The organism is Shewanella sp. SM23 (assembly GCF_025654295.1).
In the GTDB taxonomy this organism is placed as follows: domain Bacteria; phylum Pseudomonadota; class Gammaproteobacteria; order Enterobacterales; family Shewanellaceae; genus Shewanella; species Shewanella oncorhynchi.
Genome location: NZ_JAKKRM010000014.1, coordinates 1 through 57,671, shown reverse-complemented (window position 1 = coordinate 57,671; position 57,671 = coordinate 1). Strand labels below are relative to the sequence as shown.

44 protein-coding genes (1 of these 44 running past the window's edge) are annotated in these 57,671 nt (G+C 46.7%); 32 read left to right on the top strand and 12 right to left on the bottom strand.

The window, feature by feature from the left end:
- Together L5L98_RS16130 and L5L98_RS16125 are read left to right on the top strand one after the other, a co-directional pair.
- Positions 1 to 333 carry the 3' portion of a GNAT family N-acetyltransferase gene (locus tag L5L98_RS16130; RefSeq protein ID WP_263142351.1) on the top strand. 186 nt of this gene lie to the left of the window's left edge, so the window shows 333 of its 519 coding nt (coding positions 187–519); its start codon lies beyond the left edge, outside the window; the stop codon is at positions 331 to 333.
- Between the two features lie 166 nt (positions 334 to 499).
- On the top strand, positions 500 to 1,024 hold the full coding sequence (locus L5L98_RS16125; RefSeq protein ID WP_028761262.1) for a GNAT family N-acetyltransferase: 525 nt from the start codon (positions 500 to 502) through the stop codon (positions 1,022 to 1,024).
- A gap of 235 nt (positions 1,025 to 1,259) precedes the next feature.
- On the opposite strand, the gene L5L98_RS16120 is transcribed toward L5L98_RS16125, so the two are convergent.
- Both L5L98_RS16120 and L5L98_RS16115 read right to left on the bottom strand, forming a co-directional pair.
- A complete protein-coding gene (locus L5L98_RS16120; RefSeq protein WP_028761261.1) occupies positions 1,260 to 1,970 on the bottom strand; it encodes a pirin family protein in 711 nt (236 codons plus the stop codon).
- 13 nt (positions 1,971 to 1,983) lie between these two features.
- Positions 1,984 to 2,427 (bottom strand): DoxX family protein, encoded by a 444-nt coding sequence (locus tag L5L98_RS16115; protein WP_263142350.1) that lies wholly within the window; start codon positions 2,425 to 2,427, stop codon positions 1,984 to 1,986.
- A 183-nt stretch (positions 2,428 to 2,610) separates the two neighbouring features.
- Between L5L98_RS16115 and L5L98_RS16110 the strand changes: the two genes are divergently transcribed.
- The gene (locus tag L5L98_RS16110; protein ID WP_113939435.1) at positions 2,611 to 3,504 is read left to right on the top strand and encodes a LysR substrate-binding domain-containing protein; all 894 of its coding nucleotides are present in this window, start codon (positions 2,611 to 2,613) and stop codon (positions 3,502 to 3,504) included.
- A gap of 84 nt (positions 3,505 to 3,588) precedes the next feature.
- Here L5L98_RS16110 and L5L98_RS16105 read toward each other — a convergent pair whose 3' ends face one another.
- Both L5L98_RS16105 and L5L98_RS16100 read right to left on the bottom strand, forming a co-directional pair.
- The gene (locus tag L5L98_RS16105) at positions 3,589 to 5,334 is read right to left on the bottom strand and encodes a bifunctional metallophosphatase/5'-nucleotidase (protein WP_263142348.1); all 1,746 of its coding nucleotides are present in this window, start codon (positions 5,332 to 5,334) and stop codon (positions 3,589 to 3,591) included.
- Positions 5,335 to 5,478: 144 nt separating this feature from the next.
- Positions 5,479 to 6,570 carry a CNNM domain-containing protein gene (locus L5L98_RS16100; RefSeq protein ID WP_028761257.1) on the bottom strand — a complete coding sequence of 364 codons (1,092 nt, stop codon included), beginning with the start codon at positions 6,568 to 6,570 and terminating at the stop codon, positions 5,479 to 5,481.
- A gap of 151 nt (positions 6,571 to 6,721) precedes the next feature.
- Here L5L98_RS16100 and L5L98_RS16095 point away from each other — a divergent pair, with 151 nt between their 5' ends.
- The 8 genes from L5L98_RS16095 (at position 6,722) to der (ending at position 15,690) form a co-directional block, all read left to right on the top strand.
- Entirely contained in the window at positions 6,722 to 7,843 is a 1,122-nt protein-coding gene (locus L5L98_RS16095) for a bifunctional tRNA (adenosine(37)-C2)-methyltransferase TrmG/ribosomal RNA large subunit methyltransferase RlmN (RefSeq protein WP_028761256.1), read from the top strand.
- A 32-nt stretch (positions 7,844 to 7,875) separates the two neighbouring features.
- Positions 7,876 to 8,664, top strand: a complete 789-nt coding sequence (pilW, locus tag L5L98_RS16090) for a type IV pilus biogenesis/stability protein PilW (protein ID WP_028761255.1) — start codon at positions 7,876 to 7,878, stop codon at positions 8,662 to 8,664.
- Positions 8,661 to 9,725, top strand: coding sequence for a RodZ domain-containing protein (locus L5L98_RS16085; RefSeq protein ID WP_131523674.1), 1,065 nt, complete (start codon positions 8,661 to 8,663; stop codon positions 9,723 to 9,725). Before pilW ends, L5L98_RS16085 begins: the two co-directional genes overlap by 4 nt.
- Before the next feature lie 48 nt (positions 9,726 to 9,773).
- Positions 9,774 to 10,889 (top strand): flavodoxin-dependent (E)-4-hydroxy-3-methylbut-2-enyl-diphosphate synthase, encoded by a 1,116-nt coding sequence (gene ispG / locus L5L98_RS16080; RefSeq protein ID WP_105251894.1) that lies wholly within the window; start codon positions 9,774 to 9,776, stop codon positions 10,887 to 10,889.
- Between the two features lie 144 nt (positions 10,890 to 11,033).
- The gene (gene hisS / locus L5L98_RS16075; RefSeq protein ID WP_263142343.1) at positions 11,034 to 12,311 is read left to right on the top strand and encodes a histidine--tRNA ligase; all 1,278 of its coding nucleotides are present in this window, start codon (positions 11,034 to 11,036) and stop codon (positions 12,309 to 12,311) included.
- A 13-nt stretch (positions 12,312 to 12,324) separates the two neighbouring features.
- Positions 12,325 to 12,945 carry a tetratricopeptide repeat protein gene (locus L5L98_RS16070; RefSeq protein WP_131523676.1) on the top strand — a complete coding sequence of 207 codons (621 nt, stop codon included), beginning with the start codon at positions 12,325 to 12,327 and terminating at the stop codon, positions 12,943 to 12,945.
- Positions 12,946 to 12,956: 11 nt separating this feature from the next.
- Positions 12,957 to 14,144 (top strand): outer membrane protein assembly factor BamB, encoded by a 1,188-nt coding sequence (bamB, locus tag L5L98_RS16065; RefSeq protein ID WP_028761250.1) that lies wholly within the window; start codon positions 12,957 to 12,959, stop codon positions 14,142 to 14,144.
- A 79-nt stretch (positions 14,145 to 14,223) separates the two neighbouring features.
- Entirely contained in the window at positions 14,224 to 15,690 is a 1,467-nt protein-coding gene (gene der / locus L5L98_RS16060; RefSeq protein WP_105251897.1) for a ribosome biogenesis GTPase Der, read from the top strand.
- Positions 15,691 to 15,772: 82 nt separating this feature from the next.
- Here der and xseA read toward each other — a convergent pair whose 3' ends face one another.
- Positions 15,773 to 17,119 carry an exodeoxyribonuclease VII large subunit gene (xseA, locus tag L5L98_RS16055; protein WP_263142340.1) on the bottom strand — a complete coding sequence of 449 codons (1,347 nt, stop codon included), beginning with the start codon at positions 17,117 to 17,119 and terminating at the stop codon, positions 15,773 to 15,775.
- Between the two features lie 120 nt (positions 17,120 to 17,239).
- On the opposite strand from xseA, the gene guaB reads away from it, so the two are divergent.
- The 4 genes from guaB (at position 17,240) to tadA (ending at position 25,299) form a co-directional block, all read left to right on the top strand.
- On the top strand, positions 17,240 to 18,706 hold the full coding sequence (gene guaB / locus L5L98_RS16050) for an IMP dehydrogenase (RefSeq protein ID WP_006085677.1): 1,467 nt from the start codon (positions 17,240 to 17,242) through the stop codon (positions 18,704 to 18,706).
- 118 nt (positions 18,707 to 18,824) lie between these two features.
- Positions 18,825 to 20,402 (top strand): glutamine-hydrolyzing GMP synthase, encoded by a 1,578-nt coding sequence (guaA, locus tag L5L98_RS16045; protein WP_028761248.1) that lies wholly within the window; start codon positions 18,825 to 18,827, stop codon positions 20,400 to 20,402.
- Positions 20,403 to 20,774: 372 nt separating this feature from the next.
- Positions 20,775 to 24,617, top strand: a complete 3,843-nt coding sequence (locus L5L98_RS16040) for a hypothetical protein (protein ID WP_263142338.1) — start codon at positions 20,775 to 20,777, stop codon at positions 24,615 to 24,617.
- Between the two features lie 157 nt (positions 24,618 to 24,774).
- Entirely contained in the window at positions 24,775 to 25,299 is a 525-nt protein-coding gene (gene tadA / locus L5L98_RS16035) for a tRNA adenosine(34) deaminase TadA (protein ID WP_219253484.1), read from the top strand.
- 469 nt (positions 25,300 to 25,768) lie between these two features.
- On the opposite strand, the gene mltF is transcribed toward tadA, so the two are convergent.
- Entirely contained in the window at positions 25,769 to 27,199 is a 1,431-nt protein-coding gene (mltF, locus tag L5L98_RS16030; RefSeq protein ID WP_028761246.1) for a membrane-bound lytic murein transglycosylase MltF, read from the bottom strand.
- Positions 27,200 to 27,478: 279 nt separating this feature from the next.
- Between mltF and purL the strand changes: the two genes are divergently transcribed.
- The 4 genes from purL to cydX all read left to right on the top strand — a co-directional run bounded on the left by purL (position 27,479) and on the right by cydX (position 35,479).
- Positions 27,479 to 31,360 (top strand): phosphoribosylformylglycinamidine synthase, encoded by a 3,882-nt coding sequence (gene purL / locus L5L98_RS16025; RefSeq protein WP_263142427.1) that lies wholly within the window; start codon positions 27,479 to 27,481, stop codon positions 31,358 to 31,360.
- A 1,271-nt stretch (positions 31,361 to 32,631) separates the two neighbouring features.
- On the top strand, positions 32,632 to 34,188 hold the full coding sequence (locus tag L5L98_RS16020) for a cytochrome ubiquinol oxidase subunit I (protein ID WP_028761244.1): 1,557 nt from the start codon (positions 32,632 to 32,634) through the stop codon (positions 34,186 to 34,188).
- 15 nt (positions 34,189 to 34,203) lie between these two features.
- Complete coding sequence (gene cydB / locus L5L98_RS16015) at positions 34,204 to 35,343, top strand: cytochrome d ubiquinol oxidase subunit II (protein ID WP_028761243.1); 1,140 nt, start codon at positions 34,204 to 34,206, stop codon at positions 35,341 to 35,343.
- Between the two features lie 19 nt (positions 35,344 to 35,362).
- Positions 35,363 to 35,479: a cytochrome bd-I oxidase subunit CydX gene (gene cydX, locus L5L98_RS16010; protein WP_011788717.1), complete on the top strand. Its 117-nt coding sequence runs from the start codon at positions 35,363 to 35,365 to the stop codon at positions 35,477 to 35,479.
- Positions 35,480 to 36,118: 639 nt separating this feature from the next.
- Here cydX and L5L98_RS16005 read toward each other — a convergent pair.
- Positions 36,119 to 38,122, bottom strand: coding sequence for a methyl-accepting chemotaxis protein (locus tag L5L98_RS16005; RefSeq protein ID WP_263142335.1), 2,004 nt, complete (start codon positions 38,120 to 38,122; stop codon positions 36,119 to 36,121).
- A 260-nt stretch (positions 38,123 to 38,382) separates the two neighbouring features.
- Here L5L98_RS16005 and L5L98_RS16000 point away from each other — a divergent pair, with 260 nt between their 5' ends.
- On the top strand, positions 38,383 to 38,628 hold the full coding sequence (locus tag L5L98_RS16000) for a YdcH family protein (protein ID WP_113939445.1): 246 nt from the start codon (positions 38,383 to 38,385) through the stop codon (positions 38,626 to 38,628).
- Here the strand turns inward: L5L98_RS16000 and L5L98_RS15995 are convergent.
- A complete protein-coding gene (locus L5L98_RS15995) occupies positions 38,613 to 41,693 on the bottom strand; it encodes an efflux RND transporter permease subunit (protein ID WP_263142333.1) in 3,081 nt (1,026 codons plus the stop codon). The genes L5L98_RS16000 and L5L98_RS15995 overlap by 16 nt on opposite strands.
- A gap of 2 nt (positions 41,694 to 41,695) precedes the next feature.
- Positions 41,696 to 42,802, bottom strand: a complete 1,107-nt coding sequence (locus tag L5L98_RS15990; protein WP_263142332.1) for an efflux RND transporter periplasmic adaptor subunit — start codon at positions 42,800 to 42,802, stop codon at positions 41,696 to 41,698.
- A 139-nt stretch (positions 42,803 to 42,941) separates the two neighbouring features.
- Here L5L98_RS15990 and L5L98_RS15985 point away from each other — a divergent pair, with 139 nt between their 5' ends.
- Both L5L98_RS15985 and L5L98_RS15980 read left to right on the top strand, forming a co-directional pair.
- Positions 42,942 to 43,571, top strand: a complete 630-nt coding sequence (locus L5L98_RS15985; RefSeq protein ID WP_263142331.1) for a TetR/AcrR family transcriptional regulator — start codon at positions 42,942 to 42,944, stop codon at positions 43,569 to 43,571.
- 120 nt (positions 43,572 to 43,691) lie between these two features.
- Positions 43,692 to 44,636, top strand: a complete 945-nt coding sequence (locus L5L98_RS15980; protein ID WP_263142330.1) for an autotransporter outer membrane beta-barrel domain-containing protein — start codon at positions 43,692 to 43,694, stop codon at positions 44,634 to 44,636.
- Positions 44,637 to 44,648: 12 nt separating this feature from the next.
- Here L5L98_RS15980 and L5L98_RS15975 read toward each other — a convergent pair whose 3' ends face one another.
- The 3 genes from L5L98_RS15975 to L5L98_RS15965 form a co-directional block, all read right to left on the bottom strand.
- Positions 44,649 to 45,209, bottom strand: coding sequence for a chalcone isomerase family protein (locus L5L98_RS15975; RefSeq protein WP_263142329.1), 561 nt, complete (start codon positions 45,207 to 45,209; stop codon positions 44,649 to 44,651).
- 290 nt (positions 45,210 to 45,499) lie between these two features.
- The gene (locus tag L5L98_RS15970) at positions 45,500 to 45,979 is read right to left on the bottom strand and encodes a DUF2947 domain-containing protein (RefSeq protein ID WP_263142327.1); all 480 of its coding nucleotides are present in this window, start codon (positions 45,977 to 45,979) and stop codon (positions 45,500 to 45,502) included.
- A 145-nt stretch (positions 45,980 to 46,124) separates the two neighbouring features.
- Complete coding sequence (locus L5L98_RS15965; RefSeq protein ID WP_263142325.1) at positions 46,125 to 48,614, bottom strand: 6-hydroxymethylpterin diphosphokinase MptE-like protein; 2,490 nt, start codon at positions 48,612 to 48,614, stop codon at positions 46,125 to 46,127.
- A gap of 400 nt (positions 48,615 to 49,014) precedes the next feature.
- On the opposite strand from L5L98_RS15965, the gene pseB reads away from it, so the two are divergent.
- The 10 genes from pseB to L5L98_RS15915 form a co-directional block, all read left to right on the top strand.
- Entirely contained in the window at positions 49,015 to 50,010 is a 996-nt protein-coding gene (gene pseB / locus L5L98_RS15960; protein WP_212601096.1) for a UDP-N-acetylglucosamine 4,6-dehydratase (inverting), read from the top strand.
- A complete protein-coding gene (gene pseC, locus L5L98_RS15955; RefSeq protein ID WP_212601095.1) occupies positions 50,007 to 51,152 on the top strand; it encodes a UDP-4-amino-4,6-dideoxy-N-acetyl-beta-L-altrosamine transaminase in 1,146 nt (381 codons plus the stop codon). Before pseB ends, pseC begins: the two co-directional genes overlap by 4 nt.
- Positions 51,152 to 51,853 carry a pseudaminic acid cytidylyltransferase gene (gene pseF / locus L5L98_RS15950; RefSeq protein WP_212601094.1) on the top strand — a complete coding sequence of 234 codons (702 nt, stop codon included), beginning with the start codon at positions 51,152 to 51,154 and terminating at the stop codon, positions 51,851 to 51,853. Before pseC ends, pseF begins: the two co-directional genes overlap by 1 nt.
- On the top strand, positions 51,850 to 52,878 hold the full coding sequence (pseG, locus tag L5L98_RS15945) for a UDP-2,4-diacetamido-2,4,6-trideoxy-beta-L-altropyranose hydrolase (protein ID WP_212601093.1): 1,029 nt from the start codon (positions 51,850 to 51,852) through the stop codon (positions 52,876 to 52,878). Before pseF ends, pseG begins: the two co-directional genes overlap by 4 nt.
- Positions 52,879 to 53,928 carry a pseudaminic acid synthase gene (gene pseI / locus L5L98_RS15940; protein WP_212601092.1) on the top strand — a complete coding sequence of 350 codons (1,050 nt, stop codon included), beginning with the start codon at positions 52,879 to 52,881 and terminating at the stop codon, positions 53,926 to 53,928.
- Positions 53,929 to 53,932: 4 nt separating this feature from the next.
- A complete protein-coding gene (gene pseH / locus L5L98_RS15935; protein ID WP_212601091.1) occupies positions 53,933 to 54,520 on the top strand; it encodes a UDP-4-amino-4,6-dideoxy-N-acetyl-beta-L-altrosamine N-acetyltransferase in 588 nt (195 codons plus the stop codon).
- 12 nt (positions 54,521 to 54,532) lie between these two features.
- On the top strand, positions 54,533 to 54,790 hold the full coding sequence (locus tag L5L98_RS15930) for an acyl carrier protein (RefSeq protein WP_263142320.1): 258 nt from the start codon (positions 54,533 to 54,535) through the stop codon (positions 54,788 to 54,790).
- Positions 54,791 to 54,796: 6 nt separating this feature from the next.
- Entirely contained in the window at positions 54,797 to 56,107 is a 1,311-nt protein-coding gene (locus tag L5L98_RS15925; protein ID WP_263142318.1) for an AMP-binding protein, read from the top strand.
- Positions 56,100 to 56,819: an SDR family NAD(P)-dependent oxidoreductase gene (locus L5L98_RS15920; protein WP_212601088.1), complete on the top strand. Its 720-nt coding sequence runs from the start codon at positions 56,100 to 56,102 to the stop codon at positions 56,817 to 56,819. Before L5L98_RS15925 ends, L5L98_RS15920 begins: the two co-directional genes overlap by 8 nt.
- A gap of 140 nt (positions 56,820 to 56,959) precedes the next feature.
- Positions 56,960 to 57,671 (top strand): IS982 family transposase (locus tag L5L98_RS15915; protein ID WP_263142315.1); only part of this gene is annotated, 712 nt, incomplete at its 3' end.

Genomic DNA, 57,671 nt, shown 5'->3' with positions numbered 1-57,671 from the left:
TGGGTGGTTTTAGCCATAGATGAAGCGACAGCTTCTTCAGTTTGTTGCGGTTTTATCAATGTCGAAACCCATTTCCCCCGCCAAGGTTACTTAGATAGCTTATATATACATCCAGATTATCAAGGTCAGGGATTAGGTGAGCGCGCTTATCTTGTTTTAGAAGCTTGGGCTAAGGCACAAGGCTATGTGCGCTTGAGCTTGGACGCATCTTATCTCTCTAAAGGGTTGTTTACTCGGATGGGATTTATTCAAATACAGCGCAGTTATCAGCAAAAACTTGGGCAAGTGATCCCCGGTTTCTATATGGAAAAGAATATAGGAAAGAATATTTAACGCGCGTTTACTATGGTTTCAGCTAGAAAGTGATGTAAGGTATTCCACAGTAAAACATTAGCTTAACGCCGTTTAGTGACACTATTAAACTAAATAAGCACTGTTTAGCTTAAATTAGAATTCGGTTAATCTAAGTCAATTAATGATTCAAGATGGAGGGCAGAGAATGAAGATTCGACTATTTACGCCATCGGATGTCTCGCAGTTGGCGGCAATCTTTGAGGCGAGTGTAATGCAAGGCTCTGGCGAGTTTTACTCGTTTGCCGAGCGCTCTGCTTGGGCTTATATCGAAGGTGAGATCCGCAGTGAGAACTATTGGCTTGAACGCTTACAGGGAACCACTATTTGGGTTGCCGAAACCGATAATATGCTGGTGGGTTTTATCAATCTTAAGATAGGCACCGACAGCGATGTTGAAGCCGCTGCTGAAGTGGAATGTTTGTTTGTTCATCCAGAATATGCCCGTTCTGGGGTGGCTACCTCTTTGTATTTTGCGTTGTTTGAAGAAGTTAAAATCTTAGCGCTGAAACGATTAACGGTTGAAGCATCCTATCTCGCGCGGCCTTTTTTTGAGAAACAGGGATTTCGCAGTATTCGTCGTAATGAACATAAGCGTTTTTTGAATGCGACGGATAAAGCACAGGGCCAAGCTCAAGTGTTGGTTAACTTCAGCATGACGCTCGCCCTCTAACTCAGCTTATCAAGGGCTGTTCTGGTAGCTAAACGAAGCCGTTAGCACTGCTTTATAACATCGCCATAGAAGCGCCAATAAAAAACACTGCCAAAGATGACTTGTGGCAGTGCTTCTTGGTGAGTGCTTATCAAGCTGGCATCTAATCACTTACTCAATCGTTTGCTTGGTAGTTTGCTAATAACTAATAAATAGTGAAGCTGAATTACTGAATCGCTTTGTTAAATCACTTGTATTACGCATTAGGCGATAAATCGAACACTAATGCGGTAACTGGGCCGCTTGTTGCAGTAAAGTCGACACTTGCGAGTTGTGTCAGATGTGCGCCATCCCCAGCCGTGAGTGTTGTGCCATTGATATCCAACGTACCTTCAATCAATTGAACATACAGATGACGATTTGCTTGAGCAGCGCTTCTGTCCATCGTTACTTTTTCGCCTTCACTCAACACTAAACGATATAGGGTCGCATCCTGTTGCACTTTGAGCGTGCCATTTTCACCGTTTGGTGTCACCACGGCCGTCAGTGGTGAGCTTTGCTCGAATGCCTTTTGCTGATAACCCGCATCTATGCCTAAAGTATCTGGGCGGATCCAAATCTGTAAAAAGTGCAGCGGCTCAGTTTTAGAGGCATTAAACTCGCTGTGGTAAATGCCTTTACCTGCGGACATCAATTGAAACTCTCCTGCGGGTAAGGTTTTGATATTGCCGAAGCTATCCTTGTGAGCGATAGTGCCGGATATCACGTAACTGATGATCTCCATGTCTTTATGACCATGGGTATCAAAACCTGCGCCGGGTGCCACTCTGTCATCGTTGATGACTCTTAGGGATGATATCCCCATGTGCTCTGGGTCATAATAGCTAGAGAAAGAGAAGGTATGTTGACTCTTTAGCCAGCCTAAGTCTGCTTGACCACGATCTTGTGCTTTTCTTAATGTGATCATCTTGCTTTCCCCTTTATTTGATGCGGTTAGCGAATAGGTTATCTACAGCGAATTTGCCAGCACCTGACACCGTCAATGAGACTGTGGCTGCTAATAGGGCGAGACCAAATTCATAACCGTTATTGGCAAGGAACAGACCGTTGCCTATATGTACCGAGAAAATCGCCACAACCATAGTGAATGACAAGACGAAGGCCGTTGGGCGAGTCAGCAGACCGAGCAACAGGAACAGGCCGCCGAAGAATTCACTTGAACCTGCCATCAATGCCATTAAGTAACCTGGTGTCAAACCAATGGATGCCATCCATTGTCCAGTGCCTTCTAAGCCGTAACCGCCAAACCAGCCAAACAGTTTTTGTGAACCATGGGCGATTAAGATGATCCCGATAGGAATGCGCAGTGCCAGTGGGGCAAAACTCGGGGCTGATTTCAGTGTTTTTGTGATCAGTGCTTTCATGGGATATTCCTCATTTCAAATTATTTAACGAATAGTTAAGGGTATTGTTCACTCAGTCTTAAGTCAGTTTGGCTACAGTTCCGAAGAACTTCTCCATTGCTAAGCAGTGTAGACTTGACCTTTGGCAAAGAAAATCGGAACATTTTCAATGTCCATTTCAAATAATTTGAATATGAGGTTTATATGTTGCCATCTATTAGTCTTGATGGATTAATCGTACTCGATGCCATTGATAAAAAAGGCAGTTTTTCCGCTGCTGCCGAGTCCTTGTTTCGGGTGCCATCGGCACTGACCTACACAGTGCAGAAACTGGAAAGCGATTTAGGCACAAAATTATTTGAACGTAAGGGCCAGCGCGCCGAGCTGACCTTAGTCGGTCAACTTGTGCTGCGCCAAGGCAGAGAAATCCTTGCGGCAACATCAAGGCTCGAAGAGGCGGTGCGTCAACTCGAGACAGGCTGGGAGTCTTCATTGACCTTAGCCATAGATACAGTGGTGCCGGATTTACCCCTGCTGCAGTTGATTGGTGAGTTTACTGAGCTGGGTAAGCAAGTGACTGTGAATATCAGCGAAGAGTCCTTAGGTGGCGGCTGGGATGCGCTCTATTCTGGCCGTGCCGATATCGCTATCGGCGTAACAGGGGAGTTGCCCAAAGGCCAATATCACGTGGTGGAAATTGGGGAGTTGGAGTTTGTATTTGCTTTAAATCCTTCGCATCCATTGGCGCAACATGCTGGCCCAATTCCGACTGAGGCATTGTTGCAATTTCCTTCTATTGTGGTGGCAGACAGTTCGACCGCCCTAGCACAGCGATCAAGTGGTTTATTTGATAGTCGCCAAGTGATCCGTGTGCCGAACATGCAGACCAAAATTAAGGCGCAGCAATTGGGATTAGGTGTGGGTTACATTCCAAAGCACTTGATCTTAGATGCGTTGGCGGCGGGAAGCCTAGTGGCTTGTCATGTGGAAATGCCGCGCCCAACGCAAGCTGTGTTTATGGCATGGCGTAAATATGCTGAAGGCAAGGCGCAGGATTGGTTTACTGCGCGTTTACCGCAATGTGATTGGCAATTTTAAGCTCAAGTTTGTTTAGCGCTTTGTAAGCAACCACTCACTTTGTTCCTCACAGCATTAATGCTTACGCCATGAGGATCATAGCGCCTAACCTATACGTTGGCTGTGGCTGGTGTAATGCACATGCTGTGACAATAAATCAGACAAATTCGGTGAGCGATTCAAGAATCGAATAAAGGCCTGTGGCAAAGTCAGTGACTCCATCGACTCCTGCCAGCGGGCTTGCAGCAATGGATGATAGCCTTCCTTACCCGCAGCAGTGTAAGAGGTCGATACCCCGACATACAGTGACTCAGGCTCAACCGGATACCAAAGAGATTGACTGTCTTGCTGCATCATCTCTAGTCTGAATAAACGTTCACCCAGTGGGCGTCGCCCATCGTAGTAATACCGTAGGCCGTAAGTGTAGGGGAAACTACCCGCACCTGTACCACGGACACTGTTGTTGGTTGCCGCGTTAATCGCCGATTCGAGCGCTTGATAGAGAAACTGACCTTGAATTTCATACTTAACTAATGGTAATTCGAAGGGGAGTAATTGCCCCATCACATCGGCTAGTGTCAATTGTCCTTGGGCCACCGATTGGCGCACACCGCCAGCATTATGCAGAGCAAAGTTCACTCTTGGGTCGACCAGTTTGGCTTCTTGGAACATGCTGCGACTCACCCAAGGTGCTATTTCACTGCCGTGGGGCAGGGCTTTAGAGGGTAAGCGGGTATGGACTAAGTTCTTCGGCACCAGTGCTAACACTTTGTTTTCCATCTCTGCGATAGCCGGTTTGTAGATATCTCGGATCACGCCATCGATATCGGCATCGGCATCATCCCAAAAGATATTCGGATGCTGATTAAGCTGCTGGCGCACAGCTTGGTAATCTTGGTTATCGACGGCCGTGTTAGCACTTAAGATAAAGTGTTGATCTAGCATGAAGTAGTTGCCGCCCTTTAAATTCAGCACTTTCCCATCAGCGTCAAACGTTATCTCGGCTAAGCCGACGACTTCGGCATACTTACCCGCATGCACTATGGGCGTGTTATTGATGACTTCACCGTAGGGCAGGTTGCTCAAACCTAAGGCGCGAAAATCCCCCTGTAGCGTATGCGTGTGACCGCCGACGATAAGGCTAATACCATCGACTTCAGCCGCGAGGCGTTTATCCTGATCTAAGCCTAAGTGACTGAGCACGATAATATGCTTAATACCTTGATTTTTAAGGTGCTCAATCGTGTGCGCGGTAGTGGCGATAGCATCGACAAAATGGGTGTCAGGATCGGGACGAGCGATCTCTTTCATCTGATCTAAGGTAATACCGACAATGGCTAATGTCTTATCGTGGAAGGGCTTAAGCAGGTATTTCGCGCGTTTTTGCTCATGATCATAATCCAAGATATTAGGCAAACCCCGCAGACAACCGGGTTTGTTGAGATCCTCTTGGCTTAAATCCATGTTGCCTGCAAGTAATGGGAAATCAATTTGCTTGGCAAACTCGGCAAGTCTGGCGTTCCCTTCATCGATATCGTGGTTGCCAATGACCATAGCATCAGGTGCCAACAGATTGAGTAAGTGGGCGTTTGCCTTACCTTTAAAATGGCTGAAGTACAGCGTGCCCTGGAAGCTGTCACCACCATGCAGGAAAATAAAAGGCGTATTGGTTTGTTCAGCGGTGTGACGCGCTTTTGTGATGTGATGGCCGATGCGGGCATAACCACCGCTATGGCTGGTCACATCTAGCTTATGTTGGCCTATGTTAAGGCTAAATTGGACGCGGCAGGGTTCAAAATTCGAATGGGTGTCATTAATGTGCGCGAGTGAGAGTGTGTAGCTCTGTGTCATAACTTACCTCTATTACGGCGGGTGAGTATATACCCAAGCAACCTGAAAATGCGAGTTTCAGAGGGTTCTGAGTCATCCGCATTCTAAAAGAATAAAGGGAGCTAGGCTCCCTTTATATTAACAAGCACTAAACTTGGTTAGCCTTCAGCCGGATTTGGCTTCGTCATCATCGGATGCGGCTTCAAAATCACCGTCATCGGATAGGCGAATGCCTTTTTGCTTCATGCGCTTAGTCCAAAGTTTACGTGCCAATTGCTGCATATCGGTCGCGGGGTCGTTTAGATCGACAATCTCTAATCCTAACATAGATTCGATGATATCTTCTTGAGTTACGATACCTTGGCTACTGCCGTACTCGTCGACCACCATCGCAATTTGGGTGTTACGCTTAATCATACGCTCAAAAAGTGGCAGAATTTTTGCAGTTTCAGGCACCACAAATAAACTCCGTTTAAGTTCACCAATCGGTGCTTCTGGCGTGTAACGCTCTGCTAGCAATACATCGGTGCGGGTAATGTAACCAATCACATCATCATGATCTTGGTCGTAAACTGGAATTCGGGTAAAAGGCTTGTCGCGGTATTGGCGCACAAACTCATTTTGGGTGAGATCTATGGGCAAAGAAAACATCACAGTGCGCGGCGTCATGATCGCCGTGACTGGCATATCTCGCACCTTCAGCATTTGCGTCAAAATTTTTGACTCTTGCTCATCAAGCTCACCGGATTCATGGCCAATTTTAGCCATAGCACTCATCTCTTGGCGTATGTAGTGGCCTTCATCACCTTTGCCCATTAGGCGAGTGACTTGCTGTGACATCCAGATTAGCGGTTTAGTGGTACGCTTCATCCACAGTACGGCAACAGAAACACTTGGTGCGAGGCGACGCCAATGGTTTGCACCCAATGATTTAGGAATTATTTCTGAGAAAAACAGGATAATAAAGGTTAATACGCCCGAGAAAACACCTAACATATCGTCACCAAATACTTTAGCCGCTTGCGCACCTGCAACGGCGGCACCGACGGTATGAGCGATAGTATTTAGGGTAAGGATTGACACCAAAGGGGCTTCGACATTCTCTTTCAATCTACGCAAGCGCGCGGCTGCGGCACTGTCAGTTTGTTCGAGTGATGCGATATAACTTGGGGTAACCGATAACAGAACAGCTTCGAACACACTGCACAGAAAAGAAACAGCAACAGCGACAAGCACTATAATGATGAGGGTTAACATATAGGTGGAATTACAACTCCGTATTTTAGGCCAATATTAGCCCTTGGAGATTCTATCATAGGTGAATTGAGTTACTGGCTAAAATTTATTTGCGTCTGTATAATTCGCCGCCCTGTTGCAGGATCCGGTTTTTGGTGTTGAGGTTAGCTATATGAGTGAAAAGAAGATCAATTTATTAGACCTTGATCGTAAGGCGATGCGCGCATTATTTGCGGAAATGGGTGAAAAACCCTTTCGTGCCGATCAGCTCATGAAATGGCTATATCATTTCGGTGTCAGTGACTTCGAAGAGATGACCAACATCAACAAAGTGTTACGTCAAAAGTTGGCGGCCCGCTGCGAGATCGTTGCACCAGAAATTTCGAGTTTCCAAAAATCGACCGATGGTACGATAAAATTTGCAATCAATGTTGGCCAAGGCCAAGAAGTGGAAACGGTTTATATTCCTGAGGATGATCGTGCGACCTTGTGTGTATCTTCACAGGTTGGCTGTGCGCTGGAATGTACTTTCTGCTCGACGGGTCAGCAAGGTTTTAACCGTAACTTAACGGTTTCTGAAATCGTCGGCCAAATCTGGCGCGTGTCGCACTTTTTAGGGTTTGCAAAAGACACGGGCGAGCGTCCGATCACTAATGTCGTGATGATGGGCATGGGTGAGCCATTACTCAATTTAGCCAATGTGATCCCTGCGATGGACATCATGCTCGATGATTTTGGTTTTAGTTTATCAAAGCGCCGCGTGACCTTATCAACATCAGGCGTAGTGCCAGCGTTAGATAAACTGGGCGATGCCATCGATGTGGCACTTGCTGTCAGTATTCATGCACCCAATGATGAGTTGCGTGACATTCTGGTCCCGATCAATAAAAAGTATCCGCTGGATGAGTTTTTAGCGGGTATTCGTCGCTATATTGCTAAATCAAATGCTAACCGCGGCCGCGTGACGGTTGAATATGTGATGCTAGATCATATCAACGACAGCACAGACCAAGCCCATGAGTTAGCTAAGTTAATGAAAGATACACCTTGTAAGGTGAATCTGATCCCATTTAATCCGTATCCAGGCTCGCCTTATGGCCGCTCATCTAATTCACGTATCGACCGTTTTTCTAAGGTTCTTATGGAATACGGTTTTACTGTCATTGTACGTAAAACCCGTGGAGATGACATCGATGCCGCTTGCGGTCAGTTAGCTGGCGATATTCGCGACAGAACGAAACGTTTAGCGAAAAAACGCATGCAAGAAAACCAGATTTCAGTCACAATGAATTAACTCTTTGTTTGCACAGATTTATAGGCTTGCCCATGAAGCATGGATTGCCAAGGTTTTCGTTGATTTTAAGCCTGTCGTTATTGATGACAGGATGCGTCACTGAGCGTACTTATACTGGGACAGATATTCCTGTTTCGGAACGAAAGTTAGACAAAGTCGCCGCCGCAAGAGAGCGGATGCAGCTCGGTTTAACCTATTTAAATCGAGGTAGCACGGAACAAGCCAAATACAATCTTGATAAAGCATTAGAATATGCTCCAGAGCTCGAAGATGTGCATACCGCTCTGGCTTATTACTATCAAACCGTGGGCGATTTAGTGCGTACCGAAGAGTCGTACATGAATGCCATTAGTACTAAGGACGCCTCTGGCGATTCCATGAATAATTTCGGGGTGTTTTTGTGCCAACAAAAGCAATACAACAAAGCTGAAAAAATGTTTTTGGCCGCAATTGAAATGCCCAAATATACGCGCACTGCCTCAAGCTATGAGAACTTAGGTCTTTGTAGTCGCGAAGCAGGACAAGCAGAAAAGGCACGACAGTATTTTCAGATGGCGTTAAAGTATGACCCGAGACGCTCGGTGTCATTACTGGAGTTGGCAGAGTTAGAAGTCGATCAAGGTGACTTTATTCAGGCGCGAAACCAATTAGCGCGCTATCACCAAGTGGCTGAGCAAACTCCAGAAAGTTTAGCGCTCGGGATCAAAATAGAGCAGGCAGTGAATGATGATGCCGCTGTGAAGAGATTTGGTATTTTATTGCTTGCCAAATTCCCAGCATCACCTCAGGCCAAGCAATACAGAGTTAATTTGCATCAATGAAAGATCATGAAACCAATGCGCCAGTTGAGTCGGTAGCACCGCAATCAGTCGCGCTAGATGTCACGCTTGGTACTTTATTAAAAGCCGCCCGCGAAAAAATGGGCCTTAGTATTCAAGATGCCGCTGTAAAGCTGCATCTACGTCCTCGTATTATTGAAGATATTGAAGCTGACAATTTTACAAATATTGCCTCATCGACTTATGTACGTGGCTATGTGAAAAACTACGCGCGTATGGTCAGTGCCGATGCGGCTTTGATTGAAGCTTGTCTTGTGCAGCAAGTGCCAGTTGTGACTGAGCCTGCAATGCAAAGTTTTTCACGCAAAACCACATATCAAGCTCGCGATACACGTTTAACTTGGCTGAGTATTTTTATCGTCATAGTGTTACTCGGTTCGTTAGTCGTCTGGTGGATGCAAAAAACGACCTTGCTAAGCACTATTGATGTGTCGCAACCCACGGCTGAAGAGGTCGCAGCAGCGAATCAGACGCTTCCAGGTGATGTGTTATTGACCGAAACGGATGCCAGTCCTCGTTTGACTGAGATTGCCGCAAACGGCTCAATGTCTATCGATGGTCCAATTAAAGATACTGATGCAAGCACTATTGATGTCAGCACAGGACCAACGGACAATAATTATCCTCAGACCGTTGATACGAGTAATGAAGATGGTGGTTCAGCAATCGCAGCCACTACGACAACGCCATCGGTTCCGCAAACGACAGCTCCTGTAGTCCAACAGCCTGTTAGTGCAACGCCTTCACCGACCACAACATCAACGACCACTGCAGCAAGTACTTTGGTTGCTGTTGCAGGACAATCGATTATAGATGTCCAGTTGACGGGTGATTGCTGGATAAACATTGTTGATGCTAAAGGTAAAGCATTAGTCGATGGTGTTAAAGGCGCTGGCGCAACAGTGCAAGTGAGCGGTGTACCGCCGTTTAAAGTCATTTTAGGTGCGCCCCATGTAGCGACTTTAAGCTTAGATGGACAAATTGTTAGCCTAGCGGATTTCCCCAAGGGACGAGTCGCGCGGTTAACCTTGCCTAAAGCCTAACGACCGCGTAATGATCTGCAGCACGTACCGAAATAGAGCGTATTAAGCATGTATAATGAAACTCCCATAAAAAGACGTCCTTCCACCCGCATTTATGTGGGTAATGTACCGATTGGTGATGGGGCGCCGATTGCTGTTCAGTCAATGACCAATACTAAGACCACAGATGTTGAAGCGACAATTGCTCAAATTCGTGCCTTAGAGAAAGTCGGTGCCGATATAGTGCGTATCTCTGTACCCACTATGGATGCGGCTGAAGCCTTTAAACTCATTAAGCAAGCGGTCAATGTTCCTTTAGTGGCCGACATTCATTTTGATTATCGCATTGCTTTAAAAGTTGCCGAGTACGGTGTCGATTGCCTTCGAATCAATCCGGGTAATATAGGCAATGAAGAGCGTATTCGTAGCGTGGTGGAATGTGCCCGTGACCATAATATTCCCATCCGTATTGGTGTGAATGGTGGTTCACTAGAGAAAGATCTAATGGACAAGTACAAAGAACCCACTCCTGAAGCCTTGCTTGAATCAGCTATGCGCCATGTGGATATTCTGGACAGATTGAACTTTGATCAGTTCAAGGTCAGCGTTAAAGCCTCCGATGTATTTTTAGCGGTCGAATCCTACCGTTTATTAGCGAAACAAATTCGTCAACCCTTGCATTTAGGCATTACCGAAGCTGGTGGCGCGCGCGCGGGTTCAGTGAAATCGGCCGTAGGCTTAGGTATGTTATTGGCTGAAGGCATAGGTGATACCCTACGTATTTCCTTGGCCGCTGATCCGGTCGAAGAAATCAAAGTCGGTTTTGACATTTTAAAGTCGCTGCGTATTCGTAGCCGTGGCATTAACTTCATTGCCTGTCCATCTTGTTCTCGTCAAGAGTTCGATGTGATCAGTACCGTTAATGAGTTAGAGCGTCGCCTCGAAGACGTGACTACCGCCATGGATGTGTCTATTATCGGCTGCGTAGTTAACGGCCCAGGTGAAGCCTTAGTGTCGCACATCGGTTTAACTGGTGGGCACAATAAGAGCGGTTACTATGATGAGGGTGAACGTCAAAAAGAACGCTTTGACAACGACAACATTGTCGATTCCCTCGAAGCGAAAATTCGCGCAAAAGCCAGTCAAATGGCGAACCGTATTCAAATCAAAGATACAACTGAGTAATATGTACCCGCATTTGGGCATAGATTACGCCTAATGATGTTGAGCTAGGCCCCGAAACCGACGGGGTCGTTTTACGTTTTACGCTCAAAAGCCTATAATGCGTGACATTTTTATTAATTTAGCGAAATCGGACGAGTCGATACAGTGGCAAAACAGATCCAAGCGATTCGCGGAATGAATGACATTCTGCCAACTCAAAGTCCTCTATGGCAAAAAGTGGAAGCGGTACTACGTTCGAGCGTCAGTGCTTACGGTTACAGCGAAATCCGCACTCCAATAGTGGAAAATACCGATCTTTTTAAACGCTCTATCGGTGAAGTGACTGATATTGTTGAAAAAGAAATGTATACCTTCGCAGATAATAACGGTGACAGCTTAACGCTACGCCCTGAAGGTACCGCGTCGACAGTGCGTGCAGGTAACGAAAACGGTCTGCTATATAACCAAGAGCAACGTCTTTGGTATATGGGTCCTATGTTCCGCCACGAACGTCCACAAAAAGGCCGTTATCGTCAGTTTAACCAATTTGGCGTTGAAGTGTATGGCATTGGCTCGGCTGATATTGATGCTGAAGTCTTGATGCTATCGGCACGCCTGTGGGAAAAACTCGGTATTAGCGAGCACGTCTCGCTAGAGCTAAATACCTTAGGTGATCCTGCTGAGCGAGCTGTTTATCGTGATGCCTTGATTGCGTTTTTAGAGCAGCATAAAGATGCGCTTGATGAAGACAGTAAGCGTCGCATGTACAGCAATCCGCTGCGAGTATTGGATTCAAAAGATCAAAATGTCCAAGCCATATTGGTTGATGCACCTGAGTTAATGGATTTTCTCGGTGAAGAATCGAAGACACATTTTTCACAATTGCGTGAACTACTTGATGCTGTGGGTATCAAATACACCATTAATCCGCGTCTAGTACGTGGTTTAGATTACTATAATCGCACTGTATTTGAATGGGTTACATCTAGTTTAGGCTCACAAGGTACTGTACTTGCGGGTGGTCGCTACGATGGTTTAGTCGCCCAGTTAGGTGGTAAAGATACTCCAGCGGTCGGTTTTGCTATGGGCTTAGAGCGCATTGTCTTGCTGCTTGAAACCTTAGAGCTGACCAAAGATATTCCGCCAGAAGTGGATGTGTATGTCACGGCCATGGGTGATAGCTGTCTGGTCGAAGCCATCAAGGTCGCGCAGGAATTACGTAACGCACTGCCAAACCTTAAAGTGATGAGTCACTGTGGCGGCGGTAACGTGAAGAAACAAATGAAGCGTGCCGACAAAAGCGGTGCGAGTGTGGCACTACTGATAGGTGAAGATGAACTTGCCGAAGGTATGGTTATGGTTAAACATTTACGCAATGACATCGAACAACAACGGGTAGCTCGAAGTGCCTTAGGCACATTTTTGGCTGAACTGATCAAATAAAGGGGACGTGCGCGTGGAAATTTATAGCACAGAAGAACAACAAGTTGATGCTATCAAGCAGTTCTGGAAAGATTACGGAAATTCAATTTTAATCGGTGCCGTAGTGGGTTTAGGCGGCTTATATGCGTGGAATTATTATTCTGACGTTAAAGTGGCGCAAGCGGAAGAAGCTTCAAAAGCGTTCCAAAATTTGACCACTAAATCTGCCGATGAAGCCGCAATGCTTGCGGGTGTCGCCGAGTTTTCTCAAAATCACGATCAAAAGGGCTATCAAGCCTTGTTAGAACTGATCGTGGCCAAAACTGCGGTAGAAGCGAAGGATTATCCAAAAGCGATTGATGCCTTGAACAAGGTGATTGCGGCTAAACCCGGTGCTGGTTTAGATGTGATTGCGACTTTGCGTTTAGCACGAGTACAAGCAGAGCAAGGTCAAATTGATGCAGCTCTAGCGACCTTAGATCAAGTAACAGATAAAGCTTTCTTCGCTCAGCGCGATGAGTTGAAAGGTGATTTCTTAGTACGTCAAGGTGAAGTTGAGAAGGCAAAAACAGCTTATCAAGCTGCCATGGACAATGGTGGTGTGGTGACAAGCCCTGCGCTTAAAATCAAACTTGATAGCCTAAATCAGGCATAAGGGATCCCTTGATGAAGTCTTGGTGCAAAAACCTGCTAGCCGCTGGATTAAGTCTGGCCATGTTATCCGCCTGTTCGTCGAGCGATGTCGAAGAAGAACCGGTAAGTGAGTTAACTGCCATTCAGGCGACAGTGTTTCCTGAAGTGAGTTGGAGCACCTCTGTCGGCAATGGTGTTGGAGATTATTATTCTCGCCTCGCCCCGGCCGTTAGTTATGGAAAAATTTTTGCCGCCGACCGTTATGGTGAAGTGGTTGCCTTCGATGAGGCCACTGGCGAGCGCGTTTGGACTAAAGATTTCAGCGAAGAGTTTCGTGATAACGCTTTAGCTAAAAATAAAGGTGCGCGTATTGCTGCAGGTGTGACTGCTGCGCGTAATAAAGTCTTTTTAGGTGGTGAAAGTGGGCTGCTTGCTGCACTGAACGCTGAAGACGGTCAAGTGTTATGGCATGTCGTTGCGGGCGGTGAATTACTGTCAGCTCCCACTGTGGCCGATGACGTCGTGGTGGTCAGTACCAGCTCTGGTTCACTCGAAGCGTTTAACGTTGATACTGGCGCTAAGCTGTGGGTGTATGAAATGCAATTGCCGAATCTGACCCTGCGCGGTACAGGTTCTGCAGCTTACGAAGCGGGTGGTTTTTTCATTGGTACCGCCGATGGCAAAGTGGCTGTTGTGATTAAAAACAATGGTCAAGCTGCGTGGGAACAGGCGATTTACAATCCAACGGGCGGTAACGAGTTTACGCGTATGGCCGATGTGGATATGACCCCCTTGATCCTTGGCGACAATTTATATGCGGTGAGCTACAACGGTAACTTAGTGTCGATGGAACTGCGCACGGGTCGAGTTGTGTGGACACGTAAGTATTCTAGCTTTAACGAGTTAGCATCAGCGGGCCTAAGCTTGTACTTAGTTGACGATCACAGCCGTATCTACTCAGTTGATAAACGTAACGGTTTGGAACTGTGGAGTAATTCTGAGTTAGCTAACCGCACTCTGACATCTCCGGCTGTATATAAAGACTATTTAGTTGTGGGTGATTTCGAAGGTTATTTACACTTCATCGATCGCAGTACAGGGACGATTGTGGGTCGTGTCCAAGTGGACAGCTCAGGATTATACAGCCAGCCGTTAGTGGTGGATGATAAAATCTATGTTCAAGGTCGCAGCGGAAAGTTGGCTGTTGTAACACTTCCATAGTTAAAAGTGTTATCCTTGCTGAGCCCCTGGAAGTGTGTTCCGGGGGCTTTTTATTGAAAAGTTTTTTAGAGGCAAAATCATGATCCCTGTAGTGGCCCTTGTTGGTCGGCCGAACGTCGGTAAATCCACCCTATTTAATCGTCTTACGCGCACGCGTGATGCGTTGGTTGCTGACTTTCCTGGCCTAACACGTGACCGTAAATATGGTCGAGCATTCTTATCCGGCTATGAGTTCATTGTGGTCGATACCGGCGGTATCGATGGCACTGAAGAAGGGATCGAGACGAAAATGGCTGAGCAATCCCTTGCTGCCATTGAAGAAGCCGATGTCGTTTTATTTATGACCGATGCGCGCGCGGGTTTAACCGCTGCGGATCTGTCGATTGCACAGCACTTACGTAGCCGTCAAAAAACCACCTTTGTGGTTGCTAACAAAGTTGACGGTATTGATGCCGATTCAGCTTGTGCCGAGTTTTGGTCTTTAGGTCTAGGTGAAGTTTACCAAATGGCGGCGTCCCAAGGACGCGGCGTGACTAATATGATCGAATACGCGCTGACCCCTTATGCCGAAGCGATGGGCATTGTGCGTCAAGGTGAAGACGAAGTTACTGAAGAGCGTGAATATACCGAAGAAGAAGCGGAAGCTGAGCAAAAGCGTCTGCAAGATTTGCCTATCAAGCTGGCGATCATAGGTAAACCTAACGTCGGTAAGTCAACCCTGACTAACCGTATTCTAGGTGAAGAACGTGTTGTGGTATTTGATGAACCCGGTACGACCCGTGACAGTATTTATATTCCAATGGAACGTGAAGGTCGCGAGTACGTGATTATCGATACCGCGGGTGTTCGTCGCCGTAGTAAAGTACATCAAGTCATTGAGAAATTCTCAGTGATCAAGACCTTGAAAGCGGTTGAAGATGCTAACGTGGTTTTGCTTATCATCGATGCCCGTGAAGGTATTGCCGAGCAAGATTTAGGTCTGTTAGGTTTCGCACTCAATGCGGGTCGCGCTTTGGTTATTGCCGTCAACAAGTGGGATGGTATCGACCAAGGCATTAAAGATCGCGTGAAGAGCGAGCTTGACCGTCGTCTTGGTTTTATCGACTTTGCCCGTATTCACTTTATTTCGGCGCTGCACGGTACTGGTGTTGGCCATTTATTTGAATCGATTGAAGAAGCTTACGACAGTGCTACACGCCGCGTCAGCACATCTATGCTGACCCGTATTATGCAAATGTCGCAGGACGATCACCAGCCACCATTAGTGAATGGCCGCCGTGTGAAGCTTAAATACGCTCACGCCGGTGGTTACAATCCGCCAATCGTGGTCATTCACGGTAACCAAGTGAGTAGACTGCCTGACTCGTACAAACGCTACATGATGAACTACTTCCGTCGTTCGTTGAAAGTGGTGGGTACGCCAATCCAGCTACGTTTCCAAGAGGGTGATAACCCATTTGAAAACAAGACTGAGAAGTTAACTATGAGCCAAGAGCGCCGTCGCAAGCGCGCACAAAGCCATATCAAAGACAGAAAAACCAAATAGTGTTTTTTACCAGACACATTTGAAACAAAAGGAACCTTAGGGTTCCTTTTGTGTTTTAAGACTATTTCAGCGTCATGTAGGTTTATTCGAGCGGCTTTATCTGAGTGACGGTTGAAATCACTTGTCCATGGCGCAAGCGGGTCTGCAAACTATCACCTATGGCCAGTTTATCAGCAGAGTCGACCACTTGATTGTGGATGTCAGTGGTAATGCTGTAACCACGGCTTAAAGTGGCAAGCGGACTGACGGTTTCGAGTTGATGGGCCGCGTATTTTATCCGCTGTTCACTTTGGCTGAGTTTGTCCTGCAATGCATCCTGTAAGCGGCTCGCAAGATAACTTAAGCGGTTACCCTCAATGGCGAGTTTATGCTTGGGAGATTGCTGTTCAAGGCGGCTTGCGAGCAACTGCTGACGGCGGCTGAGCAGATGCAAGCGATTCGACAGCGCGGACTCTAGTCGTAATTGCATCTCATCGAATCTTTGTTCGAACTGCTGCAAAGTCCGTTTAGGGTCTTGGCGTTGCAGTCTGTGCTCTAGCAAACTAAGTCGTCTTTCTTGTTTAAGCTGATAATGTTTCGCGCTTTGTTGCAGGCGCGATAAGGCTGTGGCGAGTTTTTGCGCCTTATTATCACTGTCTTGTGATAATAGCTCCGCGCCCGCAGAGGGTGTTGGGGCGCGGATATCAGCAACATAATCACTGATAGTCGTATCAACCTCGTGGCCGACGGCGCTGACAATGGGCAGGGTGCTGTTATAAATCGTGTGGGCGAGGGCTTCGCTGTTAAAACACCACAAATCCTCAAGCGAACCGCCGCCGCGGGTGAGCAGTAATACATCGACTTCTAAACGTTGGTTGGCGATATTGATTGCCTGACAAATACTCTGCGCCGCGGTTTCGCCCTGAACTTGGGTCGGATAGATAATGACTTCAATCGAAGGATCGCGCCTTGCCAATACATGTAAAACATCACGGATCGCCGCACCCGTAGGTGACGTAATAACGCCAATGCGTTGAATATTTTTGGGTAGCAATCTTTTGGTGTCGGCGGCGAATAAGCCTTCGGCTGCGAGCTTCATCTTGAGTGCATCGAACTGCTGGGCGAGTAATCCATCCCCAGCGGGCAGCATGGACTCAATTAATAATTGATAGTCGCCTCTGGGTTCATAAACGCTGATCGCGCCTTTGACCAGCACTTGCTGACCATTGATGGGCTTAAAGCTGACCGTTTGGTTACGGCCCTTAAACATGGCGCAACGGATCTGCGAAGAGTGGTCTTTTAAGGTGAGATACCAATGCCCTGAGCTGGGGGAGGAAAAGTTGGATATTTCGCCATTGAGCCAGATTTTACCCAGTTGCCCCTCGAGGATTTGCCTGACTTCACCATTGAGCCGCGAGACAGTATAAATGTTGTTTTTGGTGCCTTGCATCGAATAACTCAATAAAATGGGGATATTTACTATTTTCCATTTACCAGTGGCGATATGCAAGGTATAATCCCGCCGCAATATTTCACCTCTAAATCCTACTCAACTGGGGAGATGTTGCATATGCTACGTTTAATTAAAGAAGCGCTTACTTTTGACGATGTGTTGCTTGTTCCTGCGCATTCGACTGTACTCCCAAATACCGCCATTCTAAAAACTCGCCTGACCAATACCATTGAATTGAATATCCCACTAGTGTCTGCCGCTATGGACACAGTTACCGAAGCTCGTCTTGCGATCGCGATGGCGCAGGAAGGCGGCTTAGGCTTTATTCATAAAAACATGAGCATTGAAAAACAAGCCGAAGAAGTTCGTAAAGTAAAAATTTACGAAGCGGGCGTGGTTCAACAACCTGTAACTGTGACGCCATCAACGACCTTAGCCGATCTGAAAGTGTTAACACTGAAGAATGGTTTTGCGGGTTATCCCGTGGTCAACGAAGCCAACGAGCTGGTTGGTATCATCACTGGCCGTGACGTACGTTTCGTGACAGATTGGAGCAAAACGGTAGAAGAAGTGATGACGCCTAAAGCGCGTTTAGTCACTGTTGCCGAAGGCACTAAATTAGATGAAGTGCAAAAATTGATGCACTCACATCGTATCGAAAAAGTTCTTGTGGTTGATGATAACTATAAGCTGAAAGGCCTCATTACAGTTAAAGACTTCGAAAAAGCCGAACGTAAACCGAATGCCTGTAAAGATGAGTTAGGCCGTTTACGTGTTGGTGCCGCCGTAGGTGCGGGCGCTGGTAATGAAGAGCGTGTTGACGCTCTGGTTAAAGCCGGTGTTGACGTTTTACTTATCGATTCTTCCCATGGCCATTCCGAAGGCGTTTTACAACGCATTCGTGAAACTCGCGCTAAACATCCTGATTTGCAAATCATTGGCGGTAACGTTGCCACGGCTGAAGGTGCATTAGCCTTAGTCGAAGCGGGTGTTAACGCAGTTAAAGTGGGTATTGGCCCTGGTTCTATCTGTACGACTCGTATCGTGACTGGCGTGGGCGTACCACAAATTACCGCGGTATCCGATGCCGCTGCAGCCATGAAGAGCCTAGGTATTCCTGTGATTGCCGACGGCGGCATTCGTTTCTCTGGCGATTTAGCCAAAGCATTAGCGGCGGGTGCATCTTGCATCATGGCGGGCTCAATGTTTGCGGGAACTGAGGAAGCACCAGGTGAAACTGAGTTATATCAAGGCCGTGCGTATAAATCCTACCGTGGTATGGGTTCTTTAGGCGCTATGTCTCAAGGCTCATCTGACCGCTATTTTCAATCGGACAATGCTGCAGACAAGTTAGTCCCCGAAGGTGTAGAGGCGCGCGTGCCTTACAAAGGCAAGTTGAAGGAAATCATCCATCAACATATGGGCGGCCTTCGTTCATGCATGGGCTTAACCGGTTGTGCCACCATTCTAGAACTGAATGAAAAAGCCCAATTTGTGAAAGTGACTTCAGCGGGCATGGGCGAGTCCCACGTTCACGATGTGACTATCACGAAAGAAGCGCCGAACTACCGTTCAGGTTCTTAATCGTTTGATAAGAGGGGCGGCGTAAGCCGCCTCTTTGTAAAACGTATGATCCAATACTTAAAGCTGGCAATCGCTGCTTTGAGCAATGTTAAAACAATAGATGAGATAAAGGTTACCCATGAGCGATATTCATGAGCACAAGATACTGATCCTCGATTTTGGATCCCAGTACACTCAACTGATTGCCCGTCGTATCCGTGAAATCGGCGTTTACTGTGAATTATGGGCTTGGGATGTCACCGAAGCCCAAATCCGCGAATTTGCCCCGAACGGCATTATTCTTGCGGGCGGACCAGAAAGTGTCACGGCTGAAAACTCGCCGCGTGCGCCTGAATACGTCTTTACCGCAGGTGTGCCGGTACTGGGCATTTGTTACGGCATGCAAACCATGTCTGAGCAGTTGGGCGGTAAAGTGATCCAAGGTGTGGGCGAAGGTGAATTCGGCTACGCTCAAATTGAAATGCTAACAGATTCATTGCTATTCAAAGGCATCGAAGATGCGGTTAGCAGTGACGGCAAACCCTTACTCGACGTATGGATGAGCCACGGCGATAAAGTGTCGGCTATTCCTGAAGGGTTTGTGGCGGTCGCTAAAACGGACACTTGCCCATTTGCCGCTATGGCAAACGAAGAAAAGCAATTCTTCGGCGTACAGTTCCACCCAGAAGTGACCCACACTCGCCAAGGTATGCGCATGTTATCGCACTTTGCCTTAGACATTTGTGGCTGTGCAGCCAACTGGAAACCCTCCTCTATCATCGAAGATGCGATTGAGCGCTTGAAGAAGCAAATCGGTGATGATGAAGTGATTTTAGGATTATCGGGCGGTGTTGATTCTTCGGTTGTGGCTATGCTGCTACACCGCGCTATCGGCAAAAAACTGACCTGCGTATTCGTTGATAACGGTTTATTACGTTTGAATGAAGCCGAGCAAGTGATGGAAATGTTTGGCGATCATTTCGGCCTGAATATCATCCACGTTGATGCGGAAAACCGTTTCCTCGATGCGATGAAAGGCGAAGCCGATCCAGAAGCTAAGCGTAAGATCATCGGCCGCGTATTCGTGGAAATTTTCGATGAAGAATCGAAAAAATGCGCCAATGCCAAATGGTTAGCGCAAGGCACGATTTATCCAGACGTGATTGAATCTGCCGGCAGTGCCACAGGCAAAGCCCATGTGATTAAATCTCACCACAACGTTGGCGGTTTGCCAGCCGATATGGCGCTCGGTTTAGTCGAGCCTCTGCGTGAACTGTTCAAAGACGAAGTGCGTAAAATTGGTCTTGAGTTAGGTCTGCCATATAACATGCTTTATCGTCACCCGTTCCCAGGACCCGGTCTTGGTGTACGCGTATTAGGTGAAGTGAAAAAAGAATACTGTGACTTGCTGCGCCGCGCCGATGCTATCTTCATCGAAGAACTGCATAAAGCCGACTTATACAATAAAGTCAGTCAAGCCTTTACCGTGTTCTTACCTGTACGCTCTGTTGGCGTGATGGGCGATGGCCGTAAATATGACTGGGTTGTATCACTGCGCGCAGTTGAAACAATCGATTTTATGACGGCCCATTGGGCACATCTACCCTATGATTTCTTAGGCCGCGTATCAAACCGCATCATTAACGAAGTCGATGGCATTTCCCGTGTGGTTTACGATATCTCTGGCAAGCCGCCAGCGACTATCGAATGGGAATAGCCTAAATATAAATAGTTAATAAGATACTATTTATGGTTTATCTCAATGCCAGTCATTTTATTGACTGGCATTTTTATTGGGATGACGATATTTTTTCTAAAAAAAACAAGGTGATCTAAAAATCTGAAGCAGTCAGTATTGCTTCGGACGCAAATTGCAGTCCTTTGACTGAGTAATTATATAAGACAGCACTTTCTTTCCAATGCGGGATTGTGTACCACTATTTGAGTTAACACATCTATTGATAAGGTTTTTCTCCTTAAACTTCTTTTTAATCATTATGCTAAGAGCTGTTATTATCGAATTCTTGATTATCCGATAAAATTATCTTGCTCTAGATAGAGTTAACAAGATGTTCAGCTGAGGATTACCGTGGCAATTTTTGATATTGAGAAAGACGAATTACTCCGACTCTCTGATACTCTGCTCGAAGAGTTGATTGCTCGCCTCGCCGAGGCTGAAATAGCAGCGCAGGGGCATAGCCCTGCGTATGTAAACTGGTCAGGTTCAATTAATGCTGCTGATGGTGGGATTGATATTCACGTTCAAGTCCCTGTCGCTCAGCTGAGCACAGGTTTTCTCGAAAGGCCCAACACAATTCTTCAGGCAAAAAAGCATTCAATGCCGATGGCTGCGATCATCAAGGAAATGGTCACCGCTGGGAAACTGTCACCGACCATCTCTGAACATGCCAAAAGAGGTGGGAGCTATATCATTGTCAGCTTAGGTGATGATTGCTCTCCTCCTATGAAGAGGGACCGCCTCAAAGCAATGCGAGATGCCGTGGCGGATGATCCTAATAGTGACAATCTTTACTTGGACTTCTACGACCGTTCTAAACTGGCTCAATGGGTGCGGCAACATCCGTCAGTCATGCTCTGGACAAAAAGAAATCTCGGTCAGGGATATTCCGGTTGGCAGCCATACGGCGCATGGAGTAATCCACCAGAGGGGGCGCCGGACACCTTGATTTCAGCACCAGGGGTGACCGTCACTCTGCCGTCAGGCAGGGGGCAACCGCTCAGCATTAATGACGCCATTGCACCGATGCGAGATCTTATTCGCTCTACTAGGAAGGCGGTTCGCATCACTGGGTTATCTGGCGTTGGAAAGACCAGAATCGTACAGGCACTTTTCGATGAGACAGTCGGCACAGATGCGCTTGACCGGACTATCGCAGTCTATGTCGACACAGGTGAAAGTCCGGAGCCTTCTGCTACAGCAATGCTAGATAGGCTGATTGCAGAGGGGGAACGGGCTATTATGGTCCTTGATAATTGCCCTTCAGAATTGCACACCTTACTAGCCAGTAAAGTCTCTGCCAAAGATACAAAGGTCAGCCTTATCACGGTTGAATATGACATCAGAGACGATAAGCCTCAAACCACTGAGGTCATCCATATAGAAGCTGTAGGGCCTGAGGTGGCTGAACAGCTTCTGCTGCGCCGTTTCCCTAAAATCGGCCAGAATAACGCCCGCCGAATTGCCGCGTTTGCTGATGGTAATTCGAGGGTATCTCTGGCTATTGCCGAGAGGGTTGAGGAAGGTGAGAGTTTAGCTCAGCTTTCTGATACTCAGTTGTTTGATCGCTTGTTTGAGCAGCGTAAAGGCCCTGATGATAACCTGCGTGAGCACGCTGAAATTCTGTCTCTGGTATATTCATTCTCGGTAGCAACTGTTGAGAAAGGCCAAAACGAACTTGAGGTATTGGGTTCGAACTTTGGGTATTCCTCAAGCCAGTTGTCTCGGTCAGTCAACAAGTTATCAAACCGCCATATAGTACAGAAGAGGGCTTATTGGAGAGCTATTTTGCCCCATGCCATTGCCAATAAGTTGGCTATGTCGGCACTGAATAATATCCCAGTTGCTCAACTCAGAGAAACCTTTGAAGCCCCTGAACGTCAACGCTTACTCATGTCTTTCGCACATAGGCTAGGGTTGTTGCACGATCATCCTGTGGCGAAAGAGATCGTTGAAACTTGGCTTCAACCCGATGGGTTGCTGGGGCGGATAACAGAATTAAACGATATATCGGCACGAATGCTGGATTATATCGCACCAGTAGCGCCTGAAGTTCTGCTCGACAGGATTGAAGCGGTACTTATCTCCTCTGATTTTGAAGGCATGAAACCGGGTTATAAATCTCGGCGAACGTCAATTATCAATCTTCTGCTATTGCTGGCGTATGAACCGAGCACCTTTGAACGGTGCATTAGATTGCTCATTCATCTGGCTGATTTAGAAGAGGAAAGTAATAATAACGCCTCGGTGCGAAACCAGATAACAAAGTTCTTCCAAGCATATCTCTCTGGCACCCACGCTACTTTAGAACAGCGCGTTGCGATCATGAATGAATGTCTTTCATCAAGTGTTACTGGACGTAGGTCGCTGGGTTTAAGGATGCTCTCTACTGCCTTAGAAGCGCGGTGGAGTGGGTCAGGGGGACATGAGTTTGGTGCTCGCCCAAGAGACTATGGATTTAAACCCAATCACGATCAGCTTGTGCAGTGGCGTAGCGCCTTTATCGACGTTGCTGTCAAACTGGGAACCTCTAGTGATTCGACTCTTGAAGATCTCGCAAGACAGACGCTGGCGAAAGCATTTAGAGGCATGTGGCGACAAGTTGCAATTAGGGAAAAACTCATTGATGCAGCGCGCAAGTTACATGCGCATTACCCTTGGGGTGAGGGGTGGAAAGCCGTCCGAACAACGATCTATTTCGACCATACTAAGCGCAAAGACGGGGATGATGTAGAGTCACTGCCAGACAACCTTGCCGCATTGGAGAGGGAGTTGGAGCCTCATGACTTGGTTTCGGAAATAATGACATATGTGCTCAGTAATGAGCACTACTATTGGGCGCTTGACGTTGATTTTGATCATGAAGACACCAACAAGCATAGCGAAGCTGAGAAGCGACTTGAAGCCAAGGCGCTTCAATTGGGTGAGGACTTCGCCGCATCAGAGCATGAGCTTGGCGAGTTGGGGTGTAACCTGTTCTCCAACGATTGGATGCCCTATCGCACCGCATTTGGGAGGGGCTTGGCGAAAGGGGCACAGGATTTGCGGGTCAACTGGCAGCAACTCATTGATCAATTGGGACTACAACCCGAAGCTAATAGAGGATTTTCAGTCTTCGGCGGCTTCATTGAAGCTGTAAACTCCGTCGATTTAGCTCTAGCCCAAGATCTACTCGACCAGTGCGCACAACATCCTGAACTTCGACGAGTGTTAGTCGGCTTGCATCCCCGGCGGGAGTTTACTGAAATCGATTTAGATCGCTGTATAGCGTTGTTGGAAGATACTGACACAAGTTCCTGGATGTATGAGCCAATCTTATGGCGGGACGACTATGCTGATTTGCCAAGAGCCCGTGTCCTTGATCTTGCTCAGCGACTTCTGAGTAAGCCAAATGGTGATGTAGTAGTTTTAAAAGCTCTAACCATGAGACTGTATAGCGAAAAGGAAGTGGTGGACTCGCTTGGTCCAGACTTTCGACTAGTTGGCCTAAGGGCTGCGATACAGAGGTTTTCAAGCAGTGACCGCGATTCTGGTGGGTCTATGGATCATCATATGGCTCGGGTCGTCAGTACAGCTTTGCGTTTCGATGGTAACGAAGCCGAAAAGCTAGAGTGGTTGGATATGATTTTTTCTGTTGTTGATGAGAACTATGGCTACATTCATGACTTTGAAAAGTCTATTGAGACGACCGCCGCATTGATGTCAGAAGCATTCCTCGATCGTATTTTTGAGGGAACTGAAGAACAACAACGTTGGCGACTTTTTTTTATTAACCGTGGTGGTTTGCGTCGGACTCCTCTCGCTAAAATTGATGTGAACGATTTGATTGAGTGGTGTCGTAGTCGAAACGAGACCAGAGTATGGGTTGCTGTCGCGAAGGGTGTCCGCCTTTGGTCAAAGGATGAAGGGACAATAACAATATCGGAATCAGCCATCAGGCTGTTGGAAGCGGCTCCTGATCCGGTTGCCATACTGGAGGTATTTGCTGAACGTGTTACTCCTTCATCTTGGTCTGGTAGTCGAGCAAATGCGATGCAACCTAGAGCGGATGCTATTAGAGGGTTACTTGAACATGGGAGCCCGAATATTGCGATGGCTGCTAAATCGGTGTCAGCAAAACTGGTTGAGTTGATCGAGCATGAGAAATTGCGTGAACAGCGGGAGGATGAGGAGCGTGAACAAAGGTTTGAATAAGGGCTACTCTACCCGAACTCTGCATGTCCAATCCCGAGAGAGATGAAAGCCCATTATCTACTCAGGCAACAATCGAGAGGGCTTAATCCTTATTCAGTGAAAGGCGCCAAGTGCGCCTTTTTTATTGGTTATAGGTATAATTGCCGTATTTTTACAGATGAGTGACAGCCTAGTGGACCAAATGAAGTTAGATGAACATTGGATGCAAGTCGCGATGCTGATGGCAGAAAAAGCCGAGGCCGAGGGCGAAGTGCCCGTGGGTGCGGTATTGGTCAAAGACGGTCAGCAGATTGCGACGGGTTACAATTTATCCATTAGCCAACACGATCCTAGCGCCCATGCGGAAATTTTATGTCTGCGGGAAGCGGGGCGTTTGGTCGAAAACTATCGTCTTTTAGATGCGACTTTATATGTCACCCTCGAGCCTTGCGCTATGTGTGCGGGCGCTATGGTGCATAGCAGAATTGCTCGTGTGGTATTTGGTGCTCGGGATGAGAAAACGGGTGCAGCGGGTACTGTGCTGAATTTGCTGCAACATCCGGCGTTTAATCACCAAGTTGAAGTCACATCTGGGGTGCTGGCCGATGCTTGTAGCGCGCAATTGAGTCGTTTTTTTAAACGTCGCAGGGAAGAGAAAAAAGCCCTGAAACAGGCTCAAAAGGCGCAGCAAGCTATTGGGTAAGTGCCGATTAACGTGACAGGATTAATCCTGAGACTGAATAAAAGTAAAGAAGAGTTTTTGACGATTTAAAATACGGCGATGACGAATTTTTAGCAAAGTACGACGACGCGCAACGGTATTGTTGATGGTTTTTCTTCTCATATTGACCCCATTAATTGTTATTATCGATGCCCTACAGAGATTTATCTTAGGTCATAACCCAAGACAGTAGCAGTTGCACAGGAGTGCAGCAATAGCACTGGTCAGATAAGCTGAACTAAGCGATGTTTTTCATCGCAAATTTGAGTTAGGTTGGCAAACCTTAATTCGGTTCTCCTGTTGTTTGATATCGCACCTTGTTGAAGACATCTACGTACATCTTGAGTTTTTATATTGATGTTCTTGTTACGTAAAACTCTGTACTTGATATATAAGAAGTGAGTTGTTGGATTGTCGTTTGGCCCATGCATCTGAGCGCTAACGAGTTAAGCTATTTAGGTTGATCAGGGCTTAACGTTCCCGCAGGAATCACGGGTTCTTCCACAGTAAGGTCGCTCGAGTCATCATCGGGGTCAGGTTGTTTCGACTGATTATCCACCCAGACTAACGTGTCATAGTAGCGACGGATGCTGTCGACGTAATGAACGGCTTCACTGCCTCGGGCGTAACCATAACGTGTTTTTTGATAATATTTACGCTTTTGCAGTAGCGGTAGTACCTTTTTTAAATCTCGCCAAGCATTGGGATTTAACTCCATCGATTCCGCAAGCTTACGTGCATCTTCAATATGGGCATATCCTATGTTGTAAGAGGCCAGCGCAAACCACATGCGTTGACTCTCGGGGATCGATTCTGGCAGGCGGTTGATCATATCGTTCAAATACGCCGCGCCGCCGCGAATACTTTCTTCGGCATCGAGTCGGTTGGTGATCCCAATCTCTTTGGCGGTTGGCTGAGTCAACATCATCATGCCACGCACTCCTGTGGCCGAGCGGGCATTAGGATTCCAATGTGACTCTTGATAGCTGGTTGCTGCCAGTTTACGCCAATCTAAATTGCCTGCATGGGTTTCAAATAATTGTCGATAACGCGGCAATACTGTCTCAATGGCACGGATAAATGCGCGAGTATCGATATAATCGAAGCGTTTTACATGACCAAAGTATTTCTCGTTGAGATGATCCAGCGTACCGGCAAGCTTCTCTTGGTGCCAAAAGGCCAGCAATTTACTCATAAGTTCATCACTGTGAGTGGGAGGTAATAGCCAGATCACATCGAGTTTTTCTTCTAGCACAGGGCCTGAGCGTAGGTCGGGCAGGTAGCGACGGTTGATCTGTACGCTGCTGGAGTCGGCGATAGTGTAGTCAATTTCTTTGTTGGCAATCATAGCCAACAACTCTTCACTGTCTTTGTCGGTAATTTGATCCCACACCAGCGTTGGATAATGCTTTTGCAACTGGGTCAAGGTCTCGACGAAGGAAGAGTCGGCGATAACGGTGATCTTGCCTTTTAAATCACTGATGTCTTTTGGGGTTGGCATGCCTTCGCGATACACCAACACTTGATTCACCCGGTATAGCGGTGGACCTAAGCGGAACTGTTCTCGCCTTGTGGGTGTTTCTGTCATGCCTGCAGCAATAATATCGATTTCATTCTTTTTGAGGGCTTCGTACAACTCGATACGGTTTGTGTAGGGCACCATTTTTAAGGGCACATTTAAGTATTCGGCAAACAATACCGCCATATCGTAATCGAAACCGCTATCACCTTGGCCCGAGGTCATATAAATCTGTGGGCCGTAAAGTGTACCGACTCTTAGCTCAGTTAATTTTTTTGGCACGAATTCTGTTTCGTCCACGGTCACCTGCTGACAGGCAGTCAGTAGGAAACCTAAGATAAGAGCGAACAGAAATCGAGTCATTAAATGTACTTATAGTAAATAAAATCAATATTATAGATAGCGAGTTAACAGTGGGGCATTAGTGGTGAACTGGCTGACATTGGTGGGATTATATCCGTTTGTCTGCGATTTCGAAAAAAAATCATTCTGGGGGAAAGTGCAGTCGACACAATACTGGGCTTTTTATATCACAGGAAACACTGTTTTGCGTAAGGTCGCAGGTGATTTGTGACAGACATTTCCTTATAATAGCGCCACCTCTGACCCCTGCAATAATAAATAATAAGGTGAATAGACGTGATGGAGATCATCCGCGGAGCCCCTGCACTCTCGACGTTTAGGGTGCAAAAGCTGATGGAGGCCTGCGAAAACGCGGCGCTTCCGGTACGCCAAATCTATGCTGAGTATGTCCATTTAGCGGATTTGAGCGAGTTGCTCGACACAAATGAACGCCAGCAACTTGAAAAAATTCTCACCTATGGACCTGCGATAGAAGCTCATATCCCCCAAGGTTCACTCCTGTTTGTCACTCCTCGCCCCGGTACTATTTCTCCTTGGTCTTCAAAAGCTACTGACATCGCGCACAATTGTGGCCTTGGTAAAGTGAAGCGTTTGGAGCGAGGCGTTGCGTATTATGTCGAGTCAGATGCACTGACAGCGCCTCAGCAACAAGCCTTAAATGCGTTGCTGCACGATCGCATGGTTGAAATTATCCTCGATGATTTTACCAAAGCCGATGTGCTGTTCAAACGCACTGAGCCTGCGCCGTTTAAGAGCGTCAATATTCTTGCCGAAGGTCGCCGCGCACTTGAAGTGGCTAACACTGCATTGGGGCTTGCCTTAGCCGAAGATGAAATCGACTATTTAGTCGAGAACTTCGTCCGTTTAGGCCGTAATCCCCATGACATCGAATTGATGATGTTTGCTCAGGCGAACTCTGAGCATTGTCGTCATAAAATTTTTAATGCAGATTGGACCATTGACGGTGAAGTTCAGCCTAAGTCATTGTTCAAGATGATCAAGAACACTTTTGAAACCACGCCTGATCACGTGTTATCTGCCTACAAAGATAACGCTGCTGTGATGGAAGGTTCGGTTGCGGGTCGTTTCTTCCCCGATCCTGATGGGGTATATAACTACCACACTGAACCTATGCACATCCTGATGAAAGTGGAAACCCACAACCATCCAACCGCCATCAGCCCATATCCTGGCGCTGCAACCGGTTCGGGTGGTGAAATCCGTGATGAAGGCGCGACAGGCCGTGGTTCTAAACCTAAAGCGGGTTTAACAGGCTTTAGTGTATCCAATTTAAAAATCCCGGGTTTTGTTCAACCATGGGAAGGTAACTATGGCAAGCCAGAACGTATCGTGAGCGCGCTGGACATCATGACCGAAGGACCACTCGGCGGCGCGGCATTTAACAACGAGTTTGGTCGTCCGGCATTGGTCGGTTATTTCCGTACCTATGAGCAGGAAGTCAGCAGCCACAACGGTGTTGAAGTCCGTGGTTACCACAAGCCCATTATGTTGGCCGGTGGTTTAGGTAACATTCGTGAAGAACACGTACAAAAGGGCGAAATCACCGTTGGCGCTAAGCTGATTGTGCTGGGTGGCCCAGCGATGAACATTGGTTTGGGTGGCGGCGCTGCTTCATCTATGGCATCGGGTCAATCGAGTGAAGACTTAGATTTTGCTTCTGTGCAACGTGAAAACCCAGAAATGGAGCGTCGTTGTCAGGAGGTGATTGACCGCTGTTGGCAGCTTGGCGATAAAAACCCTATCCAATTTATCCACGATGTGGGTGCGGGCGGTTTGTCGAACGCTTTCCCAGAACTCGTGAATGACGGCGAGCGCGGCGGTTTATTTAATCTGCGTAATGTGCCTTCGGATGAGCCAGGCATGAGCCCGCTGGAAATCTGGTGTAACGAATCACAAGAGCGTTATGTGATGTCAGTTGCCCCTGAAAACCTCGCGCTATTTACTGCCATCTGTGAGCGTGAGCGCGCACCTTTTGCGGTGGTGGGGGAAGCGACGGCGGAGAAACATTTAACGCTTAGCGACAGCCATTTTGACAATAATCCTATCGATTTACCGCTCGAAGTCTTATTAGGCAAAGCACCTAAGATGAGCCGCGATGTGGTATCGGCTAAAGCCGTATCGCCAGCGATCGAGCAAGACAAGATTGATGTCAAAGAAGCGGTTAAACGCGTACTGAGCTTGCCGACGGTCGCAGATAAAACCTTCCTTATCACCATTGGCGACCGCACAGTCACAGGTTTAGTGAACCGTGACCAAATGGTCGGCCCATGGCAAGTGCCTGTGGCCGATTGCGCGGTCACAGCGGCAAGCTTTGATACCTACGCCGGTGAAGCTATGTCACTGGGTGAACGTACACCGCTAGCGCTACTAGACTTTGGCGCCTCTGCCCGTATGGCTGTGGCTGAGTCAATCATGAATATCGCTGGTGCCGATATCGGTTCATTTAAGCGTATTAAGCTTTCTGCCAACTGGATGTCTGCCGCGGGTCACCCAGGTGAAGATGCGGGTCTTTATGAAGCGGTGAAAGCCGTGGGTGAGGAACTGTGTCCAGAGCTCTGCCTGACCATTCCGGTCGGTAAAGACTCTATGTCGATGAAGACCGCATGGCAGCAAGATGGCGCGGATAAAACCGTGACGTCGCCTATGTCATTGGTCATTACCGCCTTTGGTGTGGTGCAAGATATTCGCAATACAGTGACGCCAGAGCTGCGTACCGATAAAGGCGAAACGTCTTTACTGTTAGTGGATTTAGGTGCGGGCAAAAATCGTTTAGGTGGTTCTTGTTTAGCCCAAGTGTTTGGTGAGCTGGGTGATATTGCGCCGGATCTTGACGATGCTGCACTGCTGCGTGGTTTCTTCGAAACGATGCAAAATCTAGTCGCTAAAAAATCGGTTATCGCTTACCACGACCGTAGCGATGGTGGTTTATTCACTACCCTAGTGGAAATGGCTTTTGCCGGTAATACAGGTTTAGACATAGATGTAGAAGACTTGCAGGGCACGGATTTAGAGCGACTCTTTAATGAAGAACTCGGCGCTGTGCTGCAAGTGAGCCGTGACAATGCTGCGAAAATTGCCGCTCAGTTCGCTATCGCTGGTGTGCCTTGCCATGTGATCGGAACTCTAGCCGACGATCAACGCATCACCATTAAAGATGGCGCGCGTGAAATCTTCAGTGATACCCGTGTGGCGCTGCGTACTCTGTGGTCAGAAACCACGTATCGTATGCAAGCTCTACGTGATAACCCAGCCTGCGCGCTTGAAGAGTTCAAACTTAAGCAAGACGAAACCGATTTAGGCTTAACTGTTAACTTAAGTTTTGATCCAAGCACTGATGTTGCCGCACCTTATATCCTTAAGGGCGCTGCGCCTAAGATGGCGATTTTGCGTGAGCAGGGCGTTAACTCCCACGTGGAAATGGCAGCTGCCTTTGATCGCGCTGGATTTGAAAGCCGCGACGTACACATGTCGGACATTTTATCTGGCCGTATCAGCCTAGAGGAGTTCCAAGGCCTAGTGGCCTGTGGTGGCTTCTCCTACGGTGACGTATTAGGCGCAGGTGAAGGTTGGGCTAAGTCGATTTTGTTTAATGAGCGTGCTCGCGATGAGTTTTCTCGTTTCTTTGAACGTGACTCAAGTTTCGCCCTTGGCGTGTGTAATGGTTGTCAAATGCTGTCGAACCTGAAGGAAATTATCCCAGGCAGCGAGCACTGGCCACGTTTTGTGCGTAACCGCTCAGAGCGTTTTGAAGCGCGTTTCAGCTTAGTTGAAGTGCAACAGAGCCCGTCGTTATTCTTCCAAGGTATGGCAGGTTCACGTATGCCCATTGCTGTATCCCACGGTGAAGGTTTGGCTGAGTTTGCTAGCCCTGAAGCGCTGGCGATTGCCGAAGCGTCAGGCACGATTGCGCTGCGTTTTGTCAATGGTAAAGGTGATATCGCGACTCAGTATCCACAAAACCCGAACGGCTCGCCAAATGGCTTGACTGGGATTTGTACCACAGATGGCCGCGTAACCTTGATGATGCCGCACCCTGAACGTGTGTTCAGAACTGTGGCGAACTCTTGGCATCCAGATGCTTGGGGTGAAGATAGCCCTTGGATGCGTATGTTCCGTAATGCGCGAGTGACCTTAGGTTAAGCGTTTAAAGTCAACGGCTTTTGCCTTTGTTGAGGGACAAAAGCAGGTTAATGAAAGCGTAAAAAAGGAGCGATAATTTCGCTCCTTTTTTTATATATAAAATGCATTTTATGGAAGTGATTGTATTTCAAATTATTAACGCTTATTGCAAATAATCTAATGGACTAAAGTGGCAAAATAGCCACTTTAATCGGTAAATACCTATTAATAGGTATGTTGCGCATTTGATACGGGGCGTGGTGTTTTATGGGGTTCTGGGGTTGTAGGGGAATGCTAGGGTCTTAATATAGAAAAAGCCCCCAATCTCAGGGAGATGGGGGCCCGTTTTGCGCTAACAAAACTTCACATAAATGCAATAAATTTCACGAGTAATTCTGGGGATTATTTCAGCTCATTAGCTGTATAAAGTTCAACAAAAACACGCTTGTAGCTGTTAACCAGACGTTCAAATAATTTAGTCATATCGATATCTCCACACCAAAAGTTAGTACCTATGTGCGCGAAGTTGGTCTTGGCTGGGCTACGACACCAGTTCTACCAAATTGTCTCCTTAACACAGGACATATATTAAACAACTTAGGTTAGCTTCTCAAACGAGAAAAAATACAAATATTCATTATTAAAACTAATGCATTTTAGCCTGTTTGATTGTGATTTTTTATATTTATATGTATTTATGTTTGATTTTAAAGGTTTTAAATTATGGCTCACTTAAATTTGTGACAATATTTTTTAGTTAATTTGTTGCAACATTATTTATTTATTGGTTTTTTGATGATTAGAGCTGATTTTTACTGTCTAGTTGGTAAAAGTATGACTTTATATTAATTAATGGCTGCTCACTACTCTTGTTTTTCTCGATTGTCAATCCTCTCTGATGGGGAAGTGTGTTCCTCACCGCAAAACCCACCTAAACCCCTGAGTTTGATTGATTTGCATCAAAGCGAGGTGGTATAAAATAGCCACAAATGAAAATGAATAAATATCTTAACTATCTGATATTTATATCGATGAAATCATTTGATTGAGTGAGTGGTAGGGCGTCGGTCTCAGTTACTTGTGATAGTGTGACTCGCGTCTCAATATGCAACAGATATTGGTACTTTTTAGCCCTTGCTGCTTCGAACTAATGCAAAAGATTAAATTTAACGGTTTATACTGTTGTCGCAGATATAAACACAAAATGAAAACTCACTATCCTACAAAGGCACTTGCTGTGATTGACGCGGGTTATGTCATAGCAATTGGACGCACCAAGTAAGGAGTCACCGATGATTGTTGAAGAGGTTGTTGAGCTATCGCGGTTGCAGTTTGCGCTGACAGCCATGTATCACTTCCTATTTGTTCCCTTGACTTTGGGGTTGGCATTTTTGCTGGCTATCATGGAATCACTGTATGTGATGACTGATAAACAAATTTATAAAGATATGACTAAGTTCTGGGGTAAGTTATTTGGTATTAACTTTGCCTTGGGGGTTACCACAGGTTTGGCAATGGAATTCCAGTTTGGTACTAACTGGTCTTACTATTCGCATTACGTAGGGGACATCTTTGGTGCGCCTCTGGCTATTGAAGGTTTAATGGCCTTCTTCCTTGAATCTACCTTCGTGGGTATGTTCTTCTTCGGTTGGGATCGTTTCACTAAGCGTCAGCATTTAGTCGTGACTTGGTTAGTGGCCTTTGGTTCTAACATGTCGGCATTGTGGATCCTAGTGGCAAACGGTTGGATGCAAAACCCTGTGGGTTCAGTGTTCAACTACGAAACCATGCGTATGGAAATGACCAGCTTCGCTGAAGTTGTGTTTAACCCTGTCGCGCAGGTTAAGTTTGTTCACACCGTCGCTTCTGGTTATGTGGCGGGTGCCATGTTTGTACTGGCGATCAGTGCTTATTACATCCTCAAGAAACGTGACTTACCTTTTGCTCGTCGCTCATTCGCGATTGCGGCAAGCTTTGGTATGGCGGCGATTCTGTCGGTTATCGTGTTAGGTGACGAATCTGGCTATAAAGTGGGTGAAGCACAGCGCGTTAAGTTAGCAGCGATTGAAGCTGAGTGGCATACAGAGCCTGCTCCAGCGGCCTTTACTGCTGTCGGTTTTCCGAATCAAGAAACCATGAAAACAGATTTTGCAGTCAAAATTCCTTATGCGATGGGTATAGTGGCAACACGCTCGTTGGATGAAGAAGTGACTGGTATTCATGACTTGATTGCTGAGCATGAAGTGCGTATCCGTAACGGTATGAAAGCCTATGCCATGCTAGTGAAACTGCGTGCGGGTGAAGAAACGCCTGAACTACGTGCTGCTTTTGAAGAAGCGAAAGTCGACTTAGGCTACGGTTTCTTACTAAAACGCTACACAGACAAAGTGGTTGATGCGACTGAAGAGCAAATTAAAGCAGCAGCTAAAGATTCTATCCCGAACGTAGCACCGATTTTCTGGAGCTTCCGTGTGATGGTAGGTCTAGGCTTTATCATGTTGTTCGTATTTGCTGCGGCATTCTGGCAAAGCACACGTCATCAAATTGCCGAGAAAAAATGGGTACTTAAAGCTGCACTTTATAGCTTGCCATTGCCTTGGATCGCGATTGAGTGTGGTTGGTTTGTGGCTGAGTATGGTCGTCAACCTTGGACGATTTCTGAGGTACTACCGACCTTTATGTCTGCGTCAAGCTTAACGACTGGCGACTTATGGTTCAGTATCCTTTCTATCACCTTGTTCTACACTGTACTGCTGGTGATTGAGATGTTCTTGATGTTTAAGTTTGCCCGCATTGGTCCGAGCAGTTTGAAAACTGGTCGTTATCATTTCGAGAACCTAGAAGCCTAAGCAGAGGATTTCATTATGTTTGATTATGAAATATTAAGAGTTATCTGGTGGGCTCTGATCGGCGTACTGTTCATCGGATTTGCGGTTACTGATGGTTTTGACATGGGTGTCGGTGCGTTACTGCCAATTATAGGCAAAGACGATACTGAACGCCGTATCATGGTTAACACTATTGCTCCCCATTGGGACGGCAACCAAGTGTGGTTAATCACAGCAGGCGGTGCGTTATTTGCCGCTTGGCCTATGGTGTATGCAGTGTCTTTCTCTGGCTTCTATGTTGCCATGATGTTAGTGCTGTTTGCCCTCTACATGCGTCCAGTCGGATTCGATTATCGTTCTAAAATCGAAAATCCAAAGTGGCGTAAGTCGTGGGACTGGGCCTTGTTTGCCGGTGGTTTTGTGCCACCGCTGATCATAGGTGTGGCCTTTGGTAACTTGTTGCAAGGTGTGCCTTTTGAATTCGACGAGTTCCTACGTGCGACTTATCACGGTGGTCTGTTCGGCCTTTTGAATCCTTTCGGTTTACTGGCAGGTCTTGTGAGCGTGAGCATGTTTATGATGCAAGGCGCTTCTTGGCTACAAATGAAGACTGACAGTGAGCTGCGTGTTCGTGCAGCGAAAGCCACGCAATTCTTCGCACTGTTAGTGGCTGTGTTGTTTGCTGCTGCGGGTGTGTGGTTAGCCAATGGTATTGATGGTTATGTAGTGACTTCAGTACTGGACCATAATGCGGTTTCTAACCCAGCCATGAAAACCGTCGCAATTGAAGCGGGTGCTTGGCTTGCCAACTATGACAAATATCCCATCACTATGCTGTTCCCTATCTTAGGTGTGGCATTGCCTCTACTAGTGATTTTGGTTAGCCGCTTTAACCGTTCAGGTTTTGCGTTCCTATTCAGCTCACTCACTGTAGCTATGGTGATTTTGACTTGCGGTGCAGCAATGTTCCCATTTGTCATGCCATCATCACTTAACCCTAACGTCAGTTTGACTATGTGGGATGCAACAGCCAGTAAAATGACCTTAGGTGTTATGACTGCTGCTGCAGCGATTTTCGTACCTATAGTGTTGAGCTACACTGTCTGGACTTACTACAAGATGTTTGGTCGTATCGGCCGTAAGCATATTGAAGATAACAAAGCCTCACTCTATTAGGCATTAAGGAGCATCTGCTATGTGGTATTTTACGTGGATATTAGGGGTTTTGTTGGCCTGTTCTTTCGGGATTATCAATGCCCTGTGGCTTGAGAATACAGAGAACATGGACAGATCGGCAGAAGATGCCGAGTAACGTCTAAACTCGATTTAAAAACCTCGCATCAGCGGGGTTTTTTATTGGGATTTTTTGATGGGCTGAGGTTATTTTAGTTTGAGGTAGAGCTGCGCTATCGTATTAGGCCAAGCAGTTAACTTCGCAGCAGAGCGTTGATGTAACTGCAGCGAATAGGCCTGAGATCATCGCTTTTTGATTGTGCTCTCTGCAGATGCTTGCTCGCATGGTTTAAGATATTTTCTCCATTTCTCCATTACTCCATTACTCCTTTACGTCAGGATCCTAAATCAAAGTCCCAAATCCCTTTCTTAAATGTTGCTCCTATCGTTTTGATGTAGTGCTGTTATAAAAAATGCCGCCCAGTTAGGGCGGCATTTAACGTTTGATAAAGCACTAACTCTGTATCTAACCTGAACTCGGGATAACGAGTGTCGAAAAATCTAAATTTAACAAATAAAATCAATGGTATAAAGTTATTAGTTTAAAGCGAAAAATCTATTTCCTGACTGAATGCGCAGATTTTTGCGCATATCAAGGCGCTCTGTCGTACGCCATAGCGAGCTATGGTTAGACAGAGCAACGCAGAGAGGCCCGAAAAGATGCCTATTCAGCGGCTCTGCTTATCCCGAGCTCAGGTTATCTAAGTCCGTATTTGAGTTATGCCTTAAACTGGCTTATTTGGCGTTTTAAGGCGGCGGCTAAGGAAGACAGTTCATTGGCAGAATGCACTGTTTCAGTGGCACGGTGCTCGCCTTCGTTAGCGAGTTCGCTGATCTGATGCAAATTGTGGGTTATCTCTTGTGCAACACTGCTTTGCTGCTCAGTAGCCGAGGCTATATTGCGTGAGCTAATCGCGAGTTCGCCAATCCTACGGGTGATTTCCTTCAGTTGTTCACCCGTTGCTTCACCCTGTGTTGCAGATTCCATTCCTAATTGATGACTTTGGCTCATTTGTTCTGTGGTGCTTTTCACTTGAGTTTGCAGCTTTTCAATCGTTTGGCCAATTTCTACAATGGATGACTGGGTCCGCTGGGCGAGAGTTCTCACCTCATCGGCAACGACGGCAAAGCCTCGACCTTGATCGCCTGCGCGCGCCGCTTCAATTGCTGCATTTAATGCGAGTAAATTAGTTTGCTCGGCAATGCTGTTAATGACTTCGGTCACCTTGCTGATCGCTTCACTTTCATGGCTGACTTTTTCAACCGATTGATGACTGTTGCTGAGTTGCTGACTGAGTTTGAGTAAATCCTGCACCATTTTAGTCTGTTGGTTTTGACCTTCTTTGGCTGCGGCATCCACTTGCTGGCTTTGAACTGCGCCATCTTGGGCATGATTAGCCACATCACGGATCGAGGTCGACATTTCTTCGATGGCAGTTGCGATTTGATCCGTTTGTAGCATTAGGGCTTGAGCTTCTTCACCATTTTGCTTCGCGATGCTCTGTGCCTTGGAGGCTTGTTGCTCTAGACTCATGACTGAATCCTGCAATGCAATAATCAATTGCCTGAGCTCTGAGGACATAGTTGATACGCTGGTCGTAATTCGATCCACTTCGTTTTGACTCTGTGGTTCTGATGGCGCTAAGTGATGGCTAAAATCGCCACTGCCTAAATTTTCCATATGCACTTGGAGGGCATGCAAAGGTTTGAGTGCGCGAATTAAGACAACTGATAATAGCGCTGTGATCAGCGCGATCCCTGTGATAGCAACGATGGCGTTGATGGTGAGCAATTGCATACTTTCTTCATTAAGCTCACTTGCCTTGACTTGACCCACTAGCACCCAATTCCAGCCTGTTACTGTTTGGCTATAGGCAAACATAGGCTCATTTTTACTATTGTTGTAATGGGATTCCGCATCATTTTGGGTGGCATACGCAACACTTAAGCCATCAAGCATACTTTCGGTGATGATGTCACCTGCATTGAACTTAGGATGGGCGACTAACACATTGTCCGCTTTACGTACTAATAGAAAATGGCCACTTTCTTCTAAGGTGATTCTGTTAACTGCTTCTTGTAATTGTTTTAAGGAACTGGTGATGTCGAAGCCAATATATAAGATACCAATAACTTTGCCCTGTGTGTCTTTCACTGGACGATAGACTGTCATGTAGTCTTTGCCGAAAAGTTTGGCATAACCTTCGTATTCATTACCGCTGATCAGCACTTGATAGCCTGGATGTGTTTTGCCAAGGGAAGTACCTAGTGCACGGCTGCCATCGGCTTTTTTGAGCGAAGTCGAAACTCGCATAAAGTCATCGCCATCACGTACGAATACCGTAGCGGTACCGCCAGTTAGATTAGCAAAACGATCGACTTTACTTTTTGATGAGTTCACTTGTTCTTGTTCATGCATTAGGGCTGGAGAGCCAACTCCCATCACATTGACCGTTTTATTTTGCAGACTAAATTGTCCAGGATACATTTCCTTAAAAACATCGGCGTTGCGTCTCGCAAGTTGCAGAAGACTATCGTACTGCAGCTCTAACATGTCTGAAACTGCACGCATTTCAGATTTCATGGCACTGATACCTTTATCTTCTAATACATTTGAAGCGGCTTTATAGGAGACGGTACTCAATACGCCAAAGATGAGAAGAGTAAGAATAAACGCGAGGGCGCCAATTTGTTTTGCAATAGGCCAATTTTTATAATTCATCGTAAGATCCTATAGGTAACGGTTACATCAATGTAGCCTAAGTTTTACTTTGTAGTCTTGATGTGGGTCTAAAACTTCTGCAATTTTAAACTCATTTCGTTGATATTTTTGCAGTTTTATACTTGGACTCATCGGCTTATTTTGCAGAAATGTTAGCAGATAACATGCCCAAGTACTGGCTGTATTTTGAGGGTATAGACTAAGCTGCTTAAGGTAAATGGAGTTTATAGTGTTAGAACCACATTATAGGAGAAGTGTATATGCTAGGTGAGAATCATGCGTTGGTTTATGAGTTTCCTGATTTCGTCGATCAAATTAAGCATTTAAAAGTCAATAATACCGTCTTCGCGACCATGGCTAGTCGTTACCATGAACTCGATAATAAAATTAGGGCGCTGGAGTTAACAAAAGTGCCCACCGCCGATGAGCACTTTTTAGCGTTAAAATTAGAGCGATTAAACCTTAAAGATAAACTGTACCAATATCTAGTTCATGATGCTATTTGAGCTTGAATCGCGGATGGGTTGTTCGCCGTACGGGTTTTCATCAGCAGCAAATACATGGTTGGAACCCATACCAGAGAAAGTAAAGTCGTCAGCAGGGTGCCGCCCGCGATAGCAATGGCAAAGGGAGGCCAAAACCCGCCGCCAGCAATGATGAGCGGAATAAAACCGCCCACGGTGGTAATGGTTGTTGAGCTGATATGACGGCCACAGCTGCTGACGGTAGAGACTATGGTTTCCATATCGCCGAGCCGAGCGCTCGGCATATCTTCTAGTTCGGCCAAGATCACAATCGCAGCGTTAATGGCAAGTCCCATTAATCCAAGCAGTCCTATGATGACTGGGAATCCAAAGGGATATCCGAACACAAACACGGCTAATAGGCCAAGTCCTGCCGATTGTATCGCGCTCAATAGAATAATCGCCGTGAGCCTAAAGGAGTTGAACGACAACACCACAGTGGCTAATAACAAGGTGACGACCAACATCATATTGGACAGTAAATTACCGACTGCTTCGTTACGCTTAGCGCTTTCCCCACCAATTTCAATGCGATAACCCGATGGCAATGGTAATTGAGCCACTTTATCTTTGACATCATTAAGTACTTGGGCAGGTAATACCCCACTGACGATGTAGGCTTCTATGGTATTAACCCTTTGGCCGTTGCGCCTTGGAATGGCGCCGCGGCTCACTTGCACTTCGTTGTGGGCGAGGGCGGATAATGCAACAGACTCACCCGAAGGTGTCATTAATTGAATTTCAGAAAGGCGGCTCACCTGCTCGCGACTGTCATCAGCAAGGCGAACTCGTACGGGTAAGGATTCTGTTTGCTCAAGCACGCTACCACCGATAACTCCTGTGGTTGACATTTGGATCTGCTTGGCAATGTCCGTCAGGCTTAACCCACTCATTAGACTGGCATCTTCATTTACCTGTAGCCACAGCTTAGGCGCACCGGCACTTAAGGTTGCACGTGTGTGAAGTACGTCCGGCGTTTGCGCGAGAATATTACGAACGTCGTCGCCCAATGATCGCAAAGTATCTAGATTCGGGCCGAAGATCATTAACTCCACTGGCGCATTAAAGGGCGGGCCTTGCTCGAGTTTTCGAACTAGTACTTGCGCTTCGGGAAAAGCGCTATCAAATTGCTGTTGTAATTCGGGGATTAACTCATTGGCACGCTCAAAGTCAGTCACTTTTACCATGGCCTGTGCATAGTTAGTCGCCCCTTGTTGGCGCTGCGTCAGGTTGTAATAAAATGAGGGCGTATTACCGCCCACCACCCAATCGACTTGAGTGATCCCTGTGACTGCGTGGAGTTTTTTATCCATCAACTGCACTTGGTTCAAGGTGTTTTCTAAACTCACATGGGGCGCAAGATAGATTTCAATTTGGAACATGTCCCTGTCCGATGGCGGAAAGAATTGCTCCGTCATCTTACCCGAGGCGAAAAACCCTAATACTGGTGTAATGCCGATAAGCAGCGCGCTGACGATAGGGCGTTTAAGGGCAATTCTCAGGCTCGCTTGAAAATATTGGCTCACTAGCGGGAGGTTGATCCCGTGTTGATACCAGACATCCTGTTTACCTTCATGACTAAAACGTCCCGCGAGCCCTGCAATTAACGTATGGGAAATCACGTAAGAGCCCAGCAGCGCAAACATCACTGACATGGCAATGCCACCGACAAATTCCCCCGCAGCACCGGGCATGAGTACTATGGGCGCAAAAGCCAAAATAGTGGTGATAGTCGATCCCGCTAAGGGCAGCCAAAGGTGGTGTAAGGTTTCGCTCACTGCGGCTAAACGGCTCATTCCTTGCTGACGCCTTTGCGATATGGCATCGACAATCACTATCGCATTGTCCACCATGATCCCAAGGGCGACGACGAGTCCTGTCACCGACATTTGATGTATCGGCAGGCCGATATATTTCATGCAGGCCAAGGTAAACAGCGCTGTGAGCGGCAATGAAATCGCCACTATGATGGCGTTTCTTAAGCCTAGGGTGAGGAGTAGTACCAGCAAGATGATGACAAATCCTTGCAGCAGGTTAACCACTAGCCCGCCAAGTCGTTCGCTTGTGTAACTGTTTTGCTCGAATAGCCATTGGATCTGGATATTAGCGGGGACTTCGCGATTGAGTTCGTCAACGACGTTATTGACTTGCGCTTGCCAAAGATCAACACGGGTATTATCGATCATTCGCACTGCAACCATTACGCCTTGTTCACCATCGACTAACGCTATGCTATCCGCTGGGGTTTGAGCTTGGCGAGTCACAGTGGCTATGTCGCCGAGGCGAATAATTTGCCCTTGGCTATCAATTTTAAGCGGCACTTGGCGAATACGGGTTAAAGAATCAAGCTCGCCGGAGACTTCAACTAAGGCTCGAAATTCACGGTTGTTGATTTCACCGGCAGCAATTTTACTGTCGGCGCCGCTGAGAATATGGGCGATGGACGCAGGAGAGAGCTGTAACTGGCTCATCTTGTTACCATCAAGCTGCACTAGCATTTCTTCGGTCGGTGCGCCGTAAAGTTTGACAAAATCCGTGCCCGATAACAGCCTGAGCCGACTTTGTAATTCTTTTGCGTAGCGGTTTAGCATGTCGACTTGTACGGGCGTATTACTATTCCACACTAAACTTAAGATGGCGGTGTAGGCATAACCAATTTGATCATCGAGTGTGGGAGATTGTATGCCCTCAGGTAAATTAATTTTCGCATCGGCCAATAAATCCCGTGCTCGAGACCATACGGGAGCAGTTTCTTTAACTGTGTCTTTCAATTCTAACTGTATAACTGAAATCCCTGGTCGAGAGGTTGATTGGATCAACTTAATTTCTTCCAAACGTCTAAGCTGGTTTTCAATGACTTCAGTCACTAAGGCTTCGACCCGCTCGGCTGAGGCGCCAGGATAAGGGGTGATCACTGAGGCGAAACGGTTAGTTATGTGGGGATCTTCAGTACGCGGCAGGCTCGATATCGCACCAAAGCCTGCGACAAGTAATAGCGCAATAACGAGGCTGACTAAGCGGCCGTTTTCAACAAAGGCTTTAATCATAATTACCTCGTAGCTGCAGCAATGGGAGATACAGTTTGGCCTACGACCAGCTTATGCAGCCCTTGGCTGACATAGATTTCATTAGGCTGAATCGCGCCTTGAATGTAAGCCATGTCTTGGGTGGTGTAGAGGATTTCCACATCGCGGCGCTCTATGATGGATTGCTGTTCATAGTTTGCGATGACATAGAGATTCCATAATCCGCGAATACCATCCGTCAATGCGGAAATGGGTACCCAATAGCCCGGTTGCGGGATTTGCTGTTGTTGATGCAGATACGCAATTTCGCCATTGATTACATGTGCATCTTGGGGCAGGCTTATTCTCAGTTGTAGGGTACGACTGATGGGATTGACTTCAGCGCTAATACCGGCAATTTTAGCGGTAAAGGTTTGATCTCGAACACTAACTTGCACTTGCTGTTCGGTGTTAAATTGCTCCGCTAGCGTAACAGGAACACCAATATAAGCTTCAGGATTGATGTTACCCACTAAGGTGAAGATAGGACTGCCCGCGGCAATCACTTCGCCAAGATTATGTAGCCTTTGGCTGATGGTGCCGTCAAAGGGCGCCACTAAGATGGATTTATCGAGCTTAAGTTGATTGGCATGCTGTGAGGCGAGTAGACGGTTTTTCGCTGCGGCTAAGCTATTTAATTGTGAGCGGTTTTCATCTAATAGCTGTTCAGAGACATAGCCCGATTTTTTCAATTCTTGATTACGTTTTAGAGTGCTGGTGGCCAGATCAACATCGGCTTGGGTTTGTGCCAGACTTGCTTGGATCTCTTGACGCTCGGCTTCGAGTAGCCGGGTATCGAGAACTGCAAGTATTTGTCCTTGCTTAACTTTACTCCCAGAATCGACCTGTAAATTGTTTAACTTCCCCGCTAGTTCAAAGCCTACACCTGTGGTGTTACCTGCACGGATGGTGCCAGTGAAGGTCTGAAAGTGTTCATAACTTGGGGTCTGGATCAACGTTTGGCTTGTGACTGTGGGTAGCGTGGCTGTCGTAGCGTGTTCAGTCACTTCCTTTTGACAGGCGGATAATGTGGCTAAAGTAAACACGCAGACGCTAAGAGTGCGCCAAGAAAGTCGGGCAGTTCGATCCATTTTAAAGGCTTCCGCTGTAAGTTAAACGTTAATGCTATGTAACTAGACTTGCTAGTCTAGTTGTACGAAACTAGACTGTCTAGTCTATTTTGTGCTTAACTAATGCCAATTAATTATGTCTATCTATTCGAGAGTTGATATGACGCATTCCTCTGAGACGCAATTACCTTTGAGCCGTAGTGAACAAAAACGTCAGCAAGTCCTTGTGGCTGCTATTGATTTGTTTTGTCGTCAAGGTTTCCCTCATACCAGTATGGATGAGGTTGCCAAGCTTGCGGGCGTGTCGAAACAAACCGTATATTCCCATTACGGCAGCAAAGATGAATTATTTGTTGCGGCAATTGAATCTAAGTGTGTTGGCCATAATCTTAATGATGATTTGTTAAGTGATCCCACTAAACCGGAATCGGCATTAACCCAATTTGCCTTGCAATTTGGGGAGATGATTGTCAGTCCTGAAGCTATTACTGTATTCAAAGCCTGTGTGGCGCAATCCGAAAGTCATCCTGAAGTGTCGCGATTGTTCTTTGACGCGGGCCCTAAACACATAGTGGGCTTATTGGCGGATTATTTAGTCGCTGTAGAGGCGTTAGGGCAATATCGATTTGGTAATGCTCACCATAGTGCAGTGCGTTTATGTTTAATGTTGTTTGGTGAGCTAAAACTCAAATTAGAATTGGGGTTAGTGGCTGATGAACTCGCTAACGATAGAAATGAGTATATTTTGGGTTGTGCCGACATGTTCTTGAGGGCGCATCGGGTAGAGTGAAGGCTTGTTTGTTTCAAAGGTATTAGTTTGTATCTTCATTTTGAAGGTGTGAACCTTTTTATTCAATAGCGCGTATTATGCACAAAAATTTATTCATTATTTTAAATGCAAGGAGCTAGCGTGGCTAATCGAGAACTCGCACCATTAAGCGTAAAACAGCGGTTGCTGAAAGGCAGTTTGTTATTGTTACCGTTAATGAGCTGTGCCGCTATTGCAGCGGATAAACCTTCGCAGGAATACAAACCTTTTAGATTAAGTGTCACGCAGATCAGTACCCAAAGCGCCGAGGTGGCCAATGGCAATACTGAGCTACAAAGGGAGAGCTTATTACTGAATGCTGGGATGAATGTATCGCTGGATAAGCAATGGTCGCTAGGCTTTCGTGTGGGCTATGACCGACTTGATTATGACTGGCGTAACATCACGCTTACTGGCGCAAACAATGTCGCACCGCTGTTTGGCACCGACGGACAGAATTGGGATCATATTAATCGTTACCGTGCCGGAGTGTCGTTAAATTATCGCATGGATAAACATTGGGCCTTCTTTTTAGCGCCGCAGATCCAATATGCCTACGCCGATACAGCATCGGCTAGCCAAGCTCAGAGTTACGGTATTGTGGCATCGGCCATGTATGCATTCGATTCGGGAAACATGATTGGTTTTGGCGTCGCGTATCTTAATGATATCGATGAAGTTCGCACTGTGCCTTATCTTGCCATGCGTTGGCAGATAGATGAACATTTTGCACTGGCTAATCCATTCCAAGCCGGTTTTAGTGGTCCAGCAGGACTAGAGCTCAGTTATCAATTCAATCCTGATTGGAATATTGGTTTGGGGAGTTCACGTCGTACTGAGCGATTCCTTATTGAGGATGATGATATTGCTGTGGAAACGAACGAATGGGTGAGCTATCTGCGTGGCGGTTGGCGAGCAACGCCTGCTTTAACCGTAAATCTCTATGCTGGTTATTACTTTGATGGTGAGTTAGAAGTGACAAATCAAGCCGCGCTTGAAATGGATAACCAAGGCGCAGCGGCCTTGGATATCGAATTCAAATTCTAACGTTAATGTCAGTTATTTGCCCAGCATGGCCTCTTTGAGGCTTTTCTGGGCTGGCTTATCACCTAGCCAAATTTTTAACAGTGCTTGACGGAACATTTCACCTTCGATGGTGGCTTGTTCCTGACCATTTTTATAGGCCGTCACGCCGCGGGCTTTATTGGCGACTAAGGTAAATTGGTCACCTTCTTTAATTTCTTCCTTAAACAGCGCCATAAAGGTATCTATCTGCGGTTGAATATCGGCGGTGTTTTCTGCCGTCGCTTGCTCAAAACCTTCAGTGATCGCATCGCGCATTTTTTCTGAGGTGATCATGCCTGAGGTAATGTTAAGGCGTATCGCTGCAACTGGTGCATCAATAACCGCTGCAGTGCTACTTAATGCTGCTGGCAAATACAAACTGCCTACATATAAATCCATAAAGAACTTACTGCGAACGCCCGCGCCATTGAGCAGTAATGTTTGGCTATCTAATGTCACTGTCTCGGCGACTTGCACTCCTGAGACTTCTTTGGCCATTAATGTGTGGGGTAATAACAGCGCGCTTGCTAGGGTAAGAGTGGAGAGTAACTTCATAATACACCTCATTTTTCTATTTTAATTATTGGGTTTTAAGCAGATTTTTATGAGTATTTACAGCAAAAAGTTGACCCCAACTTCTCAAATACTCGGCACCGAAAATGGATGTTAATCTAAAGAAGAGGGGAGAGATAGGCTAATTGTGCTTAAGTATCTTTCGAGTATGGCATACTCATCATTAAGTATGAGCATGCCAACAAGATGACTCCTCGCGCTAAACTATTGCGTAAAAGTGTTGGCGTAAAGCTATCGATGGGAAATCATCAGCGTTAAGCGCCCTGTATAAATTATCCGCGAGTGCCTAGCTTGTATTGACCACTCTGTTCGAACATCACCGCTTGTTTCTGTTTTGGCGAGATCAAAATGGGACCGTCGTCAAAGAAAAGAAAACACTTCCAATTGCGGACGAACACATCCCAACGAGTTTCAATAATCTGATATTTTTCATAGCAAAAATACACCGGCGTCTCATCGGGCCATTGTATAAACTCAGCTAACATGGTGGGTAAACTGCTATCTTCACTATCCCAAGCGCTCTGCCAATGAGCTGTTTCCACCCAAGCATCAGCCTTCGCCGCCCAGTCTCCCTTAGTAAATTGCTCCGCACGACTACTCTTGTTGCTGATCCATTGGTTCCAGATTTCCATCGCACTTTTATCTGTTAACGGCAGGATGTGCGCCTTGTCATCGTCAGTGACAGGCAAGTCTTTGTGGTTGAAAATCCACTTACGGCGGTATTGATCTAGCGGTATATAAGTGTTGGCCAAGCATGCTCTCCTAGGTTGAGCCTGATAACGTGTCGGGCTCAGCAAATCTCAATGCCGCAGATTATACTGATTTAGTCAAGATTAGGGAAATGAGCTAAAGCCTGCACTGTACTTTGGCGCCGTCGCCTAAATAAGGAATACTTATTTAGGCGTTAAGGAGCTTATCGAGTTCCTTGAGATAGTTGTGTGCCAACTCATTGCTCGGATCGGCATTTAATGCATTAGAAAAGGCAGTGTGCGCGGCCTCGGCTTGATTAATATCGACCATAAATAACCCCAGTTTTAGCCAAGTGTGTGTGTCGCTAGGGTACTTGTCGAGATAATCTAGGTAGGTATTAATTGCGGCCTGATGATTGCCTTGGAGGCGCTGCACATGAGCAAATTGCGGCATGTATTCATCGCTATAATCAATAATTTTGTTAAGGGTATCGCTCGCTAGAGCTAGGTCTGATAACTCAAATGCGAGCAGAATAATTTCCCGTAATTCAATTTCTGTAAGCAGTTCGGCGGGGATGTTTAATAATGCGTCGAGGGCCGCTTGGGGGATGTCTTCTAAATGCAGTTTGAACCCCTTTGCTAAGTGATACATACGCGCAATGGGTGCATTATTCTCTATCTGTGTAGCTAGATTTTGGATCAAATTGTTTAATCCATAAATATTCTTTTTGGCTTTTAAAACTAATATTTTATGCAAAATTAAATCGAGATTTAAGTTTGTTTGTAACACCCTTTCATAATAGGGACTGATACTCTGACATTGGCTTTGAAAGTCATTTTTAAGCTTAATTAATAGAATATTATCCGCTTCGCTTAATGTGGTCATGGCCTCGATATGCACGGCTTCCCAAAACAGGCTGCGTGCGGGTTGATTATCTGCGGTCCATTTAGCGGCGAGCACAGTGAGCTGTGTGCTTGGATCTAATTCGCTCAATCGCACAGTCAATCTATCTTCTCCAAGTTTAAAGGCCGCCAATAATGAGGCTATGGTGTTCTCGAAGGCTTTATAATATTGAATCGTCATTTGATTGATATGCTCTTGAGTCCAAGCGTCTACTTTTCTCGAGGTTAAAAATTTAGTGAACTCAAAATACCCGTAGAACTTAATTAATTGGCATAGGGGGGAGTATTTTTTGTTGAGTTTCTGCTCGATTTTATTAATTTTATCTATGATTTTGGCGGCTGAGATGGAGTTAGATGTGAGGCCCTTCGTTAAACTCAAGGCGCGTTTAGTCTCACTGAATATCTGATGTATGTCAGCTATTGCTCGGGTGGCGGCTTGTTTGCACTCTGCGAGGTCCGCACGTCGCTGCACTAAATTGAGTGGGGAAAAGGAGGCGGGGGGAATGTGTTTAATAGTACGGCATTCCAACGGTGTTAATGGGCATTGGTCCAAAGGTTGATACTCAATACCATTTATTTTTGCTGCCGTGCGCGATAGGTTATAAAAACGAATATGCGTATGTGGAGCGATTTGTTTTTCTAAGTCTTGTATGGCCTGCATCATCTGAATGGGCGTTTCAGCAAGAAAACCTTCATAGGTTTCGACCCACTCTCTGATACGACTTAGGTTTGGACCTGTATTGGCTTCTAATGTCCCATTCGTGTGTGATTGACCCGTTTTTGAGTAACATAAATCTACGCCGCTCAATAGAATTCGGCTAAATCCCATTTCAATCGCTAAATTAATGGCGCTATTTGAGACAGTCGGGCCAATATTTTGAATGTTGTCTGTATCATGCTGTTGGAACCATGGGAATCGATTTCCCATATAGAGAATGGGACCTGGCCATTGAGCCGAGACTTGTTGACAGGTGTGATAGGACTGAACGAGAAGTGTATCGCTAGGCAGTTTGAACATGCTTCGGCTAACGTCAAAGCTGATATAGTTGGGATCTACGCAAACAACAATATCCACTGGGATGCCATACTGATGTAACTTGGCTGCGATGCGTGATACCGCAATAATGATAAAGCTTGCCGAGTTTTGTTTTAGCCAGTCAATATGTGTATCTAATGAAGGGCCCCCAGCGACAATCACGCAGGTTTTATCTTTGAATTGTCCTTTGAGTACGGATGCTGGAAAGCGGTTTTCCGCAATATTAGCCAGTTGTACTTCCACAAAAATCTGTTGGTTAAAGCCTATCTGCTCCTTAAATTGAGCCTTGTTCACCGCATCTTTTAATTGATGTGTTAATTCAGTATAAGCTTCTAGGTGATGCGAGGATGCCCCTAGTGATAAGTGAATTCTAAATAACCCTTTAGTGATGAATATTTTATATAGCCCTTCATCGAGATTATGTTCGAATGTCTCGGGATCTATAATCTGTATGTGCTTTTTTTGTTCTGGTGCTAATTCAATATTCAGCAGTGCAAGCACTTCAGGTAATTCGACAAACACATATTGAGCACCATCGGCAATGGCCTGTGTCAGGAGGTAGTTTGGCAGCAGACCTGAGTCTAAACCAATGAAAATATGTAATTTGTCTTGCTCTGCCAGTTGGTTTTTAAAGGTGCTGTCATAGAGTGTTTTTGAGTCTAAGTTTTCGAAGGTATGGCGGTTGATACTGGGTAAGTAAACTTCATCGAACCGACTGACCGCAAAGGTATTCATTATTGATGTGTGGGGTAGTTGCATCGGTTCCTCAGTGTTTTCTCTAATTGCTATCGTTTCAGGGTATGTCAATAAATTGCCAGTTTTCAACGAAGAAAGTGACATAGGCCTGTCATTGTGACGTAAAAAAGCAATTTCTATGCCGCAGTAGTATGTGTCTCTATCACAATAACCATCACATAGTGTCTAAAATCTTAGCGTTCGGGATGCTATGTCTATAAATTTATGTATATTATTGCGGTTACCTACTATGATACAGACATGGCCTCTAGAGGTTTTTGTACCTGTAAGAGAGCTGGCGTTATTCTTGCCTGTATCAATATCCATAAGGGTAACTTTTCTATCGTGGATCTCAGTGATCACTATACAGATTTGCGTTATGAACGGTTAGGTGTAACAGTTTAAACGAGTCATTGGAGAAATTATGTTCAATAATAAAACAATATTGATTACGGGTGGCACTGGCTCATTCGGTCAAAAGTATACCAAGACTCTGTTAGAGATCTATAAGCCTAAACGTTTGATCATTTTTTCTCGGGATGAACTGAAACAGTATGAGATGCAGCAGATCTATAATGCATCTTGTATGCGATATTTTATCGGTGATGTCCGAGATGGCGAGCGCCTACAACAAGCCTTTAAAGATGTCGATTATGTGATCCACGCCGCAGCATTGAAACAAGTTCCCGCCGCCGAATACAACCCTATGGAATGTATTAAAACGAATATTCATGGTGCTGAAAATGTGATCCGCGCGGCTATCAGTAATAACGTTAAAAAAGTCATTGCCTTGTCTACCGACAAAGCGGCTAGCCCGATAAATTTGTATGGGGCCACTAAGCTTGTGTCGGATAAACTTTTTGTCGCCGCTAACAATGTTGTCGGCGATGGTCAAACGCGATTTTCAGCGGTTCGTTACGGCAATGTAGTGGGATCCCGTGGCTCTGTCGTGCCCTTTTTTAAACAGCAAATAGCCAGTGGCGCTACATCGTTACCTATTACTCACCCCGATATGACACGTTTTTGGATCACGCTCCAAGAAGGTGTTGATTTTGTACTAAAAAACTTTTCGCGTATGCAGGGCGGTGAGATTTTTGTGCCGAAAATCCCTTCGATACGCATTACCGATATTGCAAAAGCTTATGGTCCAGGGCTGAAGCAAGAGATTGTAGGGATCCGTCCCGGCGAGAAAATGCATGAGATCATGTGTCCTAGCGATGACTCTCATCATACTGTTGAATTTGATGATCATTTTGTTATCACACCGAGTATTAAGTTCTTTAGCCGTGATAACGATTACACCCAAAATCTCTTAGGCGAGCATGGCAAATTGGTGCCTGGTGGATTTGAGTATCACTCGGGTAATAATCCTCACTTCCTCACAGTCGCTGAGATCCTTAAGATGGATACACTGGCATGATCCCCTATGGCAAACAAGACATTAGCCAAGCCGATATCGATGCTGTTGTCGCGGTATTAGCGTCTGATTATTTAACGCAAGGCCCTAAAGTGCCTGAGTTTGAACAGGCGATTGCGAGAAAGGTGGGGGCTAAGTTTGCGGTGGCGGTCAATAGTGCCACTTCGGCATTGCATATCGCCTGCCTGGCATTGGGGGTAAATCCCGGTGATTTAGTGTGGACTTCACCTATTACCTTTGTCGCCTCTGCTAACTGCGCGCTTTACTGTGGTGCTGATATCGATTTTGTCGATGTTGAGCCCACTGCTGGCAATTTATGCCCCAAAGCTTTTAAGGCTAAGCTTGAGCGTGCTGCCCAACTTGGGCGCTTGCCAAAAGTGGTGATTCCCGTTCACTTAGCGGGCCACAGTTGTGATATGCAGGCCATTAGTGAGCTTGCAAAACAGTATCGAGTCAGTGTGATTGAAGATGCGTCCCACGCTATCGGCGGGCAGTATCATGGGGCACAGATTGGTGCTTGCAAATATTCCGACATTACAGTGTTCAGTTTTCATCCGGTCAAGATTATTACGACGGCTGAAGGTGGTGTTGCTACCACTCAAGACCCAAGGTTGGCTGAAAAGTTGATGTTATTGCGCAGTCATGGGATCACTAAGAATGCCGCACAACTGATTAATGCCGATGAGGGTGATTGGTATTATGAGCAACATGCACTGGGATTTAATTATCGCATGACAGATTTGCAAGCGGCGCTGGGGGTCTCTCAAGTACCTCGACTTGATGAGTTTGTCTGCAAACGTAATACGTTGGCTGGCCTATATCGTAGCCAACTTGCCGATTTTCCACTCGAAATTGTAGAACCACTGGAACAGAGCTTAAGTGCCCGACACTTATTTATTATTCGCTTAATGCAACCTAATAAGCGAAGAGCGGTATTCGATGCGATGCGCAGTCAAGGTATCCAAGTGCATGTGCATTATTTTCCTGTCCATTTACAGCCGTATTATCAAAAACTTGGATTTAGTCAGGGACAATTTCCGCACGCAGAATATTTCTATCAATCAATATTAACCTTGCCTCTATATCCCAATTTATCCCCTGAGCAAGTGACTTATATTTGCGCGACCTTAAAGGCTTGTCTGTGATGAGAGTCGCTATAATTCCCGCACGGGGTGGCAGTAAGCGGATACCTCAAAAAAATAGCAAACTCTTTTGTGGCCAGCCTATGCTGGCATATCCCATTCAGATGGCGCTTAAAAGTGGCTGCTTCGATCGGGTACTCGTCTCAACCGACGATACAGAGATTGCCGCTATTGCACGCGAATATGGGGCAGAGGTGCTTGCACTACGTCCGGCTGCGTTGGCCGATGATCATACAGGCACCAGTGCCGTGGTGCGTTATGAGTTGCAGCAATTACAACAACAAGGCGTTACCCTTGAGTATTGTTGCTGTATCTACGCGACCACGCCGCTGCTCAGTGCTGAGTTATTGATGCAAGCTTGGCAACTATTGCAGGCAGAGGCATCGTTAAATTATGTTTTCTCTGCCGCTCGTTTCTCTTTTCCTATTCAGCGAGCTCTGATAAAAACCGAGCAGGGCGTTGCCGCTTTCGATCCCAGCAGTATAGGCAAAAGATCCCAAGATTTGACTCCAGCCTACCATGACGCTGGGCAGTTTTACTTTGGTAGAGCCGATGCTTGGCTGAAATCGGCACCGGTATTTGCGGCCCATAGTCAGATGTTAGTATTACCCGATCATCTGGTGCAGGACATAGATACTATGGATGACTGGCAAAGGGCTGAACTCTTGTACAAAATATTGCAACAGGAGTCAGTCATAAAGTGACTATCCTGTTTCGTGTCGATGCATCTATTCAGATTGGCTCAGGCCATGTTATGCGTTGTCTGACACTGGCACAGGCGCTCACAGCACAAGGTGCTGAGTGCCATTTTGTCAGTTGTCACACCGATGGGGATTTAAACGATCTGATCCGCCAACAGGGTTTTCATCTATTTACCTTGGCAGGCCCGGTGGCGGATGAAATTGAAGATGCGGCCTTGACACTGGCGCTGCTTACTCAGTCATATCAGCTACTGATTGTCGATCATTATGCGTTGGCACGGAGGTATTGCTCGGCGCTGCGGCAGCGTTGTCAGCATATCATGGTCATAGACGACTTGGCTGACCGAGTGCATGACTGTGATATTTTGTTAGATCAAAATCTACTGCCGCAGCTAGAACAGCGTTATATGGCGCTGGTACCACCCCATAGTATGAAACTGTTGGGGCCGCACTTCGCGCTTCTACGCCGAGAATTTTATCAGGCGGAAAATAACCGTGAGTCTGGGCATATCCTGATTGGATTTGGTGGCAGTGATGCGCAAAATTTAACGGCTCTGGCCATTCGAGCACTACAAGAATTGCAGTTAAAGCCAATTACGGCCGATATCGTCATCGGAGCCAATAATCCGTGGCGCGCTGAACTTGAACAACAAGTGGCGTGCCTGCCCAATGTCAGGCTGCATGTGCAATGTCACTATATGGCAACGCTGATGCACCGAGCGCAACTCATGCTCGGTGCGGGTGGTGCTAGCCATTGGGAGCGGTGTATTTGTGGCTTGCCGGGGCTGGTGGTGACCGTTGCCGAAAATCAACGGGCGACAACGGCATATCTGGACCAGCTCGGCGCTTGTGTCTGCTTGGGTCAGGCTGAGGTTATGTCAGCCGAGTTTTTGGCTGAACAACTATGCACTTACCTGTCTCAACCTGTACTGTTAGATGAAATTGGCCAGACGGCCGCCAGTATCGTCGAGACGGATGCGGGCACCCCACTGGTGGTACAACATATTTTGGCAATAATAGAGGGTTAAATGGCAACAATTAAACTGGGCCAGCGCGCCATCGGACCGGGTGAAGCCCCATTTATTATCGCCGAGCTGTCGGGTAACCATGACCAGTCGCTGGATAAGGCGTTGGCTATGGTGGATGCGGCCGCTAAGTGCGGCGCTGATGCGATTAAGGTACAAACCTATACTGCCGATAGCATGACATTGGATATCCAGCATGGCGAATTTGTGATCCAGGATGTTGGCAACCTATGGCAGGGCCAATCACTGTATCAACTGTATCAGCAGGCAATGACGCCCTGGGACTGGCATCAGCCTATCTTTGAGCGAGCGCAGCAGCACGGCATGCTGGCCTTTAGCACACCGTTTGATCAGGCCGCAGTGGATTTTCTCGAACAACTTAACGTGCCCTGTTACAAAATCGCCTCCTTTGAAAACAGCGATCATGCGCTGTTGGCCGCAGTGGCAAAAACCGGTAAACCTGTGATTATGTCGACGGGTATGGCCACGCAAACTGAGCTCGCAGAATCGGTAGAAGTCCTGCGTAAAAATGGTTGCGACGCGCTTATCTTATTAAAATGCACTAGTCATTATCCGGCCGATCCGGTCGATGCTAACCTCGCCACTATCACACATTTAGCACAGCTTTTTGGCTGTCAAGTGGGGTTATCTGACCACAGTGCTGGTATCGGCGTTGCCGTTGCTAGTGTAGTGCTGGGTGCCAGTGTCATTGAAAAACACTTTGTGTTGTCACGAGTCGAAGGCGGTGTCGATGCCGAGTTTTCACTTGAACCGGCAGAATTCAGCGCATTGGTGCAAGAATGTAAACGTGCGGCGGTGGCATTGGGAAAAGTGACCTATGGTGGTACAGACAAGGAGCAGGCATCGCGTAAATACCGCCGCTCCTTGTATATTGCCGAAGAGATGCATGCGGGTGATATTTTCACCCAAGCTAACCTGCGCTCGGTACGCCCTGGTTATGGGCTTGAGCCAAAATATTTGCCTATGTTACTGGGTAAACCCATTAAAAAAGCGGCGGCGAAAGGCACAGCTATGAGTTGGGAGTATTTATAGCACTATGTCGGCATTGAAACATTATCCGCTTAGCCATTTTAGCCCGCTGAGCGAAGCTGAGCTTGAACTTGTGTGGCAGTGGCGTAATCAACACGAAATCCGCCGTAATATGCACAACGACGCGCCCATTAGCTGGGCTGAGCACTTAGCTTGGTTTGATAGGCTAAAGGAGGATTTAAACCGTTGTTTTTTTGTGTTTTATCAAGATAAACGGCCGATAGGTGTGTTGAACTTTACTCAGCGCAGCCCGAGTGTACTGGAATGGGGCTGCTATCTGGGCGAGACGAATGTTTGGCCGGGATCCGGTTTATTGCTGGAGATTGCCGCACTGGATTATGCCGCCATGCAAAGCGGGCAAGAGACCCTCTATGCCGAGGTGTTATCCTTTAACCTAGGCGTGCTTAAAATGCATCGGCTGTTTGGATATCAACAATTGGCGGATCTGCCAGGCCAGCTGCGTGAGCAACAGGCGTATCAGGTCAAAGTGTTTCATTATCCTTTAGCACAATGGCACACCAACCGCACCGCAGTATTAGCCAGCTTGCCAAAGCAAATCGCGGCGGCGGCTAATTTTATTCAATTTAATCAGTAGTAGGTTTATAACGTGGAACTGGAACAAATTATCCGCCAAACGTTGGCACAAGTCGCACTCATCGCCAATTGTCAGCTGATTGATGACATCAACGACGAGACTGTGTTGCTGCAAAGTGGGCTCGACTCGCTGGGTTTTGCCATGTTAGTGGCACAACTGGAGGAATATCTCGGTATCGATCCCTTTAGTCAGCTGCAGCTCGCTGTGTATCCGCGCACCTTTGCTGAGTTTGTTAGCATTTACCAGCAAGCACAGGCAAACGGAAACTAATCCGCGATGAACCTACTGCAACGACTGCAAGATGCGAACTATCAGGCCACCGCCATCAGCGGTGACAGCGATATCAGCTATACGCAGCTGATCAATCAGGCATTAGCGTTAAGGCAAGCATATCCGGCGTTACAACAGCAGGCCGTTGCGTTGACATTTGTTGATCTGCGGCACTTTGTTGTTGCCTTGCTGGCCTTAGATGGCTGGTGTCGTGCGCTGTATTTAATGCCTGACAGCAGTCTGACTCTGCCAGAGTCGACCATAGCTTGGCCGTTGAACTCTCCGTTACCTGTGACATCGGCCTCCACTATGTTAGCAGGATCTATTGCGTCAGCAGCGCCGACTCGTTGGTATCTGGCAACATCTGGCACCACAGGCACACCGAAATGGATAGGCCACAGTTTTACCCGCTTAAGCCGAGCGGTTAAAACCTCTGCCCAAAGTGGCCTCTCACGTTGGGCACTATGTTATCAGCCGAGCCGTTTTGCTGGGTTACAAGTGCTATTACAGAGTGTGTTATCCGGCGCCCGTAGTTGTGACTGTAGCCGTGGTGATGCGCAGCAACGTATCAATATGATGCGGCAACATCGGGTCAATGCTATCTCGGCTACACCTTCCTTGTGGCGTCAGTTATTGATGACAGGGCAATTAAATACCTTAGTATTACAACAAGTGACGCTGGGGGGCGAAATTGCCGATCAGGCATTGTTGAATACCCTGAGCCGCTTATTCCCAAAGGCACGCTTGCTGCATATCTATGCCTCTACAGAGGCTGGTGCCGGTTTTGCTGTGGCCGATAAACGGGCTGGTTTTCCGAGCAGTTGGTTAAGTCAACACCATAGTGGACTCGCGCTTAAAGTCGATAACCAACAACATCTGTGGTTGAAGCCGCCACAGGCTGCACAGGCCAGTCAGGCCGAACAAGGTGAGCATGACGGTTATTTGGATACCGAAGATCTGGTGAGCATTGAAGAAGATAGAGTCATTTTTCTCGGTCGAGCCAGCGGTGTTATCAATGTGGGTGGTAATAAAGTGCATCCAGAGCAGGTAGAACAGGTATTGTTGCTACACCCAAGCGTGTTGCAGGCCAGAGTCTATGCCAAAGCCAGTAGCGTGCTGGGGCAGTTGGTGGTGACAGATATCGTCGCCGTAGCGGATATTGACCGTAACGCGTTGCAGTTGCAGTTATTATTGCACTGTCAGCAATATTTACAGCGCTACCAATTTCCCACACGGTTTAACTTTGTGACCGGTTTAGCCACTAATGCCACGGGTAAGCTAAGCCGACAAACTGAGGCAAGAGAACCATATGAGTAAGTTAGTCATAGTTACCGGTGCCAGTCGTGGCTTAGGCCTCGCTATTTGTCGTCAGTTGCTGCAGGCCAACTACAGCGTATTGGCGTTGGCCAGAACACTGAGCGATGACTTAGCACAGTTACAGCACAATGCTGATTTGCACTTTATGTCGGTCGATTTATCTGAACTCGATGCCATACCTGTGCTTTGTAGCACTATGGTTAAGCAGTATGGTCGGCCTTATGCCTTGATTAATAACGCCGCAGTCGGTTATGACGGTGTGCTGGCAACCATGCACAACAGTGAAATAAACAGCCTGCTTAACTTGAATATTCAGGCCCCAATTTTGCTAAGTAAGTACTTACTTAGGCCTATGCTGTTAAACCAGAGTGGGCGTATCATCAATATTTCGTCGATTATTGCCCGAACAGGCTTCAATGGTTTAAGTGTTTACGCCGCCAGTAAGGCCGCATTGGAAGGATTCACTCAATCCCTCGCGCGTGAAGTCGGCAAAGCTAGGATTACGGTAAACTGTGTGGCACCGGGTTATATGCAAACCGAGATGACCAGCAGCTTACAGGGTGACAAGCTGGAAAGTATCAAACGACGCAGCCCGCTCGGTCGCTTAGCGACACCGGATGACGCCGCCGCAGCGGTACTGTACTTGCTGAGCGAACAAGCCAGTGCGGTAACGGGGACTGTGTTGACCGTTGATGCTGGCAGTACCGCCTAAAAATGTTTTTAGCAGTTGACGTCGATAGCTAAGGAAATAAACTTAAAGAACCTGAACTCGGGATAAGAAATGTTGAACTAATAGCCCTCCAAGTGATCGGATCTTTCGACCAAGAGAAACCCCATCACACCGGAGGGCCTATGCATAAATTAGTGGAAGTGTTTTGCGATGTCGATGATTTTTGCGCTGTTTTCATTCCAGAATGGGAAAAAACGCTGTTAACCGATGGCACACGCAAGCGTCAACGCGCTGGCCGTATGATGATGAGCGAAGTGATGACCATCATCTTACTTTTTCAGATGTCCCACCACCGTGATTTCAAGAACTTCTACATCGGCTATCTGGCTCATTTCTACAAATCTGCTTTTCCTAATTTACTCAGCTATACCCGCTTTCTTGAGGTGATGTCCAAGGCTTTAGTGCCGCTTTGCAGCTACTTTGCCAGCCTCAAGAGTGACCCCACTGGCATTGAATTTATAGATTCAACCAGCATCAAAGTGTGTCATAACCTACGTATTCATCGCCATAAAACCTTAGCTGGACTTGCGTGCAGAGGTAAAGGCACCATGGGTTGGTTCTATGGCTTTAAGCTGCATTTGATTGTGAATCATCAAGGCGGAATCGTGGCGGCCAAAGTGACCCCTGCGAATGTACATGACACAAAACCGGTGAATGAGATGGTGCACAGTGACATGAATAAACTCTATGCTGATAAAGGGTATATCAGTAAAGCGCTGTCCAGTGAATTGCTGGAGAAAGGCGTGAAGTTGGTGACGAACGTGCGTAAGAATATGAAAGCAAAAGCGATGTCGTTGTGGGATAGAGCGATGCTGTCGAGACGTTTCATCATAG

What these genes read in the sequence shown, in the direction of transcription:
- L5L98_RS16125 (WP_028761262.1), top strand. Translation starts at nt 500, where the DNA reads ATGAAGATTCGACTATTTACGCCATCGGATGTCTCGCAGTTGGCGGCA.
- L5L98_RS16120 (WP_028761261.1), bottom strand. Translation starts at nt 1,970, where the DNA reads ATGATCACATTAAGAAAAGCACAAGATCGTGGTCAAGCAGACTTAGGC.
- L5L98_RS16115 (WP_263142350.1), bottom strand. Translation starts at nt 2,427, where the DNA reads ATGAAAGCACTGATCACAAAAACACTGAAATCAGCCCCGAGTTTTGCC.
- L5L98_RS16110 (WP_113939435.1), top strand. Translation starts at nt 2,611, where the DNA reads ATGTTGCCATCTATTAGTCTTGATGGATTAATCGTACTCGATGCCATT.
- L5L98_RS16105 (WP_263142348.1), bottom strand. Translation starts at nt 5,334, where the DNA reads ATGACACAGAGCTACACACTCTCACTCGCGCACATTAATGACACCCAT.
- L5L98_RS16100 (WP_028761257.1), bottom strand. Translation starts at nt 6,570, where the DNA reads ATGTTAACCCTCATCATTATAGTGCTTGTCGCTGTTGCTGTTTCTTTT.
- L5L98_RS16095 (WP_028761256.1), top strand. Translation starts at nt 6,722, where the DNA reads ATGAGTGAAAAGAAGATCAATTTATTAGACCTTGATCGTAAGGCGATG.
- pilW (WP_028761255.1), top strand. Translation starts at nt 7,876, where the DNA reads ATGAAGCATGGATTGCCAAGGTTTTCGTTGATTTTAAGCCTGTCGTTA.
- L5L98_RS16085 (WP_131523674.1), top strand. Translation starts at nt 8,661, where the DNA reads ATGAAAGATCATGAAACCAATGCGCCAGTTGAGTCGGTAGCACCGCAA.
- ispG (WP_105251894.1), top strand. Translation starts at nt 9,774, where the DNA reads ATGTATAATGAAACTCCCATAAAAAGACGTCCTTCCACCCGCATTTAT.
- bamB (WP_028761250.1), top strand. Translation starts at nt 12,957, where the DNA reads ATGAAGTCTTGGTGCAAAAACCTGCTAGCCGCTGGATTAAGTCTGGCC.
- der (WP_105251897.1), top strand. Translation starts at nt 14,224, where the DNA reads ATGATCCCTGTAGTGGCCCTTGTTGGTCGGCCGAACGTCGGTAAATCC.
- xseA (WP_263142340.1), bottom strand. Translation starts at nt 17,119, where the DNA reads ATGCAAGGCACCAAAAACAACATTTATACTGTCTCGCGGCTCAATGGT.
- guaB (WP_006085677.1), top strand. Translation starts at nt 17,240, where the DNA reads ATGCTACGTTTAATTAAAGAAGCGCTTACTTTTGACGATGTGTTGCTT.
- guaA (WP_028761248.1), top strand. Translation starts at nt 18,825, where the DNA reads ATGAGCGATATTCATGAGCACAAGATACTGATCCTCGATTTTGGATCC.
- tadA (WP_219253484.1), top strand. Translation starts at nt 24,775, where the DNA reads ATGAGTGACAGCCTAGTGGACCAAATGAAGTTAGATGAACATTGGATG.
- mltF (WP_028761246.1), bottom strand. Translation starts at nt 27,199, where the DNA reads ATGACTCGATTTCTGTTCGCTCTTATCTTAGGTTTCCTACTGACTGCC.
- purL (WP_263142427.1), top strand. Translation starts at nt 27,479, where the DNA reads ATGGAGATCATCCGCGGAGCCCCTGCACTCTCGACGTTTAGGGTGCAA.
- L5L98_RS16020 (WP_028761244.1), top strand. Translation starts at nt 32,632, where the DNA reads ATGATTGTTGAAGAGGTTGTTGAGCTATCGCGGTTGCAGTTTGCGCTG.
- cydB (WP_028761243.1), top strand. Translation starts at nt 34,204, where the DNA reads ATGTTTGATTATGAAATATTAAGAGTTATCTGGTGGGCTCTGATCGGC.
- cydX (WP_011788717.1), top strand. Translation starts at nt 35,363, where the DNA reads ATGTGGTATTTTACGTGGATATTAGGGGTTTTGTTGGCCTGTTCTTTC.
- L5L98_RS16005 (WP_263142335.1), bottom strand. Translation starts at nt 38,122, where the DNA reads ATGAATTATAAAAATTGGCCTATTGCAAAACAAATTGGCGCCCTCGCG.
- L5L98_RS16000 (WP_113939445.1), top strand. Translation starts at nt 38,383, where the DNA reads ATGCTAGGTGAGAATCATGCGTTGGTTTATGAGTTTCCTGATTTCGTC.
- L5L98_RS15995 (WP_263142333.1), bottom strand. Translation starts at nt 41,693, where the DNA reads ATGATTAAAGCCTTTGTTGAAAACGGCCGCTTAGTCAGCCTCGTTATT.
- L5L98_RS15990 (WP_263142332.1), bottom strand. Translation starts at nt 42,802, where the DNA reads ATGGATCGAACTGCCCGACTTTCTTGGCGCACTCTTAGCGTCTGCGTG.
- L5L98_RS15985 (WP_263142331.1), top strand. Translation starts at nt 42,942, where the DNA reads ATGACGCATTCCTCTGAGACGCAATTACCTTTGAGCCGTAGTGAACAA.
- L5L98_RS15975 (WP_263142329.1), bottom strand. Translation starts at nt 45,209, where the DNA reads ATGAAGTTACTCTCCACTCTTACCCTAGCAAGCGCGCTGTTATTACCC.
- L5L98_RS15965 (WP_263142325.1), bottom strand. Translation starts at nt 48,614, where the DNA reads ATGCAACTACCCCACACATCAATAATGAATACCTTTGCGGTCAGTCGG.
- pseB (WP_212601096.1), top strand. Translation starts at nt 49,015, where the DNA reads ATGTTCAATAATAAAACAATATTGATTACGGGTGGCACTGGCTCATTC.
- pseC (WP_212601095.1), top strand. Translation starts at nt 50,007, where the DNA reads ATGATCCCCTATGGCAAACAAGACATTAGCCAAGCCGATATCGATGCT.
- pseF (WP_212601094.1), top strand. Translation starts at nt 51,152, where the DNA reads ATGAGAGTCGCTATAATTCCCGCACGGGGTGGCAGTAAGCGGATACCT.
- pseI (WP_212601092.1), top strand. Translation starts at nt 52,879, where the DNA reads ATGGCAACAATTAAACTGGGCCAGCGCGCCATCGGACCGGGTGAAGCC.
- pseH (WP_212601091.1), top strand. Translation starts at nt 53,933, where the DNA reads ATGTCGGCATTGAAACATTATCCGCTTAGCCATTTTAGCCCGCTGAGC.
- L5L98_RS15925 (WP_263142318.1), top strand. Translation starts at nt 54,797, where the DNA reads ATGAACCTACTGCAACGACTGCAAGATGCGAACTATCAGGCCACCGCC.
- L5L98_RS15920 (WP_212601088.1), top strand. Translation starts at nt 56,100, where the DNA reads ATGAGTAAGTTAGTCATAGTTACCGGTGCCAGTCGTGGCTTAGGCCTC.